At 44.9% G+C, this 57,671-nt stretch carries 48 protein-coding genes and 2 tRNA genes (1 of these 50 only partly in view); 19 read left to right on the forward strand and 31 right to left on the reverse strand.

The window, feature by feature from the left end; all coding sequences use genetic code 11:
- Positions 1-182 precede the first annotated feature (182 nt).
- The 5 genes from L3V37_RS19735 to hrpB all read right to left on the reverse strand — a co-directional run bounded on the left by L3V37_RS19735 (position 183) and on the right by hrpB (position 10,802).
- Positions 183-551, reverse strand: coding sequence for a YacL family protein (locus tag L3V37_RS19735; protein ID WP_054579081.1), 369 nt, complete (start codon positions 549-551; stop codon positions 183-185).
- Positions 552-650: 99 nt separating this feature from the next.
- The gene (acnB, locus tag L3V37_RS19740; RefSeq protein ID WP_005380009.1) at positions 651-3,248 is read right to left on the reverse strand and encodes a bifunctional aconitate hydratase 2/2-methylisocitrate dehydratase; all 2,598 of its coding nucleotides are present in this window, start codon (positions 3,246-3,248) and stop codon (positions 651-653) included.
- A gap of 267 nt (positions 3,249-3,515) precedes the next feature.
- A complete protein-coding gene (locus tag L3V37_RS19745; protein WP_237306830.1) occupies positions 3,516-5,846 on the reverse strand; it encodes a patatin-like phospholipase family protein in 2,331 nt (776 codons plus the stop codon).
- A gap of 122 nt (positions 5,847-5,968) precedes the next feature.
- Positions 5,969-8,341 (reverse strand): penicillin-binding protein 1B, encoded by a 2,373-nt coding sequence (gene mrcB, locus L3V37_RS19750; RefSeq protein ID WP_005380020.1) that lies wholly within the window; start codon positions 8,339-8,341, stop codon positions 5,969-5,971.
- Positions 8,334-10,802 (reverse strand): ATP-dependent helicase HrpB, encoded by a 2,469-nt coding sequence (gene hrpB, locus L3V37_RS19755; RefSeq protein WP_237306832.1) that lies wholly within the window; start codon positions 10,800-10,802, stop codon positions 8,334-8,336. The genes mrcB and hrpB overlap by 8 nt, the downstream gene beginning before the upstream one ends.
- Positions 10,803-10,868: 66 nt before the next feature.
- Between hrpB and sfsA the strand changes: the two genes are divergently transcribed.
- The 7 genes from sfsA to panC all read left to right on the forward strand — a co-directional run bounded on the left by sfsA (position 10,869) and on the right by panC (position 16,815).
- Complete coding sequence (gene sfsA, locus L3V37_RS19760) at positions 10,869-11,585, forward strand: DNA/RNA nuclease SfsA (RefSeq protein ID WP_005380023.1); 717 nt, start codon at positions 10,869-10,871, stop codon at positions 11,583-11,585.
- A gap of 136 nt (positions 11,586-11,721) precedes the next feature.
- Positions 11,722-12,168: an RNA polymerase-binding protein DksA gene (gene dksA / locus L3V37_RS19765; protein ID WP_005386584.1), complete on the forward strand. Its 447-nt coding sequence runs from the start codon at positions 11,722-11,724 to the stop codon at positions 12,166-12,168.
- A gap of 95 nt (positions 12,169-12,263) precedes the next feature.
- Complete coding sequence (gene gluQRS / locus L3V37_RS19770) at positions 12,264-13,127, forward strand: tRNA glutamyl-Q(34) synthetase GluQRS (RefSeq protein WP_237306835.1); 864 nt, start codon at positions 12,264-12,266, stop codon at positions 13,125-13,127.
- A gap of 102 nt (positions 13,128-13,229) precedes the next feature.
- Positions 13,230-14,597, forward strand: a complete 1,368-nt coding sequence (gene pcnB, locus L3V37_RS19775) for a polynucleotide adenylyltransferase PcnB (protein WP_005386589.1) — start codon at positions 13,230-13,232, stop codon at positions 14,595-14,597.
- A complete protein-coding gene (gene folK, locus L3V37_RS19780; RefSeq protein WP_054700470.1) occupies positions 14,594-15,079 on the forward strand; it encodes a 2-amino-4-hydroxy-6-hydroxymethyldihydropteridine diphosphokinase in 486 nt (161 codons plus the stop codon). Before pcnB ends, folK begins: the two co-directional genes overlap by 4 nt.
- A 24-nt stretch (positions 15,080-15,103) precedes the next feature.
- Positions 15,104-15,898 carry a 3-methyl-2-oxobutanoate hydroxymethyltransferase gene (gene panB, locus L3V37_RS19785; RefSeq protein WP_005386592.1) on the forward strand — a complete coding sequence of 265 codons (795 nt, stop codon included), beginning with the start codon at positions 15,104-15,106 and terminating at the stop codon, positions 15,896-15,898.
- A gap of 11 nt (positions 15,899-15,909) precedes the next feature.
- Positions 15,910-16,815 (forward strand): pantoate--beta-alanine ligase, encoded by a 906-nt coding sequence (gene panC / locus L3V37_RS19790; protein WP_005380005.1) that lies wholly within the window; start codon positions 15,910-15,912, stop codon positions 16,813-16,815.
- A 53-nt stretch (positions 16,816-16,868) separates the two neighbouring features.
- Here the strand turns inward: panC and L3V37_RS19795 are convergent, their stop codons facing one another.
- The 4 genes from L3V37_RS19795 to L3V37_RS19810 all read right to left on the reverse strand — a co-directional run bounded on the left by L3V37_RS19795 (position 16,869) and on the right by L3V37_RS19810 (position 21,535).
- Positions 16,869-17,798: a Kdo(2)-lipid IV(A) acyltransferase gene (locus L3V37_RS19795; RefSeq protein ID WP_237306837.1), complete on the reverse strand. Its 930-nt coding sequence runs from the start codon at positions 17,796-17,798 to the stop codon at positions 16,869-16,871.
- 127 nt (positions 17,799-17,925) lie between these two features.
- Entirely contained in the window at positions 17,926-18,696 is a 771-nt protein-coding gene (locus L3V37_RS19800; RefSeq protein WP_005386598.1) for an ABC transporter permease, read from the reverse strand.
- Positions 18,697-19,614 (reverse strand): ABC transporter ATP-binding protein, encoded by a 918-nt coding sequence (locus L3V37_RS19805; RefSeq protein ID WP_005380000.1) that lies wholly within the window; start codon positions 19,612-19,614, stop codon positions 18,697-18,699.
- Positions 19,615-19,864: 250 nt separating this feature from the next.
- A complete protein-coding gene (locus L3V37_RS19810; protein ID WP_005379997.1) occupies positions 19,865-21,535 on the reverse strand; it encodes a SulP family inorganic anion transporter in 1,671 nt (556 codons plus the stop codon).
- 281 nt (positions 21,536-21,816) lie between these two features.
- Here L3V37_RS19810 and can point away from each other — a divergent pair, with 281 nt between their 5' ends.
- Complete coding sequence (gene can, locus L3V37_RS19815; protein WP_005379996.1) at positions 21,817-22,485, forward strand: carbonate dehydratase; 669 nt, start codon at positions 21,817-21,819, stop codon at positions 22,483-22,485.
- A gap of 77 nt (positions 22,486-22,562) precedes the next feature.
- Here can and hpt read toward each other — a convergent pair whose 3' ends face one another.
- Positions 22,563-23,093, reverse strand: a complete 531-nt coding sequence (hpt, locus tag L3V37_RS19820; RefSeq protein WP_005379995.1) for a hypoxanthine phosphoribosyltransferase — start codon at positions 23,091-23,093, stop codon at positions 22,563-22,565.
- 319 nt (positions 23,094-23,412) lie between these two features.
- On the opposite strand from hpt, the gene opaR reads away from it, so the two are divergent.
- Positions 23,413-24,027, forward strand: coding sequence for a transcriptional regulator OpaR (gene opaR, locus L3V37_RS19825; RefSeq protein WP_005379994.1), 615 nt, complete (start codon positions 23,413-23,415; stop codon positions 24,025-24,027).
- A 145-nt stretch (positions 24,028-24,172) separates the two neighbouring features.
- On the opposite strand, the gene lpdA is transcribed toward opaR, so the two are convergent.
- From lpdA to ampD, 5 genes are all read right to left on the reverse strand, one after another.
- Positions 24,173-25,600, reverse strand: a complete 1,428-nt coding sequence (lpdA, locus tag L3V37_RS19830; RefSeq protein ID WP_005379993.1) for a dihydrolipoyl dehydrogenase — start codon at positions 25,598-25,600, stop codon at positions 24,173-24,175.
- 267 nt (positions 25,601-25,867) lie between these two features.
- Entirely contained in the window at positions 25,868-27,766 is a 1,899-nt protein-coding gene (aceF, locus tag L3V37_RS19835; protein ID WP_005386611.1) for a pyruvate dehydrogenase complex dihydrolipoyllysine-residue acetyltransferase, read from the reverse strand.
- A 19-nt stretch (positions 27,767-27,785) separates the two neighbouring features.
- Positions 27,786-30,449, reverse strand: coding sequence for a pyruvate dehydrogenase (acetyl-transferring), homodimeric type (aceE, locus tag L3V37_RS19840; RefSeq protein WP_005386612.1), 2,664 nt, complete (start codon positions 30,447-30,449; stop codon positions 27,786-27,788).
- 48 nt (positions 30,450-30,497) lie between these two features.
- On the reverse strand, positions 30,498-31,265 hold the full coding sequence (gene pdhR, locus L3V37_RS19845) for a pyruvate dehydrogenase complex transcriptional repressor PdhR (RefSeq protein ID WP_005379989.1): 768 nt from the start codon (positions 31,263-31,265) through the stop codon (positions 30,498-30,500).
- A gap of 405 nt (positions 31,266-31,670) precedes the next feature.
- Complete coding sequence (gene ampD / locus L3V37_RS19850; protein WP_042521337.1) at positions 31,671-32,222, reverse strand: 1,6-anhydro-N-acetylmuramyl-L-alanine amidase AmpD; 552 nt, start codon at positions 32,220-32,222, stop codon at positions 31,671-31,673.
- Positions 32,223-32,314: 92 nt separating this feature from the next.
- On the opposite strand from ampD, the gene nadC reads away from it, so the two are divergent.
- The 8 genes from nadC (at position 32,315) to yacG (ending at position 39,510) form a co-directional block, all read left to right on the forward strand.
- Positions 32,315-33,202, forward strand: coding sequence for a carboxylating nicotinate-nucleotide diphosphorylase (gene nadC / locus L3V37_RS19855; RefSeq protein ID WP_171344524.1), 888 nt, complete (start codon positions 32,315-32,317; stop codon positions 33,200-33,202).
- Positions 33,203-33,464: 262 nt separating this feature from the next.
- Entirely contained in the window at positions 33,465-33,899 is a 435-nt protein-coding gene (locus L3V37_RS19860) for a type IV pilin protein (protein ID WP_171344525.1), read from the forward strand.
- 8 nt (positions 33,900-33,907) lie between these two features.
- A complete protein-coding gene (gene pilB, locus L3V37_RS19865) occupies positions 33,908-35,593 on the forward strand; it encodes a type IV-A pilus assembly ATPase PilB (RefSeq protein ID WP_171344526.1) in 1,686 nt (561 codons plus the stop codon).
- A 23-nt stretch (positions 35,594-35,616) separates the two neighbouring features.
- Complete coding sequence (locus L3V37_RS19870; protein WP_171344527.1) at positions 35,617-36,840, forward strand: type II secretion system F family protein; 1,224 nt, start codon at positions 35,617-35,619, stop codon at positions 36,838-36,840.
- Positions 36,841-36,904: 64 nt separating this feature from the next.
- On the forward strand, positions 36,905-37,774 hold the full coding sequence (locus L3V37_RS19875) for an A24 family peptidase (protein ID WP_017635919.1): 870 nt from the start codon (positions 36,905-36,907) through the stop codon (positions 37,772-37,774).
- On the forward strand, positions 37,775-38,389 hold the full coding sequence (gene coaE, locus L3V37_RS19880; RefSeq protein ID WP_017635920.1) for a dephospho-CoA kinase: 615 nt from the start codon (positions 37,775-37,777) through the stop codon (positions 38,387-38,389). It abuts the gene before it with no gap.
- Positions 38,390-38,416: 27 nt separating this feature from the next.
- Positions 38,417-39,157, forward strand: a complete 741-nt coding sequence (gene zapD, locus L3V37_RS19885; protein WP_005373086.1) for a cell division protein ZapD — start codon at positions 38,417-38,419, stop codon at positions 39,155-39,157.
- Between the two features lie 158 nt (positions 39,158-39,315).
- On the forward strand, positions 39,316-39,510 hold the full coding sequence (gene yacG / locus L3V37_RS19890; protein WP_017635922.1) for a DNA gyrase inhibitor YacG: 195 nt from the start codon (positions 39,316-39,318) through the stop codon (positions 39,508-39,510).
- 825 nt (positions 39,511-40,335) lie between these two features.
- Here yacG and rplS read toward each other — a convergent pair.
- The 5 genes from rplS to ffh all read right to left on the reverse strand — a co-directional run bounded on the left by rplS (position 40,336) and on the right by ffh (position 43,938).
- Positions 40,336-40,689, reverse strand: a complete 354-nt coding sequence (rplS, locus tag L3V37_RS19895) for a 50S ribosomal protein L19 (protein WP_005379971.1) — start codon at positions 40,687-40,689, stop codon at positions 40,336-40,338.
- Positions 40,690-40,730: 41 nt separating this feature from the next.
- Positions 40,731-41,492, reverse strand: a complete 762-nt coding sequence (gene trmD, locus L3V37_RS19900; protein ID WP_005385420.1) for a tRNA (guanosine(37)-N1)-methyltransferase TrmD — start codon at positions 41,490-41,492, stop codon at positions 40,731-40,733.
- Positions 41,493-41,519: 27 nt separating this feature from the next.
- Positions 41,520-42,068 carry a ribosome maturation factor RimM gene (gene rimM, locus L3V37_RS19905; protein ID WP_005379964.1) on the reverse strand — a complete coding sequence of 183 codons (549 nt, stop codon included), beginning with the start codon at positions 42,066-42,068 and terminating at the stop codon, positions 41,520-41,522.
- A gap of 29 nt (positions 42,069-42,097) precedes the next feature.
- Positions 42,098-42,346, reverse strand: a complete 249-nt coding sequence (rpsP, locus tag L3V37_RS19910) for a 30S ribosomal protein S16 (RefSeq protein WP_005379962.1) — start codon at positions 42,344-42,346, stop codon at positions 42,098-42,100.
- Positions 42,347-42,555: 209 nt separating this feature from the next.
- Positions 42,556-43,938 carry a signal recognition particle protein gene (gene ffh / locus L3V37_RS19915; protein ID WP_005385423.1) on the reverse strand — a complete coding sequence of 461 codons (1,383 nt, stop codon included), beginning with the start codon at positions 43,936-43,938 and terminating at the stop codon, positions 42,556-42,558.
- 224 nt (positions 43,939-44,162) lie between these two features.
- Between ffh and L3V37_RS19920 the strand changes: the two genes are divergently transcribed.
- Both L3V37_RS19920 and L3V37_RS19925 read left to right on the forward strand, forming a co-directional pair.
- Positions 44,163-44,957 carry an inner membrane protein YpjD gene (locus L3V37_RS19920; protein WP_005379950.1) on the forward strand — a complete coding sequence of 265 codons (795 nt, stop codon included), beginning with the start codon at positions 44,163-44,165 and terminating at the stop codon, positions 44,955-44,957.
- Between the two features lie 124 nt (positions 44,958-45,081).
- On the forward strand, positions 45,082-46,362 hold the full coding sequence (locus L3V37_RS19925) for an HlyC/CorC family transporter (RefSeq protein ID WP_237306847.1): 1,281 nt from the start codon (positions 45,082-45,084) through the stop codon (positions 46,360-46,362).
- A gap of 69 nt (positions 46,363-46,431) precedes the next feature.
- On the opposite strand, the gene luxS is transcribed toward L3V37_RS19925, so the two are convergent.
- The 11 genes from luxS to L3V37_RS19980 all read right to left on the reverse strand — a co-directional run.
- Positions 46,432-46,950 (reverse strand): S-ribosylhomocysteine lyase, encoded by a 519-nt coding sequence (gene luxS / locus L3V37_RS19930; RefSeq protein WP_017820391.1) that lies wholly within the window; start codon positions 46,948-46,950, stop codon positions 46,432-46,434.
- A gap of 84 nt (positions 46,951-47,034) precedes the next feature.
- Positions 47,035-47,640, reverse strand: coding sequence for a hypothetical protein (locus tag L3V37_RS19935; protein ID WP_005379943.1), 606 nt, complete (start codon positions 47,638-47,640; stop codon positions 47,035-47,037).
- A gap of 23 nt (positions 47,641-47,663) precedes the next feature.
- Positions 47,664-49,232 (reverse strand): glutamate--cysteine ligase, encoded by a 1,569-nt coding sequence (gshA, locus tag L3V37_RS19940; protein ID WP_005385430.1) that lies wholly within the window; start codon positions 49,230-49,232, stop codon positions 47,664-47,666.
- 156 nt (positions 49,233-49,388) lie between these two features.
- A complete protein-coding gene (locus L3V37_RS19945; RefSeq protein ID WP_017820389.1) occupies positions 49,389-52,232 on the reverse strand; it encodes a pitrilysin family protein in 2,844 nt (947 codons plus the stop codon).
- A gap of 9 nt (positions 52,233-52,241) precedes the next feature.
- The gene (locus L3V37_RS19950) at positions 52,242-52,703 is read right to left on the reverse strand and encodes a YqaA family protein (protein ID WP_130545008.1); all 462 of its coding nucleotides are present in this window, start codon (positions 52,701-52,703) and stop codon (positions 52,242-52,244) included.
- Positions 52,697-53,647: an NADP-dependent oxidoreductase gene (locus tag L3V37_RS19955; RefSeq protein WP_005385434.1), complete on the reverse strand. Its 951-nt coding sequence runs from the start codon at positions 53,645-53,647 to the stop codon at positions 52,697-52,699. Before L3V37_RS19955 ends, L3V37_RS19950 begins: the two co-directional genes overlap by 7 nt.
- 123 nt (positions 53,648-53,770) lie before the next feature.
- Positions 53,771-54,901 (reverse strand): sodium ion-translocating decarboxylase subunit beta, encoded by a 1,131-nt coding sequence (locus tag L3V37_RS19960; RefSeq protein WP_005379935.1) that lies wholly within the window; start codon positions 54,899-54,901, stop codon positions 53,771-53,773.
- Positions 54,902-54,910: 9 nt separating this feature from the next.
- Positions 54,911-56,695: a sodium-extruding oxaloacetate decarboxylase subunit alpha gene (oadA, locus tag L3V37_RS19965; RefSeq protein WP_213868690.1), complete on the reverse strand. Its 1,785-nt coding sequence runs from the start codon at positions 56,693-56,695 to the stop codon at positions 54,911-54,913.
- Between the two features lie 31 nt (positions 56,696-56,726).
- Complete coding sequence (locus tag L3V37_RS19970) at positions 56,727-56,984, reverse strand: oxaloacetate decarboxylase subunit gamma (RefSeq protein WP_005379932.1); 258 nt, start codon at positions 56,982-56,984, stop codon at positions 56,727-56,729.
- Positions 56,985-57,537: 553 nt separating this feature from the next.
- Positions 57,538-57,614: transfer RNA gene (locus tag L3V37_RS19975), tRNA-Arg, on the reverse strand.
- A gap of 52 nt (positions 57,615-57,666) precedes the next feature.
- Positions 57,667-57,671, reverse strand: a tRNA-Arg gene (locus tag L3V37_RS19980) (it continues 72 nt past the right edge of the window).

Below are 57,671 nucleotides of genomic sequence, written 5' to 3' on the forward strand. Positions count from 1 at the left end.
ATCTCCGAAGCTTTCATCCTGAAACACTTCTTATAATCCAATCTACGTGCCAAGTTTTTAAGTTATTGAATAATAAAAGCTAACCTCAATTTACATATCTATAAACAAAAAGGGCGCACCATATCGGTGCGCCCTTTTCACAAATTTAAAGCAACGGCAGAGAAGTTACCCAAAACTGTGCATTAAATGTTCAAAAAGTCTTTCCACTGTTCGATAAGTGCCATGAAATCCTCTATCCCACAACTTGCTGTACTTTCTGCATTGTAGAAGTCGAACTCACTTTCCATCTCGACATCATATTCATGGGCTAATGCGTTTTCTTGTACAAGAACTTCGTCGCCCTGAATCATCAAGCTAATTTCCGTGCCTGTTAGGTTATGCTCCTGAGAAGGCGCTAAAAATGACCGCTCAATTAGCTTTTCAACCTGTGCAATCTTCATCGGATCTTTGCCAATTTCTTCTTGCAACCAGCGCCCTACAATCTCATGTCCCATGCTACATTTTACGTAGTACTCGCCCATCAACGTGTTACGAATGAATTCAAATTCCACCGAGATTGCCTATTTCGTATCAATTTGGTGCGAGTATAGCGAATTGCTCCCATAAAAAAAGCACCTCATATGAGGTGCTTTCGAATTGTGCATTTCTGATTATGCCGGCTCTTGGAAGATCACTTCGTCCGCTTTCTTGGTATATTGATCCATTTTATGGAAGTTCAAGTAGCGGTACGTATCCGTTGCCGTAGCGTCGATTTGCTTCGCGTATTCTAGGTATTCTTCTTTGGTTGGAATCTTACCTAGGATTGCACCTACTGCAGCTAGCTCAGCTGACGATAGGTAAACATTCGCACCAGTACCCAGACGGTTCGGGAAGTTACGCGTTGAAGTCGACATTACTGTTGATTTATCTGCAACACGCGCTTGGTTACCCATACAAAGTGAACACCCTGGCGTTTCAATACGCACCCCTGCACGTCCGAAGATACCGTAGTAGCCTTCTTCAATCAGTTGGTCTTTATCCATCTTTGTTGGTGGCGCTACCCAAAGGCGAGTCGCTAACTGGCCATTGAACTTATCAAGCAATTTACCTGCTGCGCGGAAGTGACCGATGTTCGTCATACAAGAACCGATGAACACTTCATCAATCGCTGTGCCTTGTACTTCAGACAACAAACGAGCGTCATCTGGGTCATTCGGTGCACATAGTACTGGCTCATTGATTTCAGCCATATCGATTTCAATCACATGTGCGTATTCAGCGTCTTTATCTGCTTGCATCAGCTCAGGGTTTGCTAGCCACTCTTGCATTGCAGTAATGCGGCGCTCGATAGTACGGCGATCACCGTAGCCTTCAGAGATCATCCACTTCAGCATCACGATGTTAGAGTTTAAGTACTCTTCGATCGACTCTTGAGACAATTTCACAGTACAACCTGCCGCCGAACGCTCTGCAGATGCATCAGAAAGCTCAAATGCTTGCTCAACCGTTAGCGTTTCTAAGCCTTCAATCTCAAGGATACGGCCAGAAAATTCGTTGATCTTGCCCGCTTTTTCTACCGTTAGTAGACCTTGCTGAATCGCGTAGTAAGGGATGGCATGAACAAGATCACGCAGTGTAATACCCGGTTGCATCTCACCTTTAAAACGAACCAAGATTGACTCTGGCATGTCTAGCGGCATAACGCCTGTCGCAGCTGCAAAGGCAACCAAGCCCGAGCCGGCTGGGAATGAAATACCCAGAGGGAAACGAGTATGTGAGTCACCACCCGTACCGACAGTATCCGGTAGTAGCATACGGTTTAGCCATGAGTGGATAATACCGTCACCAGGACGAAGAGATACACCACCGCGGTTCATAATAAAGTCCGGAAGTGTATGGTGAGTGTTAACGTCTACTGGTTTTGGATAAGCCGATGTGTGACAGAAAGACTGCATGACAAGATCAGCAGAGAAGCCGAGACACGCCAAGTCTTTAAGTTCATCACGAGTCATAGGGCCAGTAGTATCTTGCGAACCTACTGTCGTCATTTTCGGCTCACAGTAGGTACCAGGGCGAATGCCTTCTACGCCACACGCTTTACCAACCATTTTCTGTGCAAGCGTGTAACCCTTGCCAGAATCTGCGATTTCACCAGGTTTACGGAATACGTCCGAAGGCTCAAGACCTAGCGACTGGCGCGCTTTGTCTGTCAAACCACGACCGATGATCAATGGGATACGACCACCAGCACGAACTTCATCAATCAGTACTTCTGTTTTTAGCGAGAACTCAGCTAGAACCTCACCAGTTTCGTGGTTGCAAACTTTACCTTCATATGGGTAAACATCGATAACATCGCCCATGTTGAGCTTAGTTACGTCAACTTCGATTGGTAGTGCGCCAGCATCTTCCATTGTGTTAAAGAAGATAGGGGCAATTTTGCCACCAAGCACATACCCACCAGCTCGTTTGTTTGGAACGTAAGGGATATCATCACCCATAAACCAAAGCACTGAGTTGGTTGCAGATTTACGTGAAGAGCCAGTACCAACAACATCACCAACGTAAACCAATTGATGGCCTTTGTCTTTTAACTCTTCAATTTGCTTGATCGGGCCAATAGTACCCGGTTGATCAGGGTTTATTCCTTCACGCTCGTTTTTAAGCATCGCCAGTGCGTGTACTGGGATATCAGGGCGAGACCAAGCGTCAGGTGCAGGTGAAAGGTCATCCGTGTTCGTTTCACCTGTTACTTTAAATACGGTTAGAGTGACTTTTTCTTCAAGCTTAGGCTTAGAAAGGAACCACTCAGCATCAGCCCATGATTGAAGTACTTTCTGTGCATGCGCATTGCCTGCTTTCGCTTTCTCTTCTACGTCATAGAAAGCATCAAACATCAGCAGCGTATGAGACAGCGCTTTTACTGCGATCTCTGCCAGTGCTTCATCATCCAATAGCTCAACTAGCGGTTCGATGTTGTAACCACCTTGCATAGTGCCTAGCAGTTCAGCCGCTTTTTCACGACTCACTAATGGTGATTTAACTTCACCTTTTGCTACTGCTGTTAGGAAACCCGCTTTTACATAAGCAGCTTCATCAACACCTGGAGGGATACGGTTTTCAAGTAGGTCAAGAATGACTTCTTCTTCACCTTGCGGGGGATTTTTCAGAAGTTCTACAAGTCCAGCAACTTGTTCTGCGTCTAGCGGTTTAGGAACAACTCCTTCAGCAGCACGCTCTTCGACGTGTTTACGGTAGGCTTCAAGCACGACTTTTTCCTCTCATTGCGGTTCCTCCTCTATTATTACTATTGTTAAAGTAAAGGAGTGAACATCCTTGGAAACTTGGCTCTCCATTGCCCTTGTTTTCATTCAATTATGATTGAGAAACAGCGCCGTAGAGGCCAAACTGTGGGCAAAATAATAGCAAATTTAACCTTAAATTAAAATCTTATCATTTTGACCAACATAGCAACTTACGACTAAAGTTCTGCTAATTTTGACCAAATATGCCAAGTTTTGCTTTCTCATACCCGATTAATTAAACGATGTTCCTACGATCAAATACACAGCATCCAAATCTTGCTCGGTACGACCGTATGCCAACATTATTGGTCCTATTGGTGAGTCAACACCAAAGAAGATGGAGCCAGCATTGTAAAGCGGCGCTTCGTTTAGTTTCAGATCATTATCAGACCAAACACCGCCATATTCGACCGATGCGCCCAGGTAGACTGGAGCTTCAAACAATCCGAAATCATTATCAAACCACTTATATCGGTACACCAAACTGCTGAAAAATAAGTTCTGTCCGATCAGGCTATTTCTTGGGATTCCCGATAGGCTTAAGAAGCCGCCCAACTCTCTGGGATCAAGCGGTAAAGATGAGTTTTTACTCTCTACAAAACTATATTCAGCATGTCCGACTAAAGTATGACGCTGATGACTCACTGCACCTTTAAATCGTGCAGAGATTTCATATACGGTATCTTCAATAATTTTGTCAGTCTCTATAAGGCTAACGCCTTGAGGACTTTGATCATGAGACACTAAATATTCGAGATCAACTAAAAGCCCACGAGTCGGAAATGCGAAATCATCAAGTGTATCTAGGCGATAATTGGCAAACAGGCCACGACGTTCAAAATCCAATTTACCAGCAGAAGCCAAAGTAGAAAGCTCAATATCTCCGGTAGAGTAGCGAGCGCCAAATCGAAGTTCTTGCCACAATGTGGGTTGGATACCTATCGCTAACTCTGTTGTAAAATCATCGTAAGTGACCGGAAAAAAGTCATTTACTGATTCTAAATCTGGTGCTTGAGGCTCTGTTAAAGGTAAGTTTCGGCTCTCACTGCCATAGGATATACGCCCCGATACAAAAAGTTCTTGGCTAGATAAAACAGGAGAATACAACTCAGCTTCAATCAGCTTATCCGTGCCCATTTCTACGTTGAACGCCAACTCCGCGCCATGAGAGTTCAAGTTGGTAAAGTTGGTTGATATCCCTATGCCGTACTGGCTATCTGTATCGAAGTCATCTTCAAGAAAAAATCGGAAGTTGAGATAATTAGGCCCCCACGACTTCTCGTTAACATCAAAAACCAACAATGTCTCACCATCAACCTCTTCAAAGTGATAAGTGATGAGCTCGAACCTATCTAACGCGTAGAGGTTTTCAACGGCTTTCTCAATTTCGGCCGTTGAAATACGACGTCCGGTTTCTAATTCAATACGATTCGTCAACAGCACATCGCTGTAGTGCGTGTTATTAACAATCACTATGTCATCAACCACACGCTGATCGCCATAAATCAAAGTTTTACGAACTTCTTGTTTGCGATCGATGTATTTTTGATAGTCCGCATTGGACAAGCGCAACCCTTTCAGCTTGTCTTTTAACTGCTTGGTAATATCGTACCCAGCTTGAAAAGCCCAAGGCATTTTGTCGAACTCGACGGTTTCCATGGTGCCCACATTGGGACGAATATAGATATCTTGAGGTTCAAGCTCGTCCACTTGCTGTTGTGTACTACGACGAACGAGATAGTTAGAGAGTTGATCCGCGACAGTAAACAGCCCCGTAAATTCATCTTCGGTTTTGTAGTCGGTGCTAATATCGACGGCAATAACGACATCAGCCCCCATGGCGCGAGCCACATCGACAGGCATGTTATTGACGACGCCGCCATCAACAAGCATATGGCCATTGAGCTTATAGGGAGGAAGCGCTCCTGGTACAGACATGCTAGCCATCATGGCGTCCACAAGGTAACCATTGCCCAGTACGACTTCTTCTAAGGCAAGAATATCTGTCGCAACAGAACGATAAGGAATGGCAAGATCATCAAAAGAATCGAATCGCCCTAAGTTCCCTGTAGTCTCACGCAATACTCGCAACATGTTCTGGCCTTGCACCACACCCGTTGGTGCTCGTACCTCACCGAACCTTAAGCCGAGATCGGTATTAATTTGATAGCGGTCTTCATACTCTTTGTCACGAACTCGACGTTGGCTACGGTCAACACGATCTCGATAACCGCTGCCCCAATCGACGGTGTAGATAAAACTCTCAATTTCATCAGCACTCATCCCCGTGGCATAGAGCCCACCCACATAGGCGCCCATACTGGTACCGGTCACAATATCGACAGGGATCTGCATTTCTTCCAATGCTTTTAAAACCCCAATGTGTGCCGCCCCTTTCGCTCCGCCACCAGCGAGCACAACCGCCACCTTTGGTCGAGGTTCCAAGTCATCCGTTTTTGTTAGAGAGTTTGCGAGGGAAACAGAAGGAGTGATCATCAAAAAGGTACTAACCCAAAGCGCAAAGTTGCGAACCGATGGGCTTGATAACAGCTTTTTGAACATTCACTTCTTCCTTTATTGAATATCTGATCAAGTAGGGCGTGCTAGCAGTACTGTACTAACACGCCCTAATATGTACTAAGAATTAATCAGATAAACAAGCTAATGTTGTTGATTTGGCGATGCTACCAATCAAATATGCTATTTAACCAGTTTGATTTCTTCTCACACTGTTGCTTTATCTGACCGGTTTTATCCCAAACCGGCAGTTTGTAATCACTACGGCAGTTCATTTCTAAACCTCCATCAGATGTAGGCTTGAACCCTAATGTGGTGATTTCTCTTGGCCATGGGAGCTCTAAGCGCTCAGGAATACGCTGCTTCAAGTACTCTGCGTACACTCGTAATGCACCACTCGACCCCGTTAGATTCACGGGTTTATTATCGTCGCGGCCTAGCCAAATTGTCGTCACCTCACGACCATCAACACCGACAAACCAACTATCGCGGTTGTCATTACTGGTACCCGTTTTTCCTGCCAATGCAGCCCAACCAAACTGGCTTTGTAAGAAGCGGCCAGTGCCTTGAGCAACCCCTTGTTTCATCGCGTAGGTCGTTAGCCATGCTGCTTGTTCATCCACGGCTCTTGATGAACGAGGCAAGGATTGATACAGCACATTACCTTCCATATCCATGACTGAGCGCAGAGCGGTCAGTTTTGCACGCTTACCTGAATTCGTCAGAGTCTGATACATCTGTGCAACTTCGAATGGCGTCAAAGAAAACGAACCCAAAAACATCGAAGGCACTGGGCGAATTTCGTCTTTGTTCACGCCCAAACGCTCTAAAGTATTGGAGACTTCAGGAATGCCAAGTGCCATACCTAAGCGAACGGTTGGTACGTTGAGTGATTTCGCTAAAGCAATGTAAAGTGGTACATCACCACGATATTTTCTATCGTAGTTGCGCGGCGTCCACACGTTACCTTTACTGCTCTTCAGACTTAACGGCGTGTCGTGTAGCGTCGTGCCTAGGTTGTATTTATCCGGTTGTTCTAGAGCCGTTAAGTAAATCGCTGGTTTCACTAAAGAACCAATCGGACGACTGGCATTGAGCGCGCGGTTAAAGCCTTCATAACCGACACGTTTACCACCTACCATCGCACGGATTTCACCACTATGGCGATCAACGGCCACAGCTGCGGCTTCTAACTCTTTACCACCCCGTTTAGCTAGTTCTGGGATCTTTTTCGCGATAGCTTGTTCCATTTTGCTTTGCGATACTGGGTCCAGAGACGTAAATACGCGCAGTCCGGTCTCTGCCTTAAATCGCTCCCCAACTTTTTCTTTTAATTCAATGCTCAATTGTTGGAAATAAGCTGGCTGACGGCTCGCAATACGTGGCTTGCTTTGCGTATCGAGTGGACGACTTACAGCTTGTTCATACTGCTCTGAAGTCAACATGTTTTGCTGCATTAACAGGCGCAGAACGAGATCACGACGCTCTTTCGTTCTCTCAGGGTAACGAATTGGGTTGTAGTAAGACGGTCCTTTTACCATCCCAACTAACATAGCCAGCTGATCGATTCGCAACTCCTGGATTGGCTGCCCAAAATAGTAACGCGACGCCAAGCCAAACCCGTGGATCGCTTCACCTCCACTTTGACCTAGGTACACTTCGTTTAGGTAGGCTTCTAAGATACGATCTTTGCTGTAACGGTAATCCAAAATTAGCGCGATATAAGCTTCTCGAACTTTACGCCACAGTGTTTTATCACGAGTCAAAAATAGGTTTTTTGCCAATTGCTGAGTCAACGTACTACCGCCTTGAACAGTACGACCCGCCTTAATGTTCGCAACCAATGCACGTGCAATCGCGAGCGGTGACACCCCGTCATGTTGATAAAAATCCCGGTCTTCGGTCGCAAGCAGCGCATCCACTAAAATTTCAGGGAACTGATCACGACGTAAGAAAAGGCGCTGTTCATCACGGTCTTTCTCCAGCATGCCCAACATCTTCGGTTCTAGGCGCAAGTAACCAAGGTCTCCTCGAGATTCTAAAGACTGAATACGTTGCAAGCCGGAATCAGAGAAATGCAGCATAATGTGACGATCCGGCTCGGGACCATCGGCAAACTCGAATGGACGACGAATCAATTCAATCCGAGTGGAAGAAGAGGAATATTCGCCTGGGTAACGAGGTTGACTCACTTTACGGTAATTCAACACATCTAGCTCGTTGCGCAGTTCTTGGATGGTGATATTCTCACCAGGGCTTAGATTCAAGATACGGGCATAAACCACCGTTGGCAGCTCAAACAGCTGACCTTCAAAGCGTTCTTTCACCACACTATCTAAGTAAATCCCAACAAACAGCAAAACAGCGGCAAGTGCAACGCCAGCTTTCCAGCTAAACGACCACAGAACTTTCAACCACGAACGTTTCTCGTTAGTCGGCTTTTTACTCGGCGTACGTCGAGTCTGTTTTGCGGTTCCTTTATTGGTTGTACTTTTCTTCGCTGGCGCTTTTTTCGCGCTAGGCTTCTTGCTGTCAGTCATTATTCAATTGTCTTTTTGTTTTCGTTGTTGCTACATGATTGGCAGGATCATCTGGCCAAACGTGTTTTGGGTAGCGCCCTTTCATCTCTTTTTGAACGTCTTTGTAGCTTCCGTTCCAGAAAGCCGCCAAGTCCGACGTTACTTGCAATGGACGTTGTGCCGGTGAAAGCAGTTCAAGCACCAAACGCTTGCGGCCAAGAGCCACCGTTGGGGAACCACTCTCCCCAAATACTTCTTGCATACGCACCGATAATATCGGCTCATGGCCATATTGGTAACGGATACGCTTCTTTGAACCTGTGGGCAGTTGGTAATGCTCAGGTAACCATTCATCCAGTTGTTGATTGAGTGGCCAACCTAATCGAGCATTAAACGCTTCGACCAAGTTTATCTTGCTCAGGTCTTTAACCGAACTGACAGACGTCATGTATGGTTCTAACCACTCCTCTAATGAATCCAGCAAACTGACTTCATCAAACATTGGCCATGACTGCTCAGGTAACCATTCCACCGCACAACGAATCCGAGCTAACAAGCTCTCCGCTGCCGGTGTCCAGTTTAGACTCTGTAAGCCCTGGCGGCGGACATACGTGAGTAAAGCTTGTGTCATTTTTTCTTTGCCCGGGCTTGGCAACGGCTCGCGTTCAACGACCAGCAGACCGAGTTTTGTTTGTCGCTCAGCTATTAGACGGCCTCTTTTTTCATCCCAGTCCACTACTTCTTCAGACGAAAATAGTGTATCAAAGGTCGTTCGCAATATATTGACATCCAATTCACATGCCGAATGAATTTGACTTGAGTTAGAATGAGAACGCATTAAGTCAACGGCAACCAAATACTCACAGCCACCTAGCATGTCTTCCTGATGACATTCTGCACCATGACCATTAGCCAAAGTAAATCGCCCAAATTGATTTGTGCGCTGCTGCGCAATGCGATCTGGAAATGCCAAACTTAACACCAGCGGTAATGCATCTTCATCCACGCCTTTCAGGTCAAATACCGTATCCAATTTGTACGCCAGAGATTGAGCACGCTTGAACAACATCGACTTTTTTGGATGAGTACCAACAAGCCAACGATGCAAGCTATAAGCGATATTGGTAACATTTCTCTCTGGCTCTTCAATCAGTGCGACCGCCGCCAAAGCAGCATTTAACATCTTATCACTGTAAGATTGCGCTTTAATTAGCATCGCAGCCGCACGAGGCTCAACGCCTAGTTCATGCGCCTGTTTTCCTTCGGACGTTAATTGCCCTTTTTCCGTCAGTAGTCCCAATGACACCAATAGCTGCTTCGCTTGTTCCAATGACGCATTAGCGGGAACATCAAGCCACTTTAGATCGTGGATATCACTCGCTCCCCAAAAGGCAAGCTCCATAACTAAACTAGCTAAATCGGAATGCAAAATTTCGGGTTGGGGAACCAGCGGTTGCTGCTTGAACTGGCTTTCAGAATAAAGACGAACACAAATGCCCTCTTCTATTCGTCCCGCTCGTCCTGCACGCTGAATCGCTGAAGACTGTGCAATGCGTGTTTGCTCTAAGCGTGTTAAACCGTTTTTCAAATCAAAGCGGGCAATACGCTCTAACCCAGAATCAACGACGAGGCGAATGCCTTCAATCGTTAGTGAAGTTTCTGCAATGTTGGTCGCTAGAACGACTTTACGCTTACCTTGTTCTGCTGGCGTAATCGCTTTTTGTTGATCTGCAAAGCTCAGTTGACCATAAAGTGGGCATACGTCGATATCATCCGCTAAATGAGACAACCGCTCTTCAACTTGTTTTATGGCACCAACACCCGGTAGGAAAGCTAACAAAGATCCAGACTCTTTGTTCATAAGACTTTCTATTGTTTTTGCCATACTCGTAGGTAAATGCTCGTTCACACCTAACGGCTGGTAGCGCATTGCCACATCAAAGCTCCGCCCTTCAGATTCAATGTAACTGGCTTCCGGCAACAACGATTGTAATGCTTGTTGGTCAAGCGTTGCCGACATTACCACCAGCTTGAGATCGTCTCGCAATGCCTCTTGAACTTCTAAACTGAATGCCAAAGCGGTATCGGCATGAATGCTGCGTTCATGAAACTCATCAAAGATCAGTAGATCAACCCCATCCAGTTCAGGGTCAGTTTGGATCATCCTGGTCATGATCCCTTCGGTCACGATCTCCAGCTGCGTTGCAGAACTTACCTTTGCCTCGCCACGAACTCGATAACCCACGCGTTGACCAACTTGTTCTCCCAATTGCTCAGCAAGATAACGGGCAATGTTACGCGCCGAGAGTCGTCTTGGCTCAAGCATGATGATTTTTCCAGCAACCGAATGATTTAAGAGTAACTGCAAAGGGAAGTAAGTCGACTTACCGGCACCAGGCGCCGCTTTTAAGATCACTTGATGTTGATTTTTGACCGCCGTCAGCAACTCAGGCATCACGGCTTCAATCGGCAATTGTGACAAAGGAAATACCTTATGGTGTAATGGTGGCAACATTGTACATAAAAAATTTTTTGTCTAAATAAGCAAATGCATTTCACACCCGCTTTAGAGTCCGCCACTCTACTCAAACGTTATAAACGCTTTCTTGCCGATATCGAGCTCGATACTGGTGAAATCCGTACAATCCACTGCGCAAATACAGGTGCAATGACGGGTTGTGCAACGCCCGGAAACAAAGTTTGGTTTTCTACTTCCGACAACCCGAAACGAAAATACCCCAATAGTTGGGAGTTGAGTGAGACCGAACAAGGCCACCGTATTTGTATCAACACCGCGCGTGCCAATCAATTAGCCGTAGAGGCTATTGAAAATAATGTCATTTCAGAGCTTTATGGTTATGACACACTTCAAACTGAGGTGAAATACGGCAATGAAAATAGCCGAATTGATATCTTGCTCAGCGCAGACGACAAGCCAAAGTGCTATATAGAAGTGAAAAGCGTCACTCTTCTTGATGAGACCGACTCTACTGGACAAGGATACTTCCCAGATGCGGTCACGACTCGGGGACAAAAACACCTGAGAGAGCTCACAGAAATGGCACAAAATGGAAGTAGAGCCATACTTTTATTCACTGTTTTACATTCAGGTATTGAAAAAGTATCCGCGGCGCACCATATAGACGCGAAATATTCACTATTACTCAAACAAGCACAAGACGCTGGAGTGGAAGTTCTCTGCTACAAAGCTGAACTGAGCGATACTGGAATGAAGCTGATTTCCGCTATTGATTTTATCAATTAAGAGAAAAAATGATGTCGTCTTCACATTGACGATAACTTTGCGATTCAGTATTTGCTTGCACCGCCTCTTTTTGCTATAGATACCCGCCTTAAATTGACTGCGTAGCAGTTGACTAGGTGTAAGTAGGAGATGCTGTATGCCAGAATCAAAGAAGAAAACGATAGGCATCCTAGCCATTGCCGGCGTGGAGCCATATCAGGAAAAACCTGGTGAAGAGTACATGTCACCAGAGCAGGTTGAACACTTTACGAAAATCTTAACAGCTTGGCGCGACCAGCTAAGAGCTGAAGTGGATCGTACTGTTCACCACATGCAGGACGAAGCAGCAAACTTCCCAGATCCAGTTGACCGCGCCTCTCAAGAGGAAGAGTTCAGCCTAGAACTGCGTAACCGTGACCGCGAACGCCGTTTGATCAAGAAGATTGAAAAGACTTTGGATAAAATCAAAGAAGACGATTTTGGCTTCTGTGAGTCTTGTGGCGTAGAGATTGGCGTTCGCCGTCTTGAAGCACGTCCAACCGCTGACCTTTGTATTGACTGTAAAACACTTGCAGAAATCAAAGAGAAGCAAATGCAAGGTTAATCACCCAGCATTATGATTGTTGAAGGGAGCTCAGGCTCCCTTTTTGTTTTGGCTATCTTCGCACCCTATTTGTTTACTAAATTCGAGATACACGCATGACACGCTATGTAGGTCGATTCGCCCCATCTCCTTCTGGTCCACTGCATTTTGGTTCACTGATTGCCGCTCTTGGCAGTTATTTTCAAGCGAAAGCACAAAACGGAGCTTGGTTAGTACGTATTGAGGACTTAGACCCACCAAGAGAAATGCCAGGTGCAGCGCAACTTATCCTAGAGGCACTCAAGGCCTATCAGCTGCATTGGGATGGAGAAGTGGTATACCAGAGCGAACGTCACGACCTTTACCAAGCTCAAATAAACAAATGGCTCGAAAATGGGGAAGCCTATTATTGCCAATGTACTCGTAAGCAAATTAAAGAGCATGGCGGTTTTTATCCTGGCACTTGCCGCGATAAAAACTTGAAAGACGGCGCGATTCGCCTAAAAATGACCAAGCCTGTCGCTCATTTCCTCGACCAAAAGCGGGGAACCATTACTATTCCAGAGCAACTCGTTAATGAAGATTTCATTATTAAACGTCGAGATGGATTATTTGCTTATAATCTTGCGGTAGTATTGGACGACATCGACCAAGGCGTCACAGAAGTCGTGCGAGGTGCAGACTTAATCGAGCCGACAGGGCGTCAAATTAGCCTGTACCAAATACTTGGTCAGCCTGAAGTTAGCTACTTGCATTTACCATTGGCGATGGACAACAACGGCAATAAATTGTCGAAACAAAATCACGCGACGGCTATTGATATAGATACACCAAAACCTACTCTATTGCGCGCCATGACATTTTTAGGTTTCGATATACCTGAAACCGTAAGGGCGGCCAACATAGAAGATATTCTTCGTTGGGGCTGCGAAAACTGGCGCTTGGAACAGCTTCCAGCAGAGATCGAGATCACACCGTGATTCTCAAATGGCATTGTGTAGGCTATCATTAGCCGCAAATTAGGCCCTAGAGGCGTATAAAACTAACCAAAGCAAGATTGGATTAAACCCAGTTATTGCCAGATGCACATGAATACAAACGACTATACACCAAGCGAACCTGCCACAATTCCAGAGCTCGCTCTCAATGTAATAACTCGTGAAGAGCACAACATTTCGCGTAAGCAGATCAGTGATAATGCGCTGAAGGTACTGTACCGCCTAAATGGTGCTGGTTTCGATGCTTTTCTTGTGGGTGGCGGGGTTCGAGACTTACTGCTTGGACAAAAACCAAAAGATTTTGACATTGCGACCAACGCAACGCCGGAACAGATCAAACAGCTATTTCGTAACTGCCGTTTGATTGGTCGCCGCTTCCGCTTGGCTCATATTATGTTTGGCCGAGACATCATTGAGGTTGCGACATTCCGTGGTCACCACCAAGAGCAAAAGAATAAGAGCATTTCTCAGCAATCAAAAGAGGGTATGCTGCTGCGTGACAACGTCTACGGCACCATCGATGAAGATGCTGAGCGCCGTGATTTCACGATTAACTCGATGTACTACAACATCGCAGATTACTCGATTCACGACTACGCACGTGGTATTGAAGATTTAGAAGATCGCCTAATTCGACTGATTGGTGATCCAGAAACACGCTACCGTGAAGACCCTGTGCGCATGCTGCGTGCGGTTCGTTTCGCGGTAAAACTAGACTTTGATATTGAAGAAGACACCGCAGCGCCAATCGAACACATGGCACCGTTGCTCGGTGACATTCCGTCAGCGCGTCTTTTTGAAGAGTCACTCAAATTATTGCAATCCGGTCATGGCTTAGAAACCTACCACCTACTGCGTGAGTACAACCTATTCCAGCAACTATTCCCGACGATTGCAGCGCACTTTACAGAAGATTACTCCTCTCACACTGAGCAGATGTTGGATCTTGTCCTAGATTCTACCGACATGCGCATCGAAGATGGGAAACGCATCAATCCAGCATTTATGTTTGCTGCAATGCTGTGGTACCCACTGTGTGCGAAAGCCGATGAACTGATGGAAGAGCGCAACTTAGGCCATTACGACGCCATTATGGAAGCGAGCAACATCATTCTTGACGAGCAAGTTCGCACAATTGCCATTCCAAGACGCCACACCGCAACCATTCGCGAGATTTGGCAGTTACAGCTTCGTCTTCCACGACGTAACGGTAAACGTGCATTCCGTCTTATGGAGCTCAATAAATTTAGAGCTGGCTTTGATTTTCTTGAAATGCGCGGTGAAATTGAAGGTGGCGACACTCAGAAGCTTGCCAAGTGGTGGGAAACTTTTCAAAATGCAGGCCGAGAAATGCGTCAAGCAATGGCTGCCGACTTAGACGGTCAATCACCGAAAACAGGCCAGCGCCGCCGTAAAACTTATCGCAAGAAAAAGAGTAAGCCCAAATCATGATTACAGCGTACATTGCGGTAGGCAGTAACTTGGCTGATCCTGTCAGCCAAGCGAAGCAAGCGATTGAAGCATTAAAAACGCTGCCTAAATCAGAGTTTGTTCAAGCTTCTTCGCTATACAGCAGCACGCCAATGGGGCCACAAAACCAACCGGATTACATCAATGCGGTTGTGTCTATTAACACCAGTTTGACGCCTATTGAATTGCTCAATTGCACACAAGCTATAGAGCAAGAACAAGGGCGTGTCCGTAAAGACGAACGCTGGGGACCACGAACCTTGGACCTCGACATTGTGCTTTATGGCAATGAGGTGATTAATTCCGAGAGGCTGATCGTTCCTCATTATGGAATGAAAGAGCGTGAATTCGTACTCTACCCTCTTGCGGAAATTGCACCAAATTTACAACTCCCTGATGGGACCGAGGTCTCTAAACTACTGGAACAAGTAGATAGAAACGGCCTCAGTATCTGGCAGTCATAGCCAACTCCTAGTAAGGATAAAACCATGAAAAAAATGACCATCAACGACCTAATCAAGTGGAAGCAAGAAGGTCGTAAATTTGCTACTTCAACCGCTTATGATGCGAGCTTTGCCCAACTGTTTGAAAGCCAAGAAATGCCAGTACTTCTTGTCGGTGATTCTCTAGGTATGGTTTTGCAAGGTCACAACGATACTCTGCCAGTAACGGTCGATGATATCGCTTACCATACTCGTTGCGTACGCGCTGGTAGCCCAAATTGTTTGTTGATGGCAGACATGCCATTCATGAGCTACACCACGCCAGAGCAAGCTTGCGAAAATGCGGCTAAACTGATGCGTGCTGGTGCCAATATGGTAAAAATTGAAGGTGGTGACTGGCTTGTCGACACGGTGAAAATGCTCACTGAACGATCAGTTCCAGTTTGTGCTCATCTTGGTTTAACTCCTCAAGCTGTTAATATTTTTGGTGGTTACAAAATCCAAGGTCGCGATCAAGAAAAAGCAGACCGCATGGTAAAAGACGCATTAGCGCTACAAGAAGCAGGCGCTCAAATCGTCTTACTAGAATGCGTACCAGCTGAGCTTGCTGAACGTATTACGCAAGTGCTTGACGTTCCTGTTATCGGTATTGGTGCAGGTAACGTAACAGATGGCCAGATTCTCGTAATGCATGATATGTTTGGTATTTCTGCCAACTACATGCCGAAATTCTCCAAAAACTTTCTTGCTGAAACAGGTGATATGCGCAAAGCCGTTACTAAATACATTGAAGATGTAGCCAACGGTGTATTCCCAGACGACGCTCATACCATTGCCTAGAGGATAAATGCATGCAAACTTTTGCGGAAATCTCAGCAGTTCGTGAACACCTTAAAACCTTTAAACGTGAAGGTCGTAAAGTGGCATTTGTCCCTACCATGGGCAACCTTCACGAAGGCCACTTAACTTTAGTGCGTAAAGCACGCGAATACGCTGATATCGTTGTCGTAAGCATCTTTGTTAATCCGATGCAGTTTGATCGTGCAGACGATTTAAATAATTACCCACGCACGCTAGAGGAAGACTTAAGCAAGTTAACCTCTGAAGGGGTCGATGTGGTATTTACGCCAACACCTGAAGTTATCTACCCAGAAGGTCTGGATAAGCAAACCTTCGTCGATGTCCCTGGCCTATCAACAATTCTCGAAGGCGCGTCTCGACCAGGTCATTTCCGTGGCGTGACGACGATTGTGAATAAGCTGTTTAACATCGTACAACCGGATGTCGCGTGCTTCGGCGAGAAGGACTTCCAACAACTTGCGGTTATCCGCAAGATGGTTGATGACCTAGCAATGGACATTGAAATCATCGGTGTACCAACCGTACGTGAAATGGACGGTTTAGCAATGAGTTCACGCAATGGCTTGCTTACGCTGGACGAGCGTCAACGTGCTCCTGTACTTGCTCGTACAATGCGTTGGATCAGTAGTGCCATTCGCGGTGGCCGCGATGACTACGCATCGATCATCGAAGATGCAAGCGACCAACTTCGAGCTGCAGGTCTGCACCCTGATGAGATCTTCATTCGTGATGCTCGTACATTACAAGTGATCACACCAGAAACGACACAAGCTGTCATTCTGATGTCTGCGTTCCTAGGCAAAGCTCGTCTTATCGATAACCAAACGGTAGATATGGTTGTCGAAGCGAAGGAAGAAGCTGAATCTAACAATACAAACTCAGAGAGCGCAGAATAAGCTCTGAGTCATAAAAGTAAAAAGGTCGACTCTTAGTCGACCTTTTTTATACTCTACGTATAGACGCAATCTAACCCTTCAGGGCGAGTTTTAAACCGCTTGTGCAGCCACATCCACGCTGGAATATCACGTTTTATCATTTTCTCAAGCTCTTGGTTCAAGATGCTTGCCGCTTTAACCGCATTACGTCTCTCGAAACGCTCGCTAATGTCTTTTCCAATGTACAGCGTGTAATGGTGATTTTTACTCACTGTAACGCCAGATATAACCGCGCACTTTGTTGCATCAATGAGAACACTAGACCCGACGGTACTCGCCGCTTGTTCAACAGCAAAAAACGGCGCAAAAACAGAATGGCTAACGCCATAATCATGGTCGGGCAAATACCAAAGTCGATGACCATTTTTCAGAACTTTGAGCATTGATTTCACGTCTTTTCGATCAATCATTTGATGTCCAAAACGAGTTCGACCTCGATGTTGAATAAACTCATAAGCAGGATTCGAATTTGGGCGATAAACGCCATAACCTTGGGCAAACTGGCTAAAAATACGAGCGGTTATCTCCAAGTTTAAATGGTGACTGCACACCACCAACACACCACGTCCATTCTTTTCCTCAGCGAGTAAACGATCTTTTCCAACAATAGAGGTTATCCGACGTATCCGCCAATCTGGCCAAAACCAAGCGATACCGGTTTCGATGATCGCCATTCCAGTATATTGAAAGTTTTTTCGTACTACGTCCTTACATTGCCAATCCGTAAAATCAGGGAAACACAGCTGGAGATTACGCAGAGCGATCTTGTGTCGGCGCTTCATTACATGCATCGCAATACAGCCGATGCTTCTACCTAAGATTCGCAATACTACGTATGGCAGTACATTAACAAGAATCGCTAAAGATCCAAATGCCAGCCATACAGACCAATATTCGGGCTTAAGTAACTGATAGGAGAAAGGCGGCGGCGGGACAATATTCATAGGATCACTCATTTATTACAAATGATTGAAACCTATCATGATAAAAACCTAAAAATTGTATGGGTATGTATTGTTATGCACGCGAAAGAGCAGCATGAATCGCTGCTCTTTGCTTTATGAGAATGGCTTAGCTTCTTAGGCCAATCCCTTTGGTTACTAGGTAATGCGCAATGGCATACAGTGCAACAACAAACACTGCAAGTACACTAAATGAAGTGACAATGCCCACATCCGAGACACCTAAAAAGCCGTAGCGAAACGCATTCACCATGTAGACGATTGGGTTGATCTTAGAAACGCCTTGCCAAAATTCAGGCAGAAGACTAATCGAATAAAAGACTCCTCCCAAGTAAGTTAGAGGAGTCAATACAAACGTAGGGATGATCGAAATATCATCAAATGTTTTTGCGTAAACCGCATTGATCAAGCCACCGAGAGCAAATACCACCGACGTCATGAAGACAGTCGCGACAATAATGCCCCAGTGCTCCACTTGCAAATCAACGAACAAAAGTGACACACAAGTAACAATTGCACCGACCAACAAACCTCGAGTCACGCCGCCCATCACGTAGCCAGCAATAATCACATAGTTTGGTACCGGGGCCACCAGCAGTTCTTCAATATTCTTCTGTAGCTTTGCACTAAAGAATGAAGACGCAACATTCGAGTATGAGTTGGTGATCACCGACATCATGATCAAACCTGGAACAATGTACTCCATGTAACTAAAGCCGCTCATCTCACCAATTCGAGAGCCAATAAGATTACCGAAAATGATGAAGTACAACGTCATCGTAATGGCTGGCGGCACTAAGGTTTGCACCCAAATACGTGTAAAGCGAGTGACTTCTTTGCTCAGCAAGCTGCGAAATGCCGTCCAATATAAACCGTACATTTAATTACTCCCCTCTCTTACAATGCTGACAAACAACTCTTCAAGTCGGTTGGCTTTGTTACGCATTGAGAGAACTTTAATGCCATGCTCTGTTAACTGACTGAATACCGAATTCAATCCTTGGCTTTTATCTAGTTCTATCTCTAAAGAGCCATCAACAATACTTTGTCGATTAACACCTTCAAGCTCAGGCACCTCGACTTCTGACTCAATATCCAAGATAAATGTCTCGACGCTTAGCTTACCTAGTAACGCCTTCATGGTGGTATTTTCAATCAGCTCACCACGATTAATAATGCCGATATTTCGACACAGCATCTCCGCTTCTTCTAGGTAGTGTGTCGTTAAAATAATCGTAATTCCTTGCTCTTGGTTGATCTCTTTCAGAAACCCCCACATTGAGCGGCGTAGTTCAATATCCACTCCAGCCGTTGGTTCATCTAAAATGAGTAATTGCGGCTCGTGCATCAAAGCTCTTGCGATCATTAAACGACGCTTCATCCCACCGGATAGGTTACGAGCACGCTCTTGGCGTTTTTCCCATAAATCCAATTTTTTCAGGTATTTTTCTGCTCTTTCTTTGGCTAACACTTTAGACACACCGTAATAGCCAGCTTGCTGCATCACAATTTGCTCAACGGTTTCAAACTGGTTGAAGTTGAACTCTTGTGGCACCAAGCCTAAATTCTGCTTGGCCAATTCGAGGTCGGTATCAATGTCATAACCGAAAACTTTCGTCGTTCCGGAGGTTTTATTCACTAAGGAGGAGATGATGCCAATCGTGGTCGATTTTCCTGCACCATTGGGACCCAGAAGCGCGTAGAAGTCACCCTTTTTCACTTGGAGACTTATACCTTTTAACGCCTCAAAGCCACCTGCATACGTCTTGCGCAGTTGTTCAATTTCTAATGCGTACATAAGGTCTTGATTGCCGTTTGTTTGTGATTACTAATACCGACTCATATTTAGCAGCGGTTTACTACAAAATCGCCTTGGGTATCGTATTGGAGGTCCATCAGTTTATCGTTGAATAACGATGATTACAAATAAACCTTTCGATAATATTGGAAATATAACCCTTACCTCGTAAAGGTTATCTCTGAGTAAGACAAAATAGAGCATAAAAAAACGCAACAGGACACTGTTGCGTTTTTAACTGTCAGAATGATTACGCCGTTATGCGCTGATACTGGTCTGCCTCAACATGTGCCACCGCCGCATTCAATGCTTCGTAACGGAATTGGTACATATTTTCATCCGGGACAAGGTCAATCACATGGAATTTCTCTAGCTGTTCTCGTGTTCGCTCATTCGGGCATAATAAATACACGGCACAATTGGCATCGAGAGCATCCTTAATCGCATTCTCTAATGCCAAACCGACGGTCACATCAATCATTGGTACATCCGTAAGATCGAGAATCATCACGTCATAGTCCGAAATACTAGAGTGTTGACGTGAAATGGCTTTAGAAACACTAAAGATCATCGGACCGGAAAGATAAAAGAACAGCACTTTACCATTCGCACGATCCAACAAGCCACGCTCGCTGTCAGTCAGCGGCACATCATCTTCATCCGCGTCGCTGATCGCTTTTACTTGTCGCGCCTGCTCTCGGCTCAAACGCTCGATGATGATAATGTTCGAGATAAAGACGCCTAAACCCACCGCAACGATAAGATCAACGAATACTGTAAGCAACATAACGCCATACATCACCGCCATTCCGGAAAAACTTACCTTATGTGCCCTCTGAATAAAGCTCCAGTCTAGGATGTTAAAGCCAACATACACCGCAATGCCTGCTAACACAGCCATCGGGATTGGCTCTGTTAACCCGCCAGCAACCAGTACAACCAACGCCAACATTAGTGCACGAATCACACCAGATAATGGCGAACGAGCCCCAACTTGGATATTCGTTACCGTCCCCATGGTAGCCCCCGCCCCCGGCAGCGCACCAAACAAGCCTGAGATCATGTTAGCTAACCCTTGACCTCGCAGCTCTTTATCTGAGTCGTGTTCTTTACGAGTTAATGAGTCACCGATAACTGCCGTTAACAAAGTATCAATACAACCTAATGTGCCTAGCACTAATGCATCAATGACCATCTCGACAAACATATCTGTGTCAATGTATGGTGCGACGAGAGAAGGTAACCCAGCAGGAATTTCACCGATACGACGAATATCTTCTGTATCAAAGAGAATCACAGACAATAAAGTCACCGCGACCAATGCCACGAGCTGTGCAGGAACGTATTTACGATATTGCTTAGGGAAGAAAAAAAGAATCCCCAAAGTCAGTAGTCCCAAAAACAACTCACTGAACTTAAGGTTAGAAATGGTCTCCGGCAAAGCAGATAACGTTCCGAGTACTCCCCCTGAAGGCGCAGCATGCCCCATCAAAGGCGATAACTGCAGAATGATAAGAATCACACCTATGCCAGACATAAACCCAGAAATAACGCTGTAAGGCATCAAGGTAACGTATTTACCCAGTTTTAACGTCCCCAATAGGATTTGGAACGCTCCAGCCATCATGACAACTGTGAAAGTCATAGCCATGCCCGTTTCTGGGTATTTCGCCATCATACTGGTTAATACTGCGGTCATGATTACCGTCATTGGCCCTGTCGGTTCTGATATTAACGTATTAGAACCACCAAATAACGAGGCAAACAAACCGACCATTATTGCCCCCCAAAGGCCGGCCTCAGCCCCGGCTCCGGATGCAACACCAAACGCTAACGCCAGAGGGAGAGAGATAATCGCCGTGGTTACCCCGCCAAACACATCCCCTTTGAAATTGATATCTTCAAAACGACTACCGAACACTGCTGATTTTCCCTGCATTCAATTTTAAAAAGTAAAATATCACTACTTTAACGAGCTAGGCGAAAATTTAAACCATAAATAGATTAAGGCTAAATTCACACCACAAATAGTTTCACCAGATTTTACTTTTTTCTTAATGAAAACTAGTCAGATGAGTCCTATCTGACGAATATTTAACGAGATCGAAATTGTAACATTGTGTATAGTTACAACACTGATCGCTTGCATGTGCACACAAACAGCGGCAGCGATTTTGTCTTTTAAGGGAAGTAGTTTGCAAAATGCCGGAAATAAAACAGTTATTTGAAAACAATTCGAAATGGTCTCAAGAGATCAAATCTGATCGACCTGAATACTTCGCAAAACTCGCAGAGGGGCAAAAGCCTGATTTTCTTTGGATTGGCTGCTCTGATAGCCGCGTTCCTGCCGAGCGACTAACCGGACTATACTCAGGTGAACTCTTTGTTCATCGGAATGTTGCAAACCAAGTTATCCATACTGATCTCAACTGTCTATCGGTCGTCCAGTACGCCGTAGACGTTCTTAAGGTTAAACACATCATTGTCTGTGGACACTATGGATGTGGTGGCGTAAATGCAGCCATTGATAACCCTAAACTAGGTCTTATTAATAATTGGCTGTTACATATCAGAGATATCTATTTCAAACACCGCACTTACCTAGATCAAATGCCGCAACAAGATCGAGCGGATAAACTAGGCGAGCTTAATGTTGCAGAGCAAGTGTACAACTTGGGTAACTCAACCATCCTGCAAAACGCTTGGGAGCGTGGGCAAGATGTTGAAATTCATGGTGTGGTATACGGAATTGAAGATGGTCGCTTAGAGTACTTAGGCATTCGTTCTAACTCTAAGGAAACCGTAGAAGCGTCTTACCAGAAAGCTCTTTCGACAATTCTAAATACAGACAACAAGCTCCTTTGTCGCTAAGTCATATCTAAAAGTTGAACGAAAAACGCCCATCTTAGATGGGCGTTTTTTTATATTTTTAATGCTGAACTCAATAATTATTCTTGAGGTACAACTTTACCGATGTATGGTAAGTGGCGGTATTTCTGCGCGTAATCAATACCCACCCCAACGACAAACTCATCTGGGATTTCGAAACCAATCCAATCCACAGGAACATTCACTTCACGACGAGATGGTTTATCTAGGAGCGTACAAATCGCGATAGACTTCGGCTCACGCAGTGATAAGATCTCACGGATTTTATTTAGTGTGTTACCTGTATCAATGATGTCTTCAACAAGCAGAATGTCTTTACCTTTGATGTCATCATCCAAATCTTTCAAGATACGAACGTCACGTGAGCTTTCCATCGTATTGCCGTAGCTTGACGCAGTCATAAAATCAACTTGGTGAGTCAGTTCGATAGCACGTGCCAAGTCTGCCATAAATACAAATGAGCCTCGCAATAAGCCTACCAACACAAGATCTTCACTACCTTGATAACGCTCTGTAATTTGTTTGCCTAATTCACGAACTCGCTCCTGAACTTCTTGCTCAGAAATCATGACTTCTATTGTATGTTTCATACTGTGCTCAATCTAAATTTGTGGGTTGAGGTAAGTCGCACGCAAACGATCACCTAATCTTACGGCGTGTAGTGTATCACCACGTTCATTGGGTTGAAAGTCGCATCCTGTTGCCAAAAAATCTTGGAAGAAGGTCTTAGTTTTATAAAGTTCATAGCTAAATTTATCAATAATAATGACATTACTGTATATAAATTGTTCTACAGATGTTGACCTTGTGCATATGCACCATTACACTCATCACTGCTTTAAGCAACTATTAAAATAATCAATTAGGGGGTTACCCCCAATATCAACTCAAATGGCAAGGAAAATGGATATGGACTCAATTGCAAAGAGACCTAGAACTAGGCTTTCTCCAATTAAGCGTAAGCAACAGTTAATGGAAATCGCATTGGAAGTATTTGCGCGCCGCGGCATCGGTCGTGGTGGTCACGCAGATATCGCAGAAATTGCTCAAGTTTCTGTAGCGACTGTTTTTAACTACTTCCCTACACGCGAAGACTTGGTGGATGAAGTTCTCAATCACGTCGTACGTCAGTTCTCAAACTTCCTATCGGATAACATAGACCTAGACTTACATGCACGTGAAAACATCGCCAATATTACTAATGCGATGATCGAGCTTGTCAGCCAAGATTGTCACTGGCTAAAAGTATGGTTCGAGTGGAGTGCTTCAACACGTGACGAAGTATGGCCATTGTTTGTTTCAACTAACCGTACTAACCAGTTGCTGGTACAAAACATGTTCATTAAAGCAATTGAACGTGGCGAAGTGTGTGACCAGCACGATTCAGAACACTTGGCAAACCTGTTCCACGGTATTTGTTACTCACTGTTTGTCCAAGCGAACCGCGCTAAAGGTGAAGCGGAGCTGAAACACCTAGTGAATTCATACTTAGATATGCTTTGCATTTACAACCGTGAACACTAAAGCTTAGCTCGTAATATATGTCAGCCCACCGTTTGGTGGGCTTTTTATTGTCTGCTGTCAGCTAAGCACACATTTATATTTCTATATAACAAGCATAAAAAAACCGCTGCAATGCAGCGGCTTCTATCATTCAGTCAGAAAAAGCTTACTTCTTCTTAACTGCTTTTTTGTTTGGCAGGTCAGTGATTGAACCTTCAAATACTTCAGCAGCTAGACCTACAGACTCGTGTAGAGTTGGGTGAGCGTGGATAGTCAGAGCGATATCTTCTGCATCACAGCCCATCTCAATTGCAAGGCCAATTTCACCAAGTAGTTCACCACCGTTAGTACCAACGATAGCACCACCGATTACGCGGTGAGTTTCTTTGTCGAAGATTAGCTTAGTCATACCGTCTGCACAGTCAGATGCGATTGCACGACCTGATGCTGCCCATGGGAATGTTGCTACTTCGTACTTGATGCCTTCTTCTTTCGCTTCTTTTTCAGTCTTACCAACCCAAGCCACTTCTGGCTCAGTGTACGCAATTGAAGGGATAACTTTAGGGTCGAAGTAGTGCTTCTTACCAGAGATAACTTCAGCAGCTACGTGACCTTCATGCACACCTTTGTGAGCAAGCATTGGTTGACCAACGATATCACCGATCGCGAAGATGTGAGGAACGTTAGTACGCATTTGCTTATCAACGTTGATGAAGCCGCGCTCGTCAATTTCTAGACCCGCTTTTTCACCGTCGATTAGCTTACCATTTGGTACACGACCGATAGCAACTAGAACCGCATCGTAACGCTCAGCTTCAGCTGGCGCTTTCTTGCCTTCCATTGAAACGTAGATACCGTCTTCTTTTGCTTCAACTGCTGTTACTTTCGTTTCTAGCATTAGCTTGAACTTGTCTTTGATACGCTTAGTAAATACTTTCACGATATCTTTGTCTGCTGCAGGAATTACCTGGTCAAACATTTCAACAACTTCAACTTTAGAACCTAGAGAGTGGTAAACCGTACCCATTTCTAGACCGATGATACCACCGCCCATGATAAGCAGTTTTTCTGGCACTTCTTTTAGTTCAAGAGCGTCAGTAGAGTCCCAAATACGTGGGTCTTCATGCGGGATAAATGGCAGTTTGATTGGACGAGAACCAGCCGCAACGATTGCGTTGTCAAAGTTAACAACTGTTGGCTCACCTTCGCCTTCTACAAGGATAGAGTTAGGGCCAGTGAACTTACCGTAACCGTTAACTACTGTTACGTTACGCATCTTAGCCATACCGCTTAGGCCGCCAGTTAGTTGGTTAACAACTTTTTCTTTCCAGATGCGGATTTTGCTGATGTCTGTTTGAGGCTCACCGAACACAACGCCGTGGTCAGCCATCGCTTTCGCTTCTTCAATTACTTTAGAAACGTGAAGCAGTGCTTTAGATGGGATACAACCCACGTTCAGACATACACCGCCAAGCGTGCTGTAACGTTCAACTAGTACGGTTTCAAGACCTAAGTCCGCACAACGGAATGCAGCGGAGTAACCAGCAGGACCAGAACCAAGTACAACAACTTGGGCTTTAATTTCTTTGCTCATTTTGACCTCTTGTAGTCATTATCCCTAACAGGCTGAGTGGGTATCGATTTTTTATGTTTAAGAGAGATTTGTTTTAAACAGTTATTTTCAGACCGCTAACAGTTTACAGAGATGTTAATGGTGTGAAAAGTAAATCAATTTAGCCTGTGAGCTAGACAACAATTCGATTGTGAAAACCCTGAACGAAGCAAGGCTGATAACCAAATTGTCGGTAATTATGATTAGCAGAGGCGGCTAAGTTGCCGCCTCTCATTCATCTAATTTCTATTACAGAACTAGACGACGAATGTCAGATAGACATGAGTTTAGGTAAGTGATGAAGCGCGCACCTTCAGCACCATCGATCACACGGTGGTCGTATGATAGAGACAGTGGAAGTTGTAGACGCGGTTCGAACTCTTTACCGTTCCATACCGGTTTCATTTCTGACTTAGACACACCTAGGATACCAACTTCTGGCGCGTTTACGATTGGAGTAAACGCCGTACCGCCGATACCGCCTAGGCTAGAGATAGTGAAACAGCCACCTTGCATGTCAGCAGCTGTTAGCTTGCCTGCACGTGCTTTCTTAGAAACCGCCATTAGCTCTTCAGATAGCTCGTAGATGCCTTTCTTGTTCACGTCTTTAAATACAGGAACAACTAGACCGTTTGGTGTATCTACCGCGATACCAACATTCACGTATTTCTTCAGAATTAGGCTCTCACCGTCTTCTGATAGAGAAGAGTTGAACGCTGGGAACGCTTCAAGCGCTTTAGCTACCGCTTTCATGATGAACACAAGTGGTGTGATCTTCATGCCAGTGTCTTTCTTCGCTTCAATCGCGTTTTGCTCTTTACGGAATGCTTCAAGAGCCGTGATGTCTGCGTTATCCCACTGTGTAACGTGCGGGATCATTACCCAGTTACGGTGTAGGTTTGCGCCAGAGATCTTCTTAATGCGAGATAGCGGTTGAACTTCTGTCTCACCAAACTTGCTGAAGTCCACTTTTGGCCATGGTAGTAGACCAAGAGCCGCGCCGTCGCCTTTGCCAGATGCTGCTGCACCTGCGCCAGACTCAAGACGCTTAAGTGCATCTTTCACGTAAGCTTGAACGTCTTCTTTTAGGATACGGCTCTTACGACCAGAACCTTTAACCTTAGAAAGATTAACGCCAAATTCACGCGCTAGACGACGAACAACTGGAGACGCGTGAGCGTACTCATCGTTTTCTTTGAAATCGCCAGTCGCTGCTGGAGCTGCTGCCGCTGGAGCTTCTGCTTTAGGAGCCGGAGCTGCAGGTGCTGCCGCTTGAGCTGGAGCTGGAGCTGCTGCAGGAGCAGGTGCTGCACCCGCCACTTCGAATACCATGATTAGTGAGCCAGTAGACACTTTGTCGCCAGCTGCAATCTTGATTTCTTTAACTGTGCCAGCGAATGGTGCAGGAACTTCCATAGAAGCTTTGTCACCTTCAACAGTGATTAGAGATTGCTCTTCTTCCACTGTGTCGCCAACCGCAACCATGATCTCAGTAACTTCAACTTCGTCGCCGCCGATATCTGGTACGTTCACTTCTTTTGCCGCAGACGCTGCTGGAGCTGCTGCCGCAGGAGCTTCAGCAGCCGCTGGTGCTGCTGGAGCGCCTGAACCTGCTGTTTCGAATACCATGATAAGTGAGCCAGTCGATACTTTATCGCCTGCTGCAACTTTGATCTCTTTTAGAGTACCTGCGAATGGCGCTGGAACTTCCATAGAAGCTTTGTCGCCTTCAACAGTTAGAAGAGATTGCTCTTCTTCGATGCTGTCGCCAACGGCAACCATGATTTCAGTAACTTCTACTTCATCACCACCGATGTCTGGTACGTGAACTTCTTTTAGTTCTGCCGCTGCTGCTGGAGCTGGAGCTGCTGCTGGAGCTGCTTCTGCCGCAGGAGCAGGTGCAGCGTCAGCTGCACCCTCGGCTTCGAAAATCATGATTAGAGAACCAGTAGAAACCTTGTCGCCTTCTGCAACTTTGATTTCTTTAACGATACCCGCTTGAGAAGCAGGAACTTCCATAGAAGCTTTATCGCCTTCAACTGTGATCAGAGACTGCTCTTCTTCAACCTTGTCGCCAACGCTTACAAGAATCTCAGTAACTTCAACCTCATCCGCACCGATGTCTGGTACATTAATTTCGATTGCCATTTCTTATCTACCTTCTTAATTAAGCGTATAGCGGGTTTGTTTTCTCTGTGTCGATGTCGAATTTCTTAATTGCTTCTGCAACTACAGATTTCTCAACTTCGCCACGTTTCGCTAGTTCAGTTAGCGCTGCTACTACTACGTAACCTGCGTTCACTTCGAAGTGACGACGTAGGTTTTCACGGCTGTCTGAACGACCGAAGCCATCAGTACCAAGAACTTTGAAAGACTCAGCAGGAATGTATGCACGAACCTGCTCTGCGTAGTTCTTCATGTAGTCAGTTGCTGCGATAGCAGGTTCAGTACCCATTACTGTTTGGATGTAAGGTACTTTCGCTTCCGCTTCTGGGTGAAGCATGTTGAAACGCTCTGCATCTTGGCCATCGCGAGTTAGTTCGTTGAATGACGTTACAGAGTAAACATCAGAAGCAACACCGTAATCTTCGCTTAGGATTTGAGCTGCTTTACGTACTTCATTCATGATAGTACCAGAGCTCATTAGCTGAACTTTCGCTTTGTCGCCCGTGTAAGTTTCTAGCTTGTAGATACCTTTACGGATGCCTTCTTCAGCGCCTTCTGGCATTGCTGGCATTGCGTAGTTTTCGTTCATTAGCGTTAGGTAGTAGAACACGTTTTCTTGTTCTGGACCGTACATACGACGGATACCGTCTTGCATGATTACTGCTACTTCGTACGCGAATGTTGGGTCGTAAGAAATACAGTTAGGAACCGTACCCGCCAAAATGTGCGAGTGGCCGTCTTCGTGCTGTAGACCTTCACCGTTCAACGTTGTACGACCCGCAGTTGCACCTAGTAGGAAACCACGTGCTTGTTGGTCACCAGCCATCCACGCCATGTCGCCAACACGTTGGAAGCCGAACATTGAGTAGTAGATGTAGAACGGGATCATTGGTAGGTCGTTTGTCGAGTATGAAGTCGCAGCAGCAACCCATGAAGACATAGCACCTAGCTCGTTGATACCTTCTTGTAGAACCTGACCTGAAGTCGCTTCTTTGTAGTAAGAAACAACGCCACGGTCTTCTGGTGTGTAAGTTTGGCCGTGCGGGTTGTAGATACCGATTTGACGGAACAGACCTTCCATACCGAATGTACGTGCTTCGTCAGCAATGATAGGAACGATGTTCTTACCAATGTTCTTGTTCTTAAGTAGAACGTTTAGTGCACGTACGAATGCCATAGTAGAAGAGATATCACGCTTCTGTTCTTCTAGTAGTGGCTTGAATTCTTCTAGCTCAGGAACGATGAATTCTTGAGTGAATTTTGGTAGACGCTGTGGCGTGTAGCCGTGTAGCGCTTTACGACGAGCGTGTAGGTATTCGTACTCTTTTGAACCTTCTTCAAGTTTCAGGTACGGAAGTTCTTTCACTGCTTCGTCAGTTAGGATGTCTTGAAGACCTAGACGGTCACGTAGGTGTAGTACGTGAGTCATGTCCATCTTCTTAACTTGGTGCGCGATGTTCTTACCTTCAGCCGCTTCACCCATGCCGTAACCTTTAACAGTCTTAGCTAGGATTACTGTTGGACGACCTTTAGTTTCTGCCGCGTTTTTGTATGCCGCGTATAGCTTAGAAGACTCGTGACCACCTCGCTTAAGTGCGAAGATTTCGTCATCAGTCATGTCAGCAACAAGTGCAGCTGTCTCTGGGTACTTACCAAAGAAGTGCTCACGTACGTACGCGCCATCTTTAGATTTGAATGTTTGGTAGTCGCCGTCGATCGTTTCATTCATAAGCTGTAGAAGCTTACCAGTCGTATCTTTAGCTAGTAGTGAATCCCAGTTGTTACCCCAGATTACCTTCACTACGTTCCAACCTGCACCTTTGAACAGACCTTCAAGTTCTTGAATGATCTTACCGTTACCCATTACAGGACCATCTAGACGCTGTAGGTTACAGTTGATTAGGAAACATAGGTTGTCTAGTTTCTCACGCGCAGCGAAAGAGATAGCACCACGTGATTCTGGCTCATCCATCTCACCGTCACCTAGGAACGCGTAAACGCGCTGCTCTGAAGTATCTTTAAGACCACGGCCTTCTAGGTACTTAAGGAAACGAGCTTGGTAGATAGAAGCGATTGGACCTAGGCCCATCGATACTGTCGGGAACTGCCAGAATTCAGGCATCAGTTTAGGGTGCGGGTATGAAGGAATACCTTTGCCGTCTACTTCTTGACGGAAGTTGTCTAGCTGCTCTTCAGTTAGACGACCTTCAACGAATGCACGTGAGTAGATACCTGGTGAAATGTGACCTTGGTAGTAAACTAGGTCGCCACCATCCTTCTCGTTTGGTGCACGGAAGAAGTGGTTGAAACATGTCTCGTAGAACGCAGCAGAAGACTGGAAAGACGCCATGTGGCCGCCTAGCTCTAGGTCTTTCTTAGATGCACGTAGAACGATCATGATAGCGTTCCAACGAATAATTGAGCGAATACGACGCTCAAGTGTTGTGTCACCTGGGTATGCTGGTTCTTGGTCTGCAGGAATCGTGTTGATGTAGTTAGTTGTGATACCTGTTGGCATATCAACACCGTCTAGACGTGCTTTATCTAGAACTTGCTCTAATAGGAATTGAGCACGCTCTAGACCTTCTTCACGTACAACTGACTCAAGCGCTTGTAGCCATTCTTGAGTTTCCAGTGCATCTACGTCATGCTTCATATCAGACATGGCGATCTATCCTTCTGTTGGTTGGATCTACTTATTTAAGTAACGCTCTTACGAGTCGTTACCCTGCTGAATTCGACGTAGAGAACGCTCTCGTCGAGACTCTTCTCGAGTCAAATCCAACAATGTTTCTTCGATGTAAGCCAAGTGCGAGTGGGACATTTCTCGCGCCTTTTCAGGCTGACCAGAAACAATCGCATCCACGATATTGGCTCGGTGTTTACTGACTTTCTCGACCGCTTCTGGGCGGCGACGTAGTAATTTAAAATTTTGTAGAATATTTTGCTCAAGCAAAGGTGCTAAGCTTCGAACAATGTGCAACAAAACCACGTTGTGCGCGGCTTCTGTCAAAGCGATCAAAAATTGCATCACTTCCGCAGATTCAGCTTCGATATCGTTGTTTGCTTGCTCTTGGCTAATGCGTTCAAGGCAACCTTGAATACGCGCAAAATCTTCTTCGGTACCACGTAAAGCTGCAAAGTAAGCTGAAATTCCTTCCATTGCATGACGAGACTCAAGCACATCAAGCTGGGTTTCAGAATGACTAGACAACAAATTCAACAAGGGATCTGAAAAGCTCTTCCAGATATTCTCACTTACGAATGTTCCGCCACCTTGGCGACGAGTCAACAAACGCTTCGCTTCCAAGCGTTGAATGGCTTCTCGGACTGAAGGACGAGACACATCGAACTGTTTTGCCAGTTCACGCTCTGGAGGCAGTTGTTGCCCCGGAGACAATGTTCCTTCCACTATCAACCTTTCTAACTCTTGTTCTATAACATCAGAGAGTTTTGGCTGACGAATCCTTTGATAAGCCATAATTTATTGTTCTTCTACTCTTGCAGGTAATTGGTAATACCAATTTTAAGTTGGTGCAGAAATTAACATAATTAAAACGCCACTGTCCAGCCGAAAATTGACCTAAATCATAGAACGAGCTTACTTCCAACACTCTGATAACAATCGACTGTTAAAACAGCAATAGAATTGGTATGACCAATTACATAAAGCATACAAATGGGAAGTCGACGTGCTAGCAGTTTTGGAAAAGAAATACAGAAAATGACAAAATTATCAGTCTATTTATTCACCAAAACGGCATGTGCGAGCGTAAAAATGTAGTTAACTTTTAACAATCATTAATATTTCTGGTATCAAAAAAAGGCATACCTGATCGTATGCCTTATTTATTTCGCTTTTTTGAATTTACACTTTCGCTACAAATCAACGCTGTATAAGCAGTCTATATTTCACCCAATCAAAGCTTAGACCAGGATCGCTTTTTCTCAAGGGCGCAATATATTGATGACCGGTAATTCGTGGCGGGGTGATTTGAGGATAAGACTGCATAATCACCTCAGTGATCTCTGCAAGTGATTGATATTGCGCTTCTGTGTAGGCAGTAAATTCTGTCCCTTCAAGCTCGATACCAATGGAATAGTCATTACAACGCTCCCTGCCCGCGAAACTGGATTGACCGGCATGCCATGCTCTATCGAGAAAAGAAACAAATTGAACAACCTCGCCGTTTCTCTTAATCAAGCAATGTGCAGAAACGCCCATTTTGTGAATAACTTCAAAAAATGGATGTTCATTTGGGTCTAGCTTGCCAGTGAAGAAGTCCTCTATATATGGTCCACCAAACTGCCCAGGAGGCAAACTGATGTTGTGTACCACCAGCAGAGAGATGTCGTTTATATCAGAGCGGGCATCAAAAAATGGTGACGGAACATGCTTTGCCTGTGTCAGCCAGCCATTCTCGATAATTGGGCGCATATCAACCTCTCTACTTTGCAAATTAACTGCTGAAATTATTGACACCGGAGAGTATCATTCGTTGCCATCTCCCTTTCAAGACAAGATTTGCGATGAAGAACACACACAACATTCAAGAACGCCTAGAATACCTTAAACAACAACTCCCTTTAGAGATCACTCGCTCTGTCGCTGATACCTTAAAAGAAGATCTAGGTGGCAGTGTCGACGCAGATAATGACATTACTGCATCTTTGATCCCTGCCGAAGCGGTTAATACCGCAACTATTATTACTCGTGAGCATGGTGTGTTCTGTGGTCAAGCATGGGCTGATGAAGTTTTTAAACAGCTCGGTGGCAAGGTCAGCATTGAATGGCACGTAAAGGACGGCGATAAAATCGAACCTAACCAAACCCTTTGCACGCTGACAGGCCCTGCTCGTGACTTGTTGACTGGTGAGCGTAACGCAATGAATTTCATCCAAACGCTGTCTGGCTGCGCAACAGTTACTGCAGAGTACGCTGAAAAAATCGCGCATACTGAGTGTCGTCTACTAGATACACGTAAAACCATTCCAGGTCTGCGTAGCGCACTAAAATACGCCGTGACGTGTGGTGGTGGCTTTAATCATCGCATCGGCGTGTTCGACGCTTACCTCATTAAAGAAAACCACATTATTGCTTGTGGTGGCATCACCCAAGCCATCCAAAAAGCGAAAGAGCTTAATCCAGGCAAACCGGTAGAAGTCGAAACGGAAAGCTTAGAAGAGTTGAAACAAGCGATAGAGGCTGGTGCCGACATCATCATGCTCGATAACTTCACAAAAGAAATGATGCGTGAAGCCGTAGCGATTAACGCAGGTCGTGCCGCTTTAGAGAACTCCGGCAACATTACGCTAGAGACCATCGCAGAATACGCAGAAACCGGTGTCGATTACATTTCGGTAGGCGCGTTGACTAAGCATCTAAAAGCGATGGATCTTTCGATGCGCTTCAAATAATAAAAGCAACACAATCTCAATTACTTCAACTAACTCAGTAAGTTGTGAGTAACTCTTCATTTAAAAGGGCCAATTGGCCCTTTCTTTTTATCCACTAAAAAAATAGTACTACTCGCAAAACTCTGCATGCGATATGCAACTTTTCACCAAAGAGTTTTATCTCACTCGAGAGCCCATCCCTTCCCCATTTTCAACCCACCTTAACTCTCCATAATCTTTTGCCAATGCAAGAGCATTATTAATTTTTAAGAAAGGGTTAAAAATGAAAAACAGTAAACAGAAAAAACAACAGGGTTTTACTCTGATCGAATTGATGATCGTGGTGGCGATTATTGGAGTGTTATCAGCAGTCGCAATCCCTGCATATAAAAGTTATGTGACAAAAAGCGAATTGGCCTCTGGCGCAACTACAGTTAGAAACCTTCTAACAAACATTGATATGTACCAACAGGAAAATGGGACATATGTAGGAATGACACTACCTAAAGTTGGCGCATCTACAACTATGAGCGGACTTGGAGACTTAGCACTAGCTAATTTAACGGTGAGCTCAGCAGATGCTACTTTCACATTTGATAACTCTTCAGTAAACACCGCCGTTATAACGTACAGTAAATCGTCTTCAGGCTGGACATGTTTAATTACTCCAAACAATGCAACAGCAATTACCGCAGAAACTCGACCAAAAGGCTGCTGATAACATAAATGTTAACAAATCTCTCAACAATTCTTCGCCAAAAAGGGTTACTGACATTTTCCCAAGAAGAATCGTTAATAGAGCAAGTCAAAGCTTCTGGCATTTCGATGCCAGAGGCTTTACTCAGTTCTGGATTATTTACATCAAGCGAACTCGCTGAGCACTTAAGTTCTCTCTTTAGTTTGAGTCAGCCCGAGTTATCTCAGTATGAGTACGCTTCGCTTTGTCAACAACTCGGTCTACGTGAATTAATCACTCGACATAACGCACTCCCACTCCAGCGTACGCCTTCAACTTTATTATTAGCCGTTGCCGACCCGACGAACCAACAAACAGAAGATGACTTCCGCTTTGCCACTGGGTTACAGGTTGAACTAGTCTTGGCGGATTTTCGTCAACTCAGCGCGGCAATTCGACGCTTGTATGGTCGTTCATTGAATCATGAGAAGTCTGGGTTAAAAGAGATCAACCAAGAAGAGTTAGCCAACCTGGTTGATGTGGGCGCAGATGAAATCGACAACATTGAAGACTTGAGCCAAGATGAGTCTCCTGTTAGCCGTTACATCAACCAAATTCTGTTGGACGCTGTGCGCAAAGGCGCATCCGATATCCACTTTGAGCCTTATGAAAAGATGTACCGCGTGCGCCTACGCTGTGATGGCATCTTAATTGAAACACAGCAGCCACCAAGCCACTTAAGTCGCCGCTTATCCGCTCGTATCAAAATCCTCTCTAAGCTTGATATTGCAGAGCGACGTTTACCACAAGATGGGCGTATTAAGCTCAAGTTGAATCACGACACCGCGATTGATATGCGTGTATCCACGCTACCGACTCTATTCGGAGAGAAAATTGTATTACGACTGCTCGACAGCAGCTCTGCTTCACTGGATATCGACAAGCTTGGTTATAGCGAACAACAAAAACAATTGTACTTGGATGCGCTGCGTCGCCCACAAGGCATGATTCTGATGACAGGCCCAACCGGGAGCGGAAAAACCGTATCTCTGTACACTGGGCTAAGTATCCTCAATAAGCCAGAAATCAACATTTCCACGGCAGAAGACCCAGTAGAAATTAACTTATCGGGCATTAACCAAGTTCAAGTTCAGCCTAAGATTGGTTTTGGTTTTGCCGAAGCCCTGCGCTCTTTCTTACGTCAAGACCCGGATGTGGTAATGGTCGGTGAGATTCGTGACTTAGATACCGCCGAAATCGCTATAAAAGCATCGCAAACCGGTCACTTAGTACTTTCAACCTTACATACCAATTCTGCGGCTGAAACGGTTATTCGTTTATCAAACATGGGCGTAGAAAGCTTTAACTTGGCCTCCTCTCTTAGTTTGATCATTGCCCAGCGCTTGGCCCGTAAACTGTGCTCGCACTGTAAAAAATCACAAGAGCTTACCGTTCAGCTACAACATCTTGGAATTCAAGCAAGCGACAACATTTTTAAAGCCAATCCCGATGGATGCGATGAGTGTACCCATGGTTATTCCGGCCGAACGGGAATTTATGAAGTGATGCGCTTTGATGAATTTCTTTCCGAAGCGCTTATTAAAGGCGCCTCGGTGCATGAACTAGAAAAACTCGCCATCGCAAACGGGATGAGCACGTTACAAATGTCGGGCATAGAAAAACTCAAACAAGGGATCACAAGTTTTAGTGAACTACAGCGCGTACTTTATTTTTAATCCTTTAATCAGCAGTCACCTCTATGAAAAGCACTACACCACAACTTAAAAACTTCCGCTGGAAAGGCATCAACAGTTCAGGCAAAAAGACATCTGGGCAAACCCTCGCGATGACAGAAATTGAAGTACGCGAGCGTCTAGACGCACAGCACATCAAGATCAAGAAGTTAAAGAAAAGCAGTATCTCGTTTCTCACTAAACTCAGCCATCGCGTGAAAGGCAGAGACATCACGGTGTTTACCCGTCAGATTTCGACGATGTTGATAACCGGTGTACCCTTAGTTCAGGCTTTAAAATTAGTCTCAGAAAATCATAAAAAAGCAGAGATGAAATCCATTTTGATGAGCGTGACACGCGCCGTTGAAGCGGGGGCGCCCATGTCAAAAGCCATGCGCACTGCAAGTGAACACTTTGACCCACTCTATACCGATCTTATCGCCACAGGTGAGCAATCCGGTAACTTAGCAGAAGTGTTCGAGCGCTTAGCCACCTACCGAGAAAAAAATGAACAACTCCGTGCGAAAGTGATCAAAGCACTGATTTACCCAGCTATGGTAGTGCTAGTCGCGTTAGGTGTGTCGTTTATCATGCTCACCAAAGTCATTCCCGAGTTTGAAAAAATGTTTGTTGGTTTTGGTGCTGATTTACCTTGGTTTACCAGGCAAGTATTAGATCTTTCCGTCTGGACACAAAACTGGAGTCCGTTTATCGCACTAGGCTCCATGAGTTTATTCATCTCGGCGAGAATCCTCTCTAAGCGTTCAGATTCTTTTCGCTTAACGCTCAATCGATCTATGCTTAAATTTCCTGTCCTTGGGCCTGTATTATCAAAAGCAGCGATCGCCAAATTTAGTCGAACACTCGCCACAAGCTTTACAGCGGGCATTCCAATTCTAACCAGTTTAAAAACTACATCAAAAACATCAGGAAACTTGCACTATCAACTCGCCATAGAAGAAGTTTACCGTGATACCGCCGCAGGTATGCCAATGTATGTAGCCATGCGCAACTGTAATGTGTTCCCTGAATTGGTGTTACAAATGGTTATGATCGGTGAAGAGTCTGGTCGACTTGACGATATGCTCAATAAAGTTGCAACAATCTACGAGTTTGAAGTCGACAACACCGTCGACAACCTTAGTAAAATTCTAGAGCCACTAATTATCGTTTTTTTAGGTATCGTTGTTGGCGGATTAGTGACAGCAATGTACTTGCCAATCTTTAACTTAATGAGTGTATTGGGCTAGAATGAGCTGTTAACTCCTTTAAAACAGCATCTTGCTGATTTCACTCATCGCTCAAGAGACAAATATGGAAGTATTCCAGTACTACCCTTGGCTATTCGTTGTGTTTGCCACCATCTTCGGTCTGATCGTGGGTAGCTTCCTCAATGTGGTTATTTATCGACTACCTAAAATCATGGAACTAGAATGGCGACGCGAATGTGCCGAGTCATTTCCTGAATACAAAATAGAACCTCCTAAAGAAGTGCTGACCTTGAGCGTTCCACGCTCCTCCTGCCAGAAATGCGCAACACCGATACGTATTCGCGACAACATTCCTGTGATTAGCTGGCTGCTTTTAAAAGGCAAATGTCACAACTGTCAGGCAACCATTAGCGCACGCTATCCACTTATTGAACTGCTCACCGCGTTCTGTTCAGGCTTTATAGCTTATTACTTTGGTTTTAGTTACTTTACCGTTGCCCTACTCTTTTTTACTTTTATCTTAATCGCCGCAACATTTATCGATCTCGATACTATGTTGTTACCTGACCAATTAACATTACCATTAACTTGGGCTGGCATTGCCTTAGCATTAGTCGAAATAAGTCCTGTTACTCTACAAGATTCTGTCATTGGTGCTATTGCTGGTTACCTATGTCTCTGGTCCGTTTACTGGGGCTTTAAGTTACTTACTGGTAAAGAAGGAATGGGGTATGGTGATTTTAAACTACTAGCGGCACTAGGAGCTTGGCTAGGTTGGCAGTCACTGCCGATGATCATTCTACTTTCTTCTGTGGTTGGCATCGTATTTGGCATCATTCAACTACGCTTGCAAAAGCAGGGAATTGAAAAAGCTTTCCCTTTCGGTCCTTACTTAGCAATTGCTGGTTGGATAAGCTTAATTTGGGGCGACCAGATTTTAAACTGGTACTTTACTTCAGTTCTAGGAGTGTAAATGGCTTTGGTTATTGGTTTAACAGGTGGTATCGCTAGTGGAAAAACAACCGTCGCGAATCTGTTCAAACAACAATTTAAAATCGATATCGTCGATGCCGACATTGTAGCAAGAGAAGTTGTCGAGCCAGGTACTCCCGGCCTAAACGCGATTATTGAACACTTTGGTCACGATATCGTTCGTGAAGACCAAACTTTAGATCGCGCAAAGCTGAGAGAAAAAATCTTTTCGAATTCAGATGAAAAAGCATGGCTCAACGCACTGTTGCACCCGATAATTCGTGAAAAGATGATCGAAGATTTGCAGCAAGTCACTTCAGAGTATGCGTTACTTGTGGTGCCGTTGCTCGTAGAAAACAAGCTAGATAGTTTGTGTGATCGCGTTCTTGTCGTCGATGTAGAACCGAATACACAGATATCTCGCACGATGAAACGAGACAATGTGAGTGAAGATCAAGTTCGCGCCATCCTTGCCTCTCAAGCATCAAGAGAGCAAAGGCTCGCGCTTGCAGACGATGTGGTTAAGAATAATCCAAGTGACCCTGATCTTTTGCTTCAAATCACAGATTTGCACGAAAAGTACCTAGCCATGTGTAAGAAAAATCTGCGAAAATAGGAACGAAACTCACAAAGGCTTATGTCGATGACCACGCACAAATTTGAACATCCGTTAAATGAGAAAACTCGTATTTATCTAAGAGTGGAGTCTCTGCTGCGTCAGGCTCACTTGGCCTCTGGGTTTAGCGAAAATCATCAGTATCAACTGTTTTTCCGTGCGTTATTCGATATGGTTGAGATCTTCGAACAAATCCAACTGAAAAGTGAACTGGCTAAAGATCTTGAGAAGCAACGGCTGTCGTACCGCCATTGGCTAAATGTTGATGGTGTCGATCAAGACGCATTAAATACCTTGCTACAAGAGATAGATGTCGTTCATAGCCAACTAATGGGTGCTGAACGTTTTGGCCAAGCATTAAAAGAAGATCGCTTCCTAAGCTCTATCCGCCAACGCTTTAATCTACCGGGTGGTTCATGCTGCTTTGATCTGCCAGCATTACACTACTGGCTTCACCTACCCATTGAACGTAAAAAGCGTGATGCACAACAGTGGCAAGCAAGCTTAAAGCCCTTATCTGATGCGCTTTCGTTATGGTTAAAGCTCACTAGAGAGACCGGACATTTCAAAGCTCAAATCGGTCGTGCAGGTTTCTTCCAAAGCGACGCTGATGAAGCCAACATTCTAAGACTTCACATCCCAATGGAATATGGCGTTTATCCTATGATTTCAGGTCATAAAAATCGCTTTGCGATCAAGTTCATGTCGTTTGAAAACGGTCAAGCGTGCACACAAGATATTGAGTTTGAACTTGCTGTGTGCAGCTAAGACGACACTACGCCTCGCCTCCATAATCTAAAATTCAACGCTTTATTGCGCTTATATTTGATAAAATTTCGTAGCAGCAATAGCGCGTTGAATAAGCCATCTTTAATTCGTTTAGGTATACTACCCTTTAACACCAATTAGTAATGGGACGCTCAACTATGTCTAAAGTTACCATCGTTCAATGCCCACAATGTGGCGCCGACGTAGAATGGGGAGAACAAAGCCCTCATCGCCCTTTCTGCAGTAAACAATGCCAAATGATTGATTTTGGTGAATGGGCAGATGAAGAAAACACCATCCCTGGCGCACCCGATATGTCCGATAGTGATGGCTGGTCTGAAGACCAGTATTAAATTGAGACCTAGGGTAAAGGAATACCCTAGGTTCCTTCTTAGGGAATCTGAATCACGCTCCTTCGTCGCTGTCCAGAATGACGAATTTTAACCACGGTACTCTATAATCTTTGACCATCATTTCCTGTCATTCCGAGGAGCCATAGCGGCATCAGAAATCTACTCATAGCAAGGATGAAGCTAACAACATAAATACTTGCATACTCGACTAGTAGATTCTGAATCACGCTCCTTCGTCGCTGTCCAGAATGACGAATTTTAACCACGGTACCCTGTAATCTTTGGCTATCAATTCCCGTCATTCAGAGGAGCCATAGCGGCATCAGGAATCTACTCATAGCAAGGATGAAGCTAACAACTTAAACAATTGCATGCTCGACTAGTAGATTCTGAATCACGCTCCTTCGTCGCTGTCCAGAATGACGAATTTTAACCACGGTACTCTGTAATCTTTGACCATCATTTCCTGTCATTCCGAGGAGCCATAGCGACATTAAGAATCTACTAACAGCAAGGATGAAGCTAACAACTTAAACACTTACATTCTCAACTAGTAGATTCTGAATCACGCTCCTTCGTCGCTATCCAGAATGACGAATTTTAACCACAGTACCCAGTAATATTTGATCATTGTTTCCCGTCATTCCGAGGAGCCATAGCGACATCAGGAATCTATTCACAACAAGACAGAGGCGTGGAGTGTACGTCAGTGCATGAGCATCGACAGTGCAGGTCGGGTGAAAAGAAACGAGCAAGCTAATTACACAAATAAAAAAACGGAGCCCTAAAAGGACTCCGTTTAAGATGAGAACGCTAGTTATAGCATTACTTCTTAGCAAGTTTCTCTTTGATACGAGCAGACTTACCAGAACGCTCACGTAGGTAGTACAACTTGGCACGACGTACTGCACCACGGCGTTTAACTTCGATGCTATCAACGATTGGAGAGTGTGTTTGGAACGTACGCTCAACACCTTCACCGTTAGAGATCTTACGTACAGTGAAAGCAGAGTGTAGACCACGGTTACGGATTGCGATTACAACGCCTTCGAAAGCCTGTAGACGCTCACGGTCACCTTCTTTTACCTTAACTTGAACTACAACAGTGTCACCTGGTGCAAATTTAGGTAGGTCTGATTTCATTTGCTCTTCTTCAAGAGCTTTGATGATGTTACTCATTTTTTAAATTCCTAGAATAAACTGATACTAAATAAATTAGGTTACTTTGCGTTATGTTCTTTAATGGCTTTATGCTCATTAACAAACTCAGCAAGTAATTGTTCCTGTTCGTCAGTCAGAGCTAGGTTTTCCAGGAGCTCTGGTCTTCTTAGCCAAGTACGGCCCAACGACTGCTTGAGTCGCCATTGACGAATGTCCTTGTGATTGCCTGACATCAGTACCGCTGGTACCTCTTTGTCATCCAATACTTCTGGACGCGTATAGTGAGGGCAATCTAACAAGCCATTTGCAAAAGAGTCTTCTTCTGCTGACGCGAAATCCCCTAGTACACCCGGAACAAACCGAGAAACAGAGTCGATTAACGTCATGGCTGGTATCTCACCACCCGTCATCACAAAATCACCAATCGACCATTCTTCGTCGACTTCAGATTGAATGATGCGCTCATCTACCCCTTCATAACGACCACAAATCAGAAGCAAGTTCTCATTCGTTGCCAGTTCTTCCACTCCTTTCTGGTCGAGCTTGCGACCTTGAGGAGAAAGGTAGATGACTTTCGTCTTGCCCGGTGAGGCTGCTTTCGCGGTATGAATGGCATCGCGCAAAGGCTGAACCATCATTAACATACCAGGGCCACCACCGTAAGGTCGGTCATCGACTGTGCGATGTTTGTCGTGAGTGAAATCTCTAGGATTCCAAGTCTCAATCGACAAAAGACCTTTTTTAACCGCTTGACCTGTTACTCCAAAATCAGTAACAGAACGGAACATTTCTGGAAAAAGGCTAATAACGCCAACCCACATGTTTATCTCGCTCTGTAATTTTGGAGATTAGAATCCAGGATCCCAGTCAACTTCGATCCGTTGAGCTTCGCGATCAACATTAATGATCACTTGCTCTTCAAGGAACGGGATTAATCGTTCCTTCTGCCCGAAAGCATCTTTAAGATTTGCTTTAACAACCAGAACATCGTTTGAGCCAGTTTCTAGCATGTCAGTAACAACACCTAGATCGTAACCTTTAGTGGTTACAACTTGCATCCCAAACAATTCGCGCCAGTAGAACTCATCTTCTGACAATTCAGGAAGTACCGCAGGGTCAATAGCAATTTCAAAGTTCGTCATTAGATGCGCGTCTTCACGAACATCCATGCCTTCCAGCTTAGCCACCATACCTTTGTTATGGCGCTTCCAGCTTTCTACTTTGTACTCAACCCACTTGCCCTTTTGGTTAATGTACCAAGGGCTGTAATCGAAAATGCTTTCAGCATTGTCTGTGTAGGAAAAAACCTTAAGCCAACCACGAATGCCGTAAGTAGCACCAAACTTGCCTACAACAATCTTTTCGTTGCTCATTGTTTCTTTACCTTTCATCGACATAAACTAGTTTCTACTTTTCAAGTAAAAAATTAAGCCGCTTTTTGAGCGTCTTTAACTAGCTTAGCAACACGGTCAGATACTGACGCGCCTTGACCAACCCAGTGGTTAACGCGGTCTAGGTCTAGACGTAGACCTTCTTCTTGACCTTTAGCAGTTGGGTTGAAGAAACCAACTTTCTCGATGAAACGGCCAGTTGCAGCGTTGCGGCTGTCCGCTACTACGATTTGATAAAATGGACGCTTTTTAGCGCCGTGACGTGCCAAACGAATGGTTACCATGTCGTCCTCTTTGCTTTCTCAAAAATAAAATTAACCCCAAAAACCATTCAAGAAATTAAACAGTTTGGGGTCTCGTGCCAAAATAAAGCTCCGGAATTTTACTCTTCTCCCGGAGCAATGCAAGGAGTTTAGTTACTTTTTCACCAACATAAATTGAATTTAAAGTTTGTGACGTACCTAACACCCTGAATCTATGCGTGATCGATTAATTAACGACCAAATGGGTTGAAGCCACCGCCACCCCCCATGCCGCCCATCATGCCTTGCATGTTGCGCATCATGCCTTTCATGCCACCTTTTTGCATCTTTTTCATCATTTTCTGCATTTGGGTGAACTGTTTTAGTAAGCGGTTTACATCTTGAACCTGCACACCAGAACCAGCCGCGATACGCTTCTTGCGCGAGCCCTTGATAATTTCTGGGCGTTGACGTTCTTTCATTGTCATGGAGCTGATGATCGCTTCCATCTGTTTGAACATCTTGTCATCGACTTTATCTTTCACATTGTCTGGTAGCTGGGACATTCCTGGAAGCTTATCCATCATCCCCATCATGCCGCCCATGTTTTGCATCTGGCCTAGCTGTTCACGGAAATCTTCAAGGTCGAAACCTTTCTTCTCTTTGAACTTCTTCGCTAACTTTTCTGCCTTTTCTTGGTCAACGTTGCGTTGTAGGTCTTCAATCAAAGACAGAACGTCACCCATGCCAAGAATACGTGAAGCAACACGATCTGGGTGGAACGGTTCTAGCGCGTCAGTTTTTTCACCGACACCCAAGAATTTGATTGGTTTGCCCGTGACATGGCGTACTGAAAGTGCCGCACCACCACGAGCATCACCATCAACCTTAGTTAGAACTACACCGGTAAGAGGTAGCGCATCGCCAAAGGCTTTTGCTGTATTTGCTGCGTCTTGACCCGTCATGGCGTCAACAACAAATAGCGTTTCTACTGGGTTGATAGCTGCGTGAAGATCTTTGATCTCCCCCATCATCTCTTCATCAATTGCCAAACGACCTGCGGTATCGACAATAAGTACGTCGTAGAATTTTTTCTTCGCATGGTCAATCGCTGCATTGGCGATATCAATAGGCTTTTGGTCTGGTGATGATGGGAAGAAGTCAACACCGATGTCTGATGCCAGTGTTTCAAGCTGCTTGATTGCCGCAGGACGGTAAACGTCGGCAGACACAACCAAAACTTTCTTCTTGTCACGTTCTTTCAGAAGCTTAGATAACTTACCTACCGATGTGGTTTTACCCGCACCTTGTAGACCAGCCATAAGAAGCACAGCAGGTGGTTGAGCGGCAAGGTTTAGCGCCTCATTCGACTCACCCATTACGGCTTCAAGTTCTGTTTGAACGATCTTGATAAATTCCTGACCTGGAGTCAGAGATTTAGAAACTTCTACGCCCACCGCTTTTTCTTTAACGCGGTTCACAAATTCACGAACGACCGGAAGCGCAACGTCAGCTTCAAGTAGAGCCATTCGGACTTCACGTAGGGTTTCTTTAATGTTGTCTTCGGTCAGACGACCTTTGCCACTGATATTTTTCAGCGTTTTGGATAATCGATCCGTTAAATTCTCAAACATCTTTGTCTCTTCGCTAAAATGGCGATTAATTAGTGTGAGTATACATTAGCCAAGGTCTGAGTCATACCCGTACCGCTGTCCTATTCTTGTCTCTATTTATATATGGTGCGGTAACTTATTAATTTCAATATCTCATCTCTCACGATTGATGTCGGATATAACGTAGCCCCAAAGTGTAATGCAAGGTATAATTTCTCCATCGTGCACAATAATATTTAGGATTCATGGATAGCTTAATAGCCATCGCGGCCGCCATACTTTATGTCTTGGCGATTGCGACCATCATACCCGGACTCTCACAACAGTCAGGAATCAAAGCAAAAACAGTGTTTGCTAGTGCTGCCTGTGCGCTTGTTTTTCATGCGTGGATTTTGAGTGATCTGATTTTTGATGGTTCAGGTCAAAACCTGAGTATTCTCAACGTGGCTTCTTTGATCAGTTTTATTATTTCTCTGGTCATGAGCCTTGCTATGTTGAAAAACCGACTGTGGTTTTTATTGCCTGTCGTTTATAGCTTTGCTGCCATCAATTTATCTGCTGCCACATTTTTGCCAAGCACGTTTATAAAGCACCTAGAGAATGACCCTAAGCTACTCATTCATATTTCATTTGCGCTCTTCTCATACGCGACTTTAACTATCGGGGCACTCTATGCGCTTCAGTTGGCTTGGCTGGATCACAAACTGAAAGCAAAAAAATCTTTGGCGATTAACCCAAACCTGCCGCCTCTATTAATGGTGGAGCGTCAACTCTTCAAAATTATTTTGATCGGTAACTTATTGTTAACTGCCACGCTCATTACTGGCTTTGTCTTTGTGCAGGATATGTTTGCCCAAGGTAAGGCACATAAGGGCATTCTTTCTTTCATCGCTTGGGTGGTGTACTCAATACTGCTTTGGGGTCACTATCAAAAAGGCTGGCGTGGTAGAAAAGTCACATGGTTCGCTGTTGCAGGAGCAACACTGTTAACTCTGGCATATTTTGGCAGTCGCTTTGTAAAAGAAATCATCTTGAATTAGGGAGCTCTAGGGCTCCTATCCTTTATATTTTAGGCTAGATAAAATACAGTACGCCTTAACTCTTTGACTTAACGGACTTACTCAACCGTTATATAACCCAATACTTACAAGGAACAGCAACGTTTTGGACGACATCTCTACGGGTATCTTGTTTGCGCTACTCGCGTGTCTTATCGTCATATCAGGTTACTTTTCCGGTTCAGAAACAGGGATGATGTCTCTGAATCGTTATCGCTTAAAACACTTAGCCAAAAACGGGCATAAGGGTGCTAAGCGAGTCGAAAGACTATTAGACCGTCCAGATCGTTTGATTGGTCTTATTCTTATCGGCAACAACCTCGTTAATATTCTCGCGTCTGCTATCGCGACCATTATTGGTATGCGTTTGTATGGTGATTTAGGTGTCGCTATCGCAACCGGTGCACTAACTATGGTTGTATTGGTTTTTGCCGAGGTTACCCCTAAAACAATTGCAGCGCTTTACCCTGAACGTGTGTCCTACGCGAGCAGTATATTATTGACCATACTGATGAAGTTACTGTCGCCTTTAGTGATGCTTGTTAACTTTATTACGAATGGCTTTATCCGCTTACTTGGTGTAAGAGCGGATCACTCAGCAGAAGATCATCTTAGCTCCGATGAGCTGCGTACGGTGGTAAATGAAGCTGGCGGTTTGATCCCTCGCCGACACCAAGACATGCTAGTGTCTATTTTAGATCTTGAGCACGTCACCGTGAACGACATTATGGTCCCACGCAATGAAATTACCGGTATTGATATTAACGACGACTGGAAATCCATTGTTCGTCAGCTAACCCACTCACCACATGGGCGCATAGTTTTCTATCGTGACCAAATTGATGAAGTGGTTGGTATGCTGCGCTTGCGCGAGGCTTATCGTCTGATGTTGGAAAAGAACGAATTCAACAAAGAAACGCTATTACGTGCTGCTGATGAGGTCTATTACATCCCAGAAGGCACACCACTGAACGTGCAAATGTTGAAATTCCAACGTAACAAGCAACGTATCGGTCTGATCGTGGATGAGTACGGTGATATCATCGGTCTAATCACTCTTGAAGATATTCTGGAAGAGATCATTGGTGAGTTCACGACGTCAATTTCTCCAAGCCTCTCTGATGAAATCAGTCCTCAAGGTGACGGAAGCTTTCTTATTGAAGGCAGCACCAATATCCGAGATATCAACAAAGGCCTGAAATGGGATTTACCAACGGATGGTCCGAGAACGCTAAACGGGCTCATTTTAGAACACTTGGAAGATATTCCTGAGAGCCATCTAAGTGTGAGAGTAGCGGGTCACCCAATGGAACTTGTTGAGATTGAAGAGAACCGAATCAAGCTCGTTCGTGTTTACCCGAAGAAGAAAAAATCGACATCCCAATAACCAAAAGAAAAGCCTGACTCATGTCAGGCTTTTTTTACTTATTGGGGCAATATGCTTCTTAATGAGCACCTAGTCGATGCGCAACTCTTTTAACATCGACTCAGGCAAAGCAAGTTCATCATTTTTGTTCACCGAAACACCAGCATCCAAAATGTTCTTTGCGATCTGTTGTGCTTCTTTTAAAGAGTGCATCGCTGCCGTGCCGCATTGGTATTCGTTAAGTTCAGGGATCTTATTCTGACTTTCTACCTTCAGCACATCTTCCATTGCTGCAATCCAAGCATCTGCGACTTGCTGCTCTGATGGTGTGCCAATCAGGCTCATGTAAAAACCTGTGCGGCAACCCATAGGCGAAATATCGATGATCTCAACAGAATCACCGTTTAGGTGATTACGCATAAAGCCTGCATAAAGGTGCTCTAAGGTGTGAATACCTTTTTCAGAAAGAATGTCTTTGTTTGGCGCAGTAAAGCGTAAGTCGAAAACTGTAATCGTATCCCCTTTTGGGGTCTGCATGGTTTTCGCCACTCGTACAGCGGGTGCATTCATACGAGTGTGGTCCACGGTAAAACTATCGAGTAAAGGCATTACATCTCTCCTGATTGTAACTCCAGTACCTTTCGGTAATGGATAAATGTCATTCATCCCTACAGCACATGAACTGACTGTGGGCTAAAAGAACCAGCTGCTGTTGTCTTCTAATTCCTGACGACATTGCTTCAGCTGCCAGCCATAAGTTTTCGCTGTTTGTTCAACACGTCGAGCGACTTTGATTAAACTAGGCTTTCGATTATAAGTGCCTCGCTTATACCCACCTCGCCCTTCATGATAAGCCAGATACTGGTTATAGGGATCCCATAATGAAATCCCTAGCTGACGCCGTGTTTCATGAGTGTACCAACCGACAAACATCATAGAATCATCGAAGTTGGTACGAGAGCCACCCTGACCTGTCGCATCTTGGAAGTCTTCCCAAGCAGGGTCTTGAGCTTGAGCGTAACCATACGCACTGCTTACTCGTCCCCAAGGAATAAACCCTAGCAAATAATCTTTAGGTGGTTTTGCATCGTGCCGAAAGCTGCTTTCTTGTTTAATGATGGCCATAGCGACATGAATAGGGGTACCCCATTCATCTTCCATATCTTTGGCATCATCGTACCAACCGGATTTCTCTCGGAATATCTCGCATAAGTTATTCTGCTGCTTTGGCGGTGCCGTAGCACAACCTGCAAGTAACACGCTTCCAAGTACCGCTACTACTGACGACTTAATGTTCAATCGCACCAATCCTTAGTTAGTCATTACTGCTTCAGGTAAGCAAAGTAATCTTCCAAAAAATCATCAAAAGAAAGCGTGTCACTCTGCTCTGCTTGCTTTTGTTTTTCCACGGACGACGCTACTTCCGTTTCCATCGTATCTTGTGAGTAGTACTGATAACCGTGAGCTAGGTTTTCATCACGGTACTTCATACCAAGAGTACAACCAACTTTACCTAGCCCACCCAACTCTTTCGTTAGCTCTAATAGTTGACCAGAGATCGTTAGTTCTGGGTTATCAATCCATGTCTCGAGTTGATTACACACATCTTGGTATGCACTGCCACCAGCGGTCATATCCATTTGCTGTGCTATTTGACGTAACTCGACGAAAACTCGGTGTGCCCAATCTTGTAGAGATAGACGTTCACCTTGACATCCAATTTGCAGCATTAGACCTTTTTCACGGCCAGAAACAATGACTTTATTCCAGTTATCGCGCCAACACTCTAATTCACAGTTATCCATAGGGTCTGAGTCTGACAAGGCCGCCCAGGTAAGGAAGAGATCCAAGAATCGTACTTGCTCTTCATTTAAGCCCACAGCGCTGAATGGGTTAACATCTAGAGAACGAACTTCAATGTATTCGACACCACCGCGTCGTAACGCATCTGAAGGCTTCTCACCACTTTTCGATACACGTTTTGGACGAATCGGAGCGTACAGTTCATTCTCAATTTGTAAGATATTGGAATTAAGCTGGCGGTATTCACCATCCACTTTTACCCCAATTTTCGCAAACTCTTCTGATGGGTGGCGAATCGCATCACTCAAACCATCGAGGTATTGGTCAATGCTGTTAAAACCAATTTTCAGCACACTTTGAGCACTATTGGTATAGCCAAGATCGCTCAAACGCAAAGACGTCGACTTCGGCAAATATAATGTCCCGCCAATCTTCTCGAATGGCAGATCGGTTTCACGACCTTGAATAAAAGAGCCACATAACGCTGGTGATGCACCAAAGAAGTAGGGAATCATCCAGCCAAAGCGGTAGTAATTACGGATCAACGCAAAGTACGCATCAGACTTAGCATCTTGGCGGGCTTGTTCATCTTGCTCGCCATAGAGCGCATCCCAAAATGTTTCAGGAAATGAGAAGTTAAAATGGACACCTGAAATTATTTGCATCAGGCTGCCATAGCGACGCTTTAGGCCTTCTCGGTACAGCGTTTTCATTTTCGCTGCATTCGAAGAGCCATACTGGGCTAACTGAATATCATCCTCTGAGCCGACGTAGCAAGGCATTGATAGTGGCCACATTTTCTCTTCACCCATTTTGGTTTGAGTGAAATGATGGATATCTTTCAGCTGTGCCATCAGTTCTGGAATTTCATGTGACACAGGCGTAATGAACTCTAACAATGATTCCGAAAAATCCGTTGTGATCCATTGATTTGTGAACGCAGAGCCTAACCCTTCAGGATGAGGAGTTGTAGCTAGATGTCCATCCTGACGATAGCGCAAAGTTTCTCGCTCAACACCGCGTCCAAACTGCTTAAATACTTCGGGGTTTGATGCAACTTTTTTTAGTCGCGCAGCAAAATCAGTCAAAATGAGGTTCGCTTATATTGGGAGCAGGACACTTGTTACATAACACAAGTGTAAGCTAAGTTATTGATAGTTAATGCATCTAGATAAATAACCCACGAAAAGTTGCTTATCTAGATGAATAGCGGAGAAACGTTTCTCCGCTATTAAATGTGTACTCTATCGAATGATTTCAAGCTCTTCTACGTCTTTCCCCAACTTTTCTAATTGAGGACGCAACGATTTAGCATCACCAACGACGATAATTTGATAGTCATTTGGATCAAACCATTTCTGAGCCAGCGCATTCAACGTCTGCTTATCGACTTTTTCTACGATAGCGTTTCTTTGCTGCAAGTAATCATGATCGAGGTTGTACTTAAGAATATCACTGATGAGCTCCGCTTTTTGTGTTGGCGTTTCATATTTCAGTGCATCTTTTTGACCGACCGCTTGACGCATAAATTTCATCTCTTCATCAGTAATACCTGACTGCGAGTATTCATTTAGCTCATTTTCCATCTCAATGATCGAAGCAACCGTTGCATCCGCTCGTACTTGCGCGGTGAAAACCACCGAGCCTGTTTCTGGATTACCAGAGAAGTAGCCGTAAGCACCGTATGTGTAACCCTTGTCTTCACGTAGATTTTGGTTAATGCGGCTATTGAAGTTCCCAGCTAAGTTGAAGTTTGCCAGTTGGCTTAGGTAAAAATCGCCCGTTGCGTCGTAAGGCATACCTTGACGAACCATCATGACCACACTTTGCGGCGCTCCTGGTTTATCAACAAGATGGATCTTTTGCTCACCTAATGCAGCAATGCTTTGCGGTGCATACAATGGCGCAGCTTCATCTTGCCAGTTTTTCCAGAACGTCAGTTGCTGCTCAATTTCCTGTTTATTGATGTCACCAACAACGACGATTTGCGCACTTTGTGGCGTGTAATGCTTCGAGTAGAATTCACGGACATCATCCAACGTTAATGCACTGACACCTGCTTGCGTGCCGTCTTTTGGTCGAGCAAAAACCGAATCCCCATAGAGCACCTGGCGACTCGCTTGTGACGCCATCCAACTTGGATTTTGGTGCTCATATACCAGGCCTTCTAGCGCTTGCATTTTTACACGCTCGAAATCATCTTGATTAAATGCAGGAGACAGCAACATCTCTTCGACAATTTTTAACGTCGGCTCTAAGTTCTTTTCTAGAGCAGAAACACTGATGTTTGTTGTATAACCTGTGGCATTAACAGAGATAACACTACCCAGTTTATCAAGCTCAGCTTGAATCTCTTCGACACTGCGTTTCGTTGTACCTTCTTGCAACATCGCAGCGGTCAATTGGGCAAGACCTTCTTTACCCTTTTCAACAAAACGTGTCCCGGCAGGTAGACTAAATTGCATCATCACCGTCGGCGTTTCATCGCTAACTGCACCAAGCAGCTCTGAGCCATTCTTGAAATGTAACTCGTACAGCTCTGGCATCGTCGCTTTCACTGGTTCTCCTACTGGCGGTTGCACTGAGCGATCGAAGTTATCGGTCGCACGACGATACGCCAATTGGTCATCGGAAATCTTCTCATATTCTGGCAACGTACGCTTTGGTGTCACAAAGGTCGCAGGTTTTACGACAAGGTCTGTTTTTCCTTTTGGGACCACGCTTAGGGTCACTTTGTTCTTACCTTGGATAAAGTCCGTATACGCTTTTTCTACCGAAGTCGGCGTAACTGCACGGATTTGTTCAAGCTGTTGCTCAAGACGATCAGGATCGCCGAAAAATGTCTCGTTGGAAGCCAACTGAGTCACTTTACCTTTAACGCTTTCTAGCGCAAAAATAGCATCCGCTTCCGCTTTACCCTTCAACTGCTCAAGGCGATCTTCTGTCACGCCTTTTTCCGCAAACTGATTCAGTGATTGTAAAAGCTCGTCGTACAGTTTTGATAGGTCGCCTTTGTCTCCAGAATCACCCATTGCGTAAACGTAAAAGTTACACGCCAGTTCAGCACAGTCATGGAATGAACCAGCATCGACCGCTTTTTGAGTCTTCACTAGGTCTTGATAGAGCACGCTGTTGGTACCGCCACCCAATACTTCTGATAACGTATCGAGAGACGCTTGGCTTTCTTCGCCGTTGTAGGTTGTTGGCCACGCGATCATCACCATAGGTTGTTGAATACGATCTTCTAGCGTGATGTATTTGTCTTCTTGCAGTTTTGCAGGTTGTTTCGGCGCATTTTCAACCTCAGGACCACGAGGAATCGAACCGAAGTACTTATTTACCCACTCTAGAGTCTGTTCAACGTCTAAGTCACCACCGATCGTGATAGTCGCATTGTTTGGGCCATACCAACGCAAGAAAAACGCTTTGAGGTCGTTCACATCAACACGATCAAGATCTTCAACATAACCAATGGTTTGCCACGAATACGGATGACCTTCAGGATATAGCGCTTCGGACATGCGCTCCCAAATCAAGCCATAAGGACGATTATCGTAACGCTGAGCTCGCTCATTTTTTACAGTCGAACGCTGAATTTCAAATTTGCGTTGAGAAACCGCATCCAGCAAAAAGCCCATACGGTCAGACTCTAACCACAGCATTTTCTCGAGCTGGTTAGCAGGGACAGTTTCAAAGTAGTTAGTACGATCGCGGTTTGTTGTACCATTTAACGTGCCGCCAGCCTCTGTGATGATTCTGAAGTGCTCTTGGTCACCAACGTTCTCTGAGCCTTGGAACATCATGTGCTCAAAGAAATGCGCAAAACCAGACTTACCCACTTCTTCACGAGCTGAACCAACATGGTAAGTCACATCCACATGGACCAATGGGTCAGAATCTTCAGGAGCTAAGATCACCGTTAAACCATTATCGAGTTTGTACTTTTGGTATGGAATCTTAACTTTGCCTTCTTCAGCTTTCGATGACTCAACGAAAGTTACCCCTTTCGGCAGTGATGAAACTGGCGTATTTGATGCACAGCCCGTGATCACCAACAGTGAACACGCGCCAACCCAAAACATCTTCATGTACTTTCCTTAAAATAATCCGAGATAGATGGCCGCAAGTAAGCTATACCTAGCAGCCTTTCCTAAAAATATTAAAATCACGCAAGGCAGAAACTTCATTCTTAGCCACCCTGCGGCTAAACACAGCGGGTCTCCTATTACAGGTAACCAGCTAAAAAATAACCCCCAATAGCCATACTTAGAGAGCCACTTTAATGCGGTATGACCGTGCTTTTCCTCTTGTGCTTTGTTGGGAATCCACAAGCCAAGCCAATAATTTGTTAAGCCACCAAGCGTATTACCGATAGTAGCGACCATAACAATTGAAGAAACGGAGTATTGATTTAATGAGAGAGTGGCAACTAAGCCCGCTTCAGAACCACCAGGCAACAACGTGGCACTGAGAAAACCGGTCATGAAAAGCACCCATAATGCTGAATCTGAAAACCAAAGCGCTAAACTTTCAAAAATCGTGTTAAATGCTTCTAGCATGTCATATCAAGCAACACCTTGCCTCTGGTTCTTCCTGATTCGACCTGCTGGTGAGCACCAATGACATCACTCATAGGATAAACCTGTTGAATTTCAGTCTTCAGTAAGCCAACGCCGACCATGTACAACAAGGTATCTAACTGCGCAGGGTCTGGTTCAACCAACATGCCACTAGCCTCAAAGCCTAGGAGTTTGGCTTTTTCACAAATCAGCTCAGCAGTTATGGTTGGAACGGTGATGACTCTCGCATTATCTTTCAGGCATTTAAGCGCATCTAACGCAGCATCTCCGCCTACTAAATCAATCAAAACATCAACATCTTCAACACGTTCTGACACTGGTGCAAATTGATAGTTCACTGCATGAGCACCGAGCGTCGCAAGGTAATCTAAATTTCGTTCGCTGCAGGTGGTAAAGACTTCCGCTTTCGTCGCGATCGCAATTTGTACCGCGAGGTGTCCAACACCACCGGCTCCAGCGAGGATAAGTACGCGATCGTTTTCCGTCACATTAGCCTTACTGAGAGCTTGTGCCGCAGTTTGTCCCGCCAACGGTAATGCAGCAGCTGCCTCCAAAGTTACGGAGCTAGGAACATGACTTAACTCAGTTTCTGGAACACATATGTATTGACTGTAACCACCGCCTCGAACTGGGAAACCAATAAATCCAGCCACCTCATCACCTTCATTAAAACGTGATGCCCCCTCTCCACAAGACATCACTTTTCCTGAGATGTCGTAACCTGGCACCCAAGGTAAATTATCCTTATTCTGCGCTGCTGCCCAACCGAGCCCAGCTCGAGTTTTGACATCAATAGGATTTACGCCTGAAAAAGCGACTTTTACTAAGACTTCACCAGGCTGTGGTGATGGTGTAGAAGCATGTTGAATCGCGAGTACGTTGGCATCACCAAACTCAGTGATAACGATCTGTTTGTGTTCCATAAACCATTCCCTGCAAGAAAACAAAAAGGGATGCGAAAGCATCCCTTTGACTATAAACCATTTTGTTAACCTAAGTTAATCGTGATTTTGTAAATTGGTTGATCATTCCATTTTCAATAATGTCTAACCAACAAGTGCTAACAATATACCAGCCGCAACGGCTGAACCCAGCACACCAGCTACGTTTGGTCCCATCGCATGCATTAACAAGAAGTTTTGCGGGTTAGCTTGTAAACCAACTTTGTTTACGACTCGCGCGGCCATTGGTACCGCAGAAACGCCAGCCGCACCAATAAGTGGGTTGATGTCTTCTTTCGAGAACTTGTTAAGCAGTTTCGCCATCAGGACGCCCGCACCAGTACCGATACTAAATGCAACTGCGCCTAACCCCAAGATACCTAACGTTTCTAGGTTCAAGAACTGCTCAGCTTGCAGCTTAGAACCAACACCAAGACCTAAAAAGATAGTCACTATGTTGATCAATTCATTTTGAGCAGTTTTCGATAAACGATCGACCACACCAGCTTCACGCATCAAGTTACCCAAACAGAACATACCAACCAATGGCGTAGCTGAAGGTAAGAACAGAATCGTCATCAGTAATACAGCAAGCGGGAAGATGACTTTCTCCCATTTACCAACATGACGAAGCTGAGCCATCTTAATTTGACGTTCTTCCTTGGTTGTCAGTGCTTTCATGATTGGTGGTTGGATGATCGGCACCAATGCCATATAGCTGTATGCCGCGACTGCAATCGCACCTAACAGATCTGGAGAGAGCTTACTCGCCAAGAAAATCGCTGTTGGCCCATCAGCACCACCGATGATCGCGATAGACGATGCATCCGCCATGGAGAACTCCATGCCAGGTACATAGTTGAGCAAAATAGCGCCAAACAGTGTTGCAAAAATACCAAACTGCGCAGCCGCACCTAACCACAACGTTTTTGGGTTTGCGATCAAAGCACCAAAGTCAGTCATCGCGCCCACACCCATGAAGATCAATAGCGGGAACACACCCGATTCAATCCCAATGTAGTAAACGTAGTAGAGCAAGCCACCAGGCTCAGTAAAGCCAGCATTTGGAATATTCGCCAAAATAGCACCGAAACCAATCGGCAATAACAGTAAAGGTTCAAATCCTTTTTTAATTGCCAAAAACAGCAAGGTACAACCAACCAGCATCATACAGATTTGGCCGAACTCGAAGTTAGCGATCCCTGTTTCTGCCCAAAGGGTTAACAATCCGTCCATGATACTCCCTTACGCCAGGCTCAACAGAGGCGCACCTACTGTGACAGCATCGCCTTCTTTAACGTTCAGCTCTTGAACCACACCACCACGCGCCGCTCGTACTTCAGTTTCCATTTTCATCGCTTCAAGGATGAGCAATACATCGCCTTCAGCTACCTCAGCACCAGGCTGAACATTCACTTTGAAGATGTTACCTGCAAGAGGAGCAGGCACCGCTTCAGCTGAAGCATTAGAAAGTGTGCTAGGTGTAGCCGATTTTGCCGGTGCATTAGAAGGAGCAACAGATGTCAGTTCACCTTGAGGGCCAACTTCCACCTCATACACCTGCCCGTCAACACGTACACTATAAGTTTCTACACCACCAGTTGCTGGTTGAGCTGCAGGTACAGCAGGCTTCGCAGCTTCTAGCGTTGGTGCAGGCTCAAATGCTTCTGGGTTTTCACGATTCTTAAGGAACTTAAGCCCAACTTGAGGGAAAAGTGCATAAGTGAGTACGTCATCAACACGCTCACTTGCTAGCTTAATGCCTTCTGATTTCGCTTTCTCCATCAGATCAACCGTAAGCGTCTCCATTTCAGGCTCAAGTAAATCGGCAGGACGACAGGTAATTGGCTCTTTACCATCAAGCACTTTCGCTTGCAGTTCTGCATTTAACTCGGCTGGTGCTTGACCGTACTCACCTTTCAATAGACCTGCGGTTTCCTTGGTAATACTCTTATAGCGCTCGCCAGTAAGAACGTTAATCACCGCTTGCGTACCGACGATCTGTGAAGTTGGAGTCACCAATGGAATGAAACCAAGATCTTCACGTACACGAGGGATCTCTTCTAATACTTCATCAATGCGATCCGCAGCGCCCTGCTCTTTCAACTGGCCTTCCATATTGGTCAGCATACCACCAGGCACTTGAGCAATCAGGATGCGTGAATCGACTCCTTTTAACTGGCCTTCCCACTTCGCATACTTCTTACGTACCTCACGGAAATATGCGGCGATAGGTTCCAGTTGCTCGAGTTTTAAATTGGTATCTCGCTCGGTGCCTTCTAGCATAGCGACTACCGTTTCAGTCGGTGTATGACCGTAAGTACAACTCATTGAAGAAATCGCAGTATCGAGAATATCAATACCGGCTTCTACTGCTTTTACCGCTGTTGCTGTAGACAGCCCCGTTGTTGCATGACAATGAAGTGCCAATGGCACATCACAAGACGCTTTGATACGCGTGATAAGCTCTTCCGCTTCATAAGGCTTAAGTAAGCCAGACATATCTTTAATACACAGCGAGTGACAACCTAAATCCTCTAGGCGTTTTGCCAAGTCAACCCAAGTGTCTGCGTTATGCACTGGGCTCGTTGTGTAAGACAACGTACCTTGAGCATGCGCACCAACATCAACCGTTGCTTTAACGGCTTTCTGGAAGTTTCGCACGTCATTCATTGCATCAAAAATACGGAATACATCCATGCCGTTAGCATGCGCGCGTTCAACAAACTTCTCTACTACATCGTCGGCATAATGGCGGTATCCTAAAAGGTTTTGACCACGCAGTAGCATTTGCATTGGTGTATTAGGCATCGCTTTTTTTAGTTCACGTAAACGCTCCCAAGGGTCTTCTCCTAAGAATCGAATACAAGAATCAAATGTTGCACCACCCCAAGTCTCTAGAGACCAGTAACCAACCTTATCCAACTCAGCTGCGATAGGCAGCATATCCTCAATACGCATACGCGTAGCAAATAGTGATTGATGGGCATCACGAAGGACCACATCAGTAATAGCTAGTGGTTTAGACATGCTCTTAAACTCCTTTTTAATCCTAGTTCGGCTACTTCGCGAATGAGGCGCGATGTTTATGAATCGCAGCCGAGATCGCCGCCACTACTTGTGGACTAACAGCTGAAGAGGTTGATTGAATATTAGTGTTTGTTTTTGGTGCTGCGATCGGCTCTGGTACTTCTTCTGGTACCAATTTCGACATTAACCGAACGAGATAAACAAGAATAGTGAGGAAAATAAATACGACCGCCATCCCCGTTAGCATCAGGGTGGCCGCATCTACTAGCAGGCTTCCTATATTAGTCATGTTGCTTCCTTTCTTTGTCATCCTGACAACGTGCAGGACTTTAATAGTGTCAAATCCCGACCCATGGATTATCTCGATTGGTTAAATTTTGTCAATTTTGTTTAAGGAAGGTTTGTAGTAATCCTGATAAATGATTATTTATTCACTACCCAGATCACAGTTCATGACAAAATAATCACTTCAAATCGCTATCACCTTACGAACAGAGTAAAGGAGGACATAAATAAAAACTGCGATTTAGATTTCAAAATCAAATCGGGACTCACGCAGTAAAAACCAACAAAAACAAAAAGATGAACAAGATTAACAATAAATAAACAAATAACAAACAAAGTGACTACATGAGAGTGATTGAAATGAAAAATGGAAGTCAGTGTATAGGAGGGATAATCAGGATGATTTCACACAATGCGACAGAAACTTGATAGCAAATTGCTTAGATACGCACATATTCGCTTTTAAAAAAGAGGAACATAGGCTCTAGTGATCCTACGCCATATTCCTGATGTCTAGATACAAAAAAGCCTCGCAATTGCGAGGCTGTTTCAATAAGTGGCGCGTCCTGGAGGATTCGAACCTCCGACCGCCTGGTTCGTAGCCAGGTACTCTATCCAGCTGAGCTAAGGACGCGCAGTTTTCGATATCGACTTTTGTCAACATCAGGGCATTACCCTGCAATAAGTGGCG

It is taken from the genome of Vibrio sp. D54 (assembly GCF_021728075.1).
GTDB lineage: Bacteria > Pseudomonadota > Gammaproteobacteria > Enterobacterales > Vibrionaceae > Vibrio > Vibrio alginolyticus.

Excerpts from the sequence above, each read along its gene's own strand:
- L3V37_RS19950 (WP_130545008.1), bottom strand. The coding sequence starts at position 52,703 with ATGCTAGAAGCATTTAACACGATTTTTGAAAGTTTAGCGCTTTGGTTT.
- panC (WP_005380005.1), top strand. The coding sequence starts at position 15,910 with ATGCAAACTTTTGCGGAAATCTCAGCAGTTCGTGAACACCTTAAAACC.
- can (WP_005379996.1), top strand. The coding sequence starts at position 21,817 with ATGCCGGAAATAAAACAGTTATTTGAAAACAATTCGAAATGGTCTCAA.
- ffh (WP_005385423.1), bottom strand. The coding sequence starts at position 43,938 with ATGTTTGAGAATTTAACGGATCGATTATCCAAAACGCTGAAAAATATC.
- ampD (WP_042521337.1), bottom strand. The coding sequence starts at position 32,222 with ATGCGCCCAATTATCGAGAATGGCTGGCTGACACAGGCAAAGCATGTT.
- sfsA (WP_005380023.1), top strand. The coding sequence starts at position 10,869 with ATGCATTTCACACCCGCTTTAGAGTCCGCCACTCTACTCAAACGTTAT.
- pdhR (WP_005379989.1), bottom strand. The coding sequence starts at position 31,265 with ATGGCTTATCAAAGGATTCGTCAGCCAAAACTCTCTGATGTTATAGAA.
- pilB (WP_171344526.1), top strand. The coding sequence starts at position 33,908 with ATGTTAACAAATCTCTCAACAATTCTTCGCCAAAAAGGGTTACTGACA.
- yacG (WP_017635922.1), top strand. The coding sequence starts at position 39,316 with ATGTCTAAAGTTACCATCGTTCAATGCCCACAATGTGGCGCCGACGTA.
- lpdA (WP_005379993.1), bottom strand. The coding sequence starts at position 25,600 with ATGAGCAAAGAAATTAAAGCCCAAGTTGTTGTACTTGGTTCTGGTCCT.
- L3V37_RS19955 (WP_005385434.1), bottom strand. The coding sequence starts at position 53,647 with ATGGAACACAAACAGATCGTTATCACTGAGTTTGGTGATGCCAACGTA.
- L3V37_RS19970 (WP_005379932.1), bottom strand. The coding sequence starts at position 56,984 with ATGACTAATATAGGAAGCCTGCTAGTAGATGCGGCCACCCTGATGCTA.
- luxS (WP_017820391.1), bottom strand. The coding sequence starts at position 46,950 with ATGCCTTTACTCGATAGTTTTACCGTGGACCACACTCGTATGAATGCA.
- L3V37_RS19860 (WP_171344525.1), top strand. The coding sequence starts at position 33,465 with ATGAAAAACAGTAAACAGAAAAAACAACAGGGTTTTACTCTGATCGAA.
- hpt (WP_005379995.1), bottom strand. The coding sequence starts at position 23,093 with ATGAAACATACAATAGAAGTCATGATTTCTGAGCAAGAAGTTCAGGAG.
- folK (WP_054700470.1), top strand. The coding sequence starts at position 14,594 with ATGATTACAGCGTACATTGCGGTAGGCAGTAACTTGGCTGATCCTGTC.
- L3V37_RS19870 (WP_171344527.1), top strand. The coding sequence starts at position 35,617 with ATGAAAAGCACTACACCACAACTTAAAAACTTCCGCTGGAAAGGCATC.
- panB (WP_005386592.1), top strand. The coding sequence starts at position 15,104 with ATGAAAAAAATGACCATCAACGACCTAATCAAGTGGAAGCAAGAAGGT.
- nadC (WP_171344524.1), top strand. The coding sequence starts at position 32,315 with ATGAAGAACACACACAACATTCAAGAACGCCTAGAATACCTTAAACAA.
- rplS (WP_005379971.1), bottom strand. The coding sequence starts at position 40,689 with ATGAGTAACATCATCAAAGCTCTTGAAGAAGAGCAAATGAAATCAGAC.
- L3V37_RS19960 (WP_005379935.1), bottom strand. The coding sequence starts at position 54,901 with ATGGACGGATTGTTAACCCTTTGGGCAGAAACAGGGATCGCTAACTTC.
- trmD (WP_005385420.1), bottom strand. The coding sequence starts at position 41,492 with ATGTGGGTTGGCGTTATTAGCCTTTTTCCAGAAATGTTCCGTTCTGTT.
- rimM (WP_005379964.1), bottom strand. The coding sequence starts at position 42,068 with ATGTCGATGAAAGGTAAAGAAACAATGAGCAACGAAAAGATTGTTGTA.
- L3V37_RS19795 (WP_237306837.1), bottom strand. The coding sequence starts at position 17,798 with ATGAATATTGTCCCGCCGCCGCCTTTCTCCTATCAGTTACTTAAGCCC.
- L3V37_RS19945 (WP_017820389.1), bottom strand. The coding sequence starts at position 52,232 with ATGAAGATGTTTTGGGTTGGCGCGTGTTCACTGTTGGTGATCACGGGC.
- gluQRS (WP_237306835.1), top strand. The coding sequence starts at position 12,264 with ATGACACGCTATGTAGGTCGATTCGCCCCATCTCCTTCTGGTCCACTG.
- L3V37_RS19805 (WP_005380000.1), bottom strand. The coding sequence starts at position 19,614 with ATGTACGCATTAGAAATTGAACAACTGCGCAAGACGTATGCAGGTGGC.
- oadA (WP_213868690.1), bottom strand. The coding sequence starts at position 56,695 with ATGTCTAAACCACTAGCTATTACTGATGTGGTCCTTCGTGATGCCCAT.
- pcnB (WP_005386589.1), top strand. The coding sequence starts at position 13,230 with ATGCACATGAATACAAACGACTATACACCAAGCGAACCTGCCACAATT.
- rpsP (WP_005379962.1), bottom strand. The coding sequence starts at position 42,346 with ATGGTAACCATTCGTTTGGCACGTCACGGCGCTAAAAAGCGTCCATTT.
- mrcB (WP_005380020.1), bottom strand. The coding sequence starts at position 8,341 with ATGACTGACAGCAAGAAGCCTAGCGCGAAAAAAGCGCCAGCGAAGAAA.
- L3V37_RS19745 (WP_237306830.1), bottom strand. The coding sequence starts at position 5,846 with ATGTTCAAAAAGCTGTTATCAAGCCCATCGGTTCGCAACTTTGCGCTT.
- L3V37_RS19875 (WP_017635919.1), top strand. The coding sequence starts at position 36,905 with ATGGAAGTATTCCAGTACTACCCTTGGCTATTCGTTGTGTTTGCCACC.
- coaE (WP_017635920.1), top strand. The coding sequence starts at position 37,775 with ATGGCTTTGGTTATTGGTTTAACAGGTGGTATCGCTAGTGGAAAAACA.
- opaR (WP_005379994.1), top strand. The coding sequence starts at position 23,413 with ATGGACTCAATTGCAAAGAGACCTAGAACTAGGCTTTCTCCAATTAAG.
- L3V37_RS19800 (WP_005386598.1), bottom strand. The coding sequence starts at position 18,696 with ATGTACGGTTTATATTGGACGGCATTTCGCAGCTTGCTGAGCAAAGAA.
- aceE (WP_005386612.1), bottom strand. The coding sequence starts at position 30,449 with ATGTCTGATATGAAGCATGACGTAGATGCACTGGAAACTCAAGAATGG.
- aceF (WP_005386611.1), bottom strand. The coding sequence starts at position 27,766 with ATGGCAATCGAAATTAATGTACCAGACATCGGTGCGGATGAGGTTGAA.
- L3V37_RS19920 (WP_005379950.1), top strand. The coding sequence starts at position 44,163 with ATGGATAGCTTAATAGCCATCGCGGCCGCCATACTTTATGTCTTGGCG.
- dksA (WP_005386584.1), top strand. The coding sequence starts at position 11,722 with ATGCCAGAATCAAAGAAGAAAACGATAGGCATCCTAGCCATTGCCGGC.
- zapD (WP_005373086.1), top strand. The coding sequence starts at position 38,417 with ATGACCACGCACAAATTTGAACATCCGTTAAATGAGAAAACTCGTATT.